The organism is Phytopseudomonas argentinensis, assembly GCF_900113905.1.
Taxonomy (GTDB): Bacteria; Pseudomonadota; Gammaproteobacteria; order Pseudomonadales; family Pseudomonadaceae; genus Aquipseudomonas; species Aquipseudomonas argentinensis.
The window spans coordinates 227,084-284,754 of sequence record NZ_FORC01000002.1; the positions used below are offsets into that span (position 1 = coordinate 227,084).

Annotated in this window: 46 protein-coding genes (1 of these 46 cut by a window edge); 29 read left to right on the forward strand and 17 right to left on the reverse strand. The window is 65.0% G+C overall.

Annotated elements, in window-relative coordinates:
- Positions 1-642: 642 nt before the first annotated feature.
- Positions 643-1,200 (reverse strand): type 1 glutamine amidotransferase domain-containing protein, encoded by a 558-nt coding sequence (locus BM154_RS09575; protein ID WP_074882637.1) that lies wholly within the window; start codon positions 1,198-1,200, stop codon positions 643-645.
- Between the two features lie 432 nt (positions 1,201-1,632).
- Here BM154_RS09575 and BM154_RS09580 point away from each other — a divergent pair, with 432 nt between their 5' ends.
- On the forward strand, positions 1,633-2,328 hold the full coding sequence (locus tag BM154_RS09580) for a DUF1963 domain-containing protein (RefSeq protein WP_074882638.1): 696 nt from the start codon (positions 1,633-1,635) through the stop codon (positions 2,326-2,328).
- A 369-nt stretch (positions 2,329-2,697) separates the two neighbouring features.
- Here BM154_RS09580 and BM154_RS09585 read toward each other — a convergent pair whose 3' ends face one another.
- Entirely contained in the window at positions 2,698-3,135 is a 438-nt protein-coding gene (locus BM154_RS09585; RefSeq protein ID WP_139225426.1) for a hypothetical protein, read from the reverse strand.
- Between the two features lie 291 nt (positions 3,136-3,426).
- On the opposite strand from BM154_RS09585, the gene BM154_RS09590 reads away from it, so the two are divergent.
- A complete protein-coding gene (locus BM154_RS09590; protein WP_074882640.1) occupies positions 3,427-4,566 on the forward strand; it encodes a glutathione-independent formaldehyde dehydrogenase in 1,140 nt (379 codons plus the stop codon).
- Positions 4,567-5,068: 502 nt separating this feature from the next.
- On the opposite strand, the gene BM154_RS09595 is transcribed toward BM154_RS09590, so the two are convergent.
- Together BM154_RS09595 and yejK are read right to left on the reverse strand one after the other, a co-directional pair.
- Positions 5,069-5,392, reverse strand: coding sequence for a glutaredoxin family protein (locus BM154_RS09595; protein ID WP_074882641.1), 324 nt, complete (start codon positions 5,390-5,392; stop codon positions 5,069-5,071).
- 37 nt (positions 5,393-5,429) lie between these two features.
- Positions 5,430-6,437, reverse strand: coding sequence for a nucleoid-associated protein YejK (yejK, locus tag BM154_RS09600; RefSeq protein WP_074882642.1), 1,008 nt, complete (start codon positions 6,435-6,437; stop codon positions 5,430-5,432).
- A gap of 140 nt (positions 6,438-6,577) precedes the next feature.
- On the opposite strand from yejK, the gene BM154_RS09605 reads away from it, so the two are divergent.
- A complete protein-coding gene (locus BM154_RS09605; RefSeq protein WP_074882643.1) occupies positions 6,578-11,521 on the forward strand; it encodes a C39 family peptidase in 4,944 nt (1,647 codons plus the stop codon).
- On the opposite strand, the gene yjeH is transcribed toward BM154_RS09605, so the two are convergent.
- The gene (gene yjeH / locus BM154_RS09610; protein WP_074882644.1) at positions 11,498-12,778 is read right to left on the reverse strand and encodes an L-methionine/branched-chain amino acid transporter; all 1,281 of its coding nucleotides are present in this window, start codon (positions 12,776-12,778) and stop codon (positions 11,498-11,500) included. The genes BM154_RS09605 and yjeH overlap by 24 nt on opposite strands.
- 157 nt (positions 12,779-12,935) lie before the next feature.
- On the opposite strand from yjeH, the gene BM154_RS09615 reads away from it, so the two are divergent.
- Positions 12,936-13,355 (forward strand): Lrp/AsnC family transcriptional regulator, encoded by a 420-nt coding sequence (locus BM154_RS09615; RefSeq protein ID WP_074882645.1) that lies wholly within the window; start codon positions 12,936-12,938, stop codon positions 13,353-13,355.
- 553 nt (positions 13,356-13,908) lie between these two features.
- Complete coding sequence (locus BM154_RS09620) at positions 13,909-14,433, forward strand: DinB family protein (protein WP_074882646.1); 525 nt, start codon at positions 13,909-13,911, stop codon at positions 14,431-14,433.
- Here the strand turns inward: BM154_RS09620 and BM154_RS09625 are convergent.
- From BM154_RS09625 to BM154_RS09640, 4 genes are all read right to left on the reverse strand, one after another.
- Positions 14,430-15,122 carry a lipopolysaccharide kinase InaA family protein gene (locus BM154_RS09625; RefSeq protein WP_074882648.1) on the reverse strand — a complete coding sequence of 231 codons (693 nt, stop codon included), beginning with the start codon at positions 15,120-15,122 and terminating at the stop codon, positions 14,430-14,432. The two genes, BM154_RS09620 and BM154_RS09625, sit on opposite strands and share 4 nt — an antisense overlap.
- On the reverse strand, positions 15,122-15,799 hold the full coding sequence (locus tag BM154_RS09630) for a class I SAM-dependent methyltransferase (protein WP_074882650.1): 678 nt from the start codon (positions 15,797-15,799) through the stop codon (positions 15,122-15,124). The genes BM154_RS09625 and BM154_RS09630 overlap by 1 nt, the downstream gene beginning before the upstream one ends.
- Positions 15,800-15,878: 79 nt before the next feature.
- Positions 15,879-17,150, reverse strand: coding sequence for a sensor histidine kinase (locus BM154_RS09635; protein ID WP_074882652.1), 1,272 nt, complete (start codon positions 17,148-17,150; stop codon positions 15,879-15,881).
- The gene (locus BM154_RS09640; RefSeq protein WP_074882654.1) at positions 17,140-17,823 is read right to left on the reverse strand and encodes a response regulator transcription factor; all 684 of its coding nucleotides are present in this window, start codon (positions 17,821-17,823) and stop codon (positions 17,140-17,142) included. The genes BM154_RS09635 and BM154_RS09640 overlap by 11 nt, the downstream gene beginning before the upstream one ends.
- Positions 17,824-17,928: 105 nt before the next feature.
- Between BM154_RS09640 and BM154_RS09645 the strand changes: the two genes are divergently transcribed.
- The 6 genes from BM154_RS09645 (at position 17,929) to BM154_RS09670 (ending at position 23,208) form a co-directional block, all read left to right on the forward strand.
- Complete coding sequence (locus BM154_RS09645; protein WP_074882656.1) at positions 17,929-19,884, forward strand: LTA synthase family protein; 1,956 nt, start codon at positions 17,929-17,931, stop codon at positions 19,882-19,884.
- A 23-nt stretch (positions 19,885-19,907) separates the two neighbouring features.
- Positions 19,908-20,645, forward strand: a complete 738-nt coding sequence (locus tag BM154_RS09650; protein WP_074882659.1) for a phosphatase PAP2 family protein — start codon at positions 19,908-19,910, stop codon at positions 20,643-20,645.
- Entirely contained in the window at positions 20,642-21,286 is a 645-nt protein-coding gene (locus tag BM154_RS09655; RefSeq protein ID WP_074882661.1) for a dual specificity protein phosphatase family protein, read from the forward strand. Before BM154_RS09650 ends, BM154_RS09655 begins: the two co-directional genes overlap by 4 nt.
- Before the next feature lie 9 nt (positions 21,287-21,295).
- Positions 21,296-21,664, forward strand: a complete 369-nt coding sequence (locus BM154_RS09660; RefSeq protein ID WP_074882663.1) for a hypothetical protein — start codon at positions 21,296-21,298, stop codon at positions 21,662-21,664.
- 111 nt (positions 21,665-21,775) lie between these two features.
- Positions 21,776-22,960, forward strand: a complete 1,185-nt coding sequence (gene chrA, locus BM154_RS09665; RefSeq protein WP_074882666.1) for a chromate efflux transporter — start codon at positions 21,776-21,778, stop codon at positions 22,958-22,960.
- Positions 22,961-22,989: 29 nt separating this feature from the next.
- A complete protein-coding gene (locus tag BM154_RS09670; protein ID WP_074885240.1) occupies positions 22,990-23,208 on the forward strand; it encodes a DUF6434 domain-containing protein in 219 nt (72 codons plus the stop codon).
- A 532-nt stretch (positions 23,209-23,740) separates the two neighbouring features.
- On the opposite strand, the gene BM154_RS09680 is transcribed toward BM154_RS09670, so the two are convergent.
- Genes BM154_RS09680 through BM154_RS09690 form a run of 3 tightly spaced genes read right to left on the reverse strand, consistent with a single transcriptional unit; the run spans position 23,741 to position 26,624 of the window.
- The gene (locus BM154_RS09680; protein WP_074882669.1) at positions 23,741-24,427 is read right to left on the reverse strand and encodes an HAD family hydrolase; all 687 of its coding nucleotides are present in this window, start codon (positions 24,425-24,427) and stop codon (positions 23,741-23,743) included.
- A 52-nt stretch (positions 24,428-24,479) separates the two neighbouring features.
- Complete coding sequence (locus BM154_RS09685; protein ID WP_074882670.1) at positions 24,480-25,829, reverse strand: APC family permease; 1,350 nt, start codon at positions 25,827-25,829, stop codon at positions 24,480-24,482.
- Positions 25,830-25,832: 3 nt separating this feature from the next.
- Positions 25,833-26,624 (reverse strand): 50S ribosomal protein L11 methyltransferase, encoded by a 792-nt coding sequence (locus BM154_RS09690; RefSeq protein ID WP_074882672.1) that lies wholly within the window; start codon positions 26,622-26,624, stop codon positions 25,833-25,835.
- A gap of 232 nt (positions 26,625-26,856) precedes the next feature.
- Here BM154_RS09690 and sbcD point away from each other — a divergent pair, with 232 nt between their 5' ends.
- On the forward strand, positions 26,857-28,074 hold the full coding sequence (gene sbcD / locus BM154_RS09700; protein ID WP_074882675.1) for an exonuclease subunit SbcD: 1,218 nt from the start codon (positions 26,857-26,859) through the stop codon (positions 28,072-28,074).
- Between the two features lie 553 nt (positions 28,075-28,627).
- Here the strand turns inward: sbcD and BM154_RS09705 are convergent.
- From BM154_RS09705 to BM154_RS09715, 3 genes are all read right to left on the reverse strand, one after another.
- Positions 28,628-30,265, reverse strand: a complete 1,638-nt coding sequence (locus BM154_RS09705) for a methyl-accepting chemotaxis protein (RefSeq protein ID WP_074882677.1) — start codon at positions 30,263-30,265, stop codon at positions 28,628-28,630.
- Positions 30,266-30,514: 249 nt separating this feature from the next.
- The gene (locus BM154_RS09710) at positions 30,515-32,149 is read right to left on the reverse strand and encodes a methyl-accepting chemotaxis protein (RefSeq protein ID WP_074882679.1); all 1,635 of its coding nucleotides are present in this window, start codon (positions 32,147-32,149) and stop codon (positions 30,515-30,517) included.
- Positions 32,150-32,419: 270 nt separating this feature from the next.
- The gene (locus BM154_RS09715) at positions 32,420-33,148 is read right to left on the reverse strand and encodes a GntR family transcriptional regulator (protein ID WP_074882681.1); all 729 of its coding nucleotides are present in this window, start codon (positions 33,146-33,148) and stop codon (positions 32,420-32,422) included.
- A gap of 174 nt (positions 33,149-33,322) precedes the next feature.
- Here BM154_RS09715 and BM154_RS09720 point away from each other — a divergent pair, with 174 nt between their 5' ends.
- Together BM154_RS09720 and BM154_RS09725 are read left to right on the forward strand one after the other, a co-directional pair.
- Positions 33,323-34,144 (forward strand): amidohydrolase family protein, encoded by an 822-nt coding sequence (locus BM154_RS09720; protein ID WP_074882683.1) that lies wholly within the window; start codon positions 33,323-33,325, stop codon positions 34,142-34,144.
- A gap of 28 nt (positions 34,145-34,172) precedes the next feature.
- Positions 34,173-35,474: an SLC13 family permease gene (locus BM154_RS09725; RefSeq protein WP_074882685.1), complete on the forward strand. Its 1,302-nt coding sequence runs from the start codon at positions 34,173-34,175 to the stop codon at positions 35,472-35,474.
- Positions 35,475-35,570: 96 nt separating this feature from the next.
- On the opposite strand, the gene BM154_RS09730 is transcribed toward BM154_RS09725, so the two are convergent.
- Complete coding sequence (locus BM154_RS09730; protein WP_074882687.1) at positions 35,571-36,698, reverse strand: PQQ-dependent sugar dehydrogenase; 1,128 nt, start codon at positions 36,696-36,698, stop codon at positions 35,571-35,573.
- Between the two features lie 171 nt (positions 36,699-36,869).
- Between BM154_RS09730 and sbcC the strand changes: the two genes are divergently transcribed.
- The 13 genes from sbcC to BM154_RS09795 all read left to right on the forward strand — a co-directional run bounded on the left by sbcC (position 36,870) and on the right by BM154_RS09795 (position 54,477).
- Positions 36,870-40,283, forward strand: a complete 3,414-nt coding sequence (gene sbcC, locus BM154_RS09735; protein ID WP_074882690.1) for an exonuclease subunit SbcC — start codon at positions 36,870-36,872, stop codon at positions 40,281-40,283.
- Positions 40,273-40,737 (forward strand): hypothetical protein, encoded by a 465-nt coding sequence (locus BM154_RS09740; protein ID WP_139225427.1) that lies wholly within the window; start codon positions 40,273-40,275, stop codon positions 40,735-40,737. The genes sbcC and BM154_RS09740 overlap by 11 nt, the downstream gene beginning before the upstream one ends.
- A 145-nt stretch (positions 40,738-40,882) precedes the next feature.
- Positions 40,883-42,526, forward strand: coding sequence for a glucan biosynthesis protein D (locus tag BM154_RS09745; protein ID WP_074882693.1), 1,644 nt, complete (start codon positions 40,883-40,885; stop codon positions 42,524-42,526).
- Positions 42,527-42,628: 102 nt separating this feature from the next.
- A complete protein-coding gene (locus tag BM154_RS09750) occupies positions 42,629-43,180 on the forward strand; it encodes a YaeQ family protein (protein ID WP_074882695.1) in 552 nt (183 codons plus the stop codon).
- 63 nt (positions 43,181-43,243) lie between these two features.
- A complete protein-coding gene (recJ, locus tag BM154_RS09755) occupies positions 43,244-44,956 on the forward strand; it encodes a single-stranded-DNA-specific exonuclease RecJ (RefSeq protein ID WP_074882698.1) in 1,713 nt (570 codons plus the stop codon).
- Positions 44,957-45,121: 165 nt separating this feature from the next.
- Complete coding sequence (locus tag BM154_RS09760) at positions 45,122-45,853, forward strand: tellurite resistance TerB family protein (RefSeq protein WP_074882700.1); 732 nt, start codon at positions 45,122-45,124, stop codon at positions 45,851-45,853.
- Positions 45,854-46,056: 203 nt separating this feature from the next.
- A complete protein-coding gene (locus tag BM154_RS09765; RefSeq protein ID WP_074885245.1) occupies positions 46,057-47,679 on the forward strand; it encodes a methyl-accepting chemotaxis protein in 1,623 nt (540 codons plus the stop codon).
- 4 nt (positions 47,680-47,683) lie between these two features.
- Positions 47,684-48,196, forward strand: a complete 513-nt coding sequence (locus tag BM154_RS09770) for a chemotaxis protein CheW (RefSeq protein ID WP_074882702.1) — start codon at positions 47,684-47,686, stop codon at positions 48,194-48,196.
- Complete coding sequence (locus tag BM154_RS09775; protein ID WP_074882705.1) at positions 48,193-49,440, forward strand: CheR family methyltransferase; 1,248 nt, start codon at positions 48,193-48,195, stop codon at positions 49,438-49,440. The genes BM154_RS09770 and BM154_RS09775 overlap by 4 nt, the downstream gene beginning before the upstream one ends.
- The gene (locus BM154_RS09780; protein WP_074882707.1) at positions 49,430-50,110 is read left to right on the forward strand and encodes a chemotaxis protein CheW; all 681 of its coding nucleotides are present in this window, start codon (positions 49,430-49,432) and stop codon (positions 50,108-50,110) included. Before BM154_RS09775 ends, BM154_RS09780 begins: the two co-directional genes overlap by 11 nt.
- On the forward strand, positions 50,107-52,404 hold the full coding sequence (locus tag BM154_RS09785; RefSeq protein ID WP_074882709.1) for a hybrid sensor histidine kinase/response regulator: 2,298 nt from the start codon (positions 50,107-50,109) through the stop codon (positions 52,402-52,404). Before BM154_RS09780 ends, BM154_RS09785 begins: the two co-directional genes overlap by 4 nt.
- The gene (gene cheB / locus BM154_RS09790; protein WP_074882710.1) at positions 52,401-53,402 is read left to right on the forward strand and encodes a chemotaxis response regulator protein-glutamate methylesterase; all 1,002 of its coding nucleotides are present in this window, start codon (positions 52,401-52,403) and stop codon (positions 53,400-53,402) included. Before BM154_RS09785 ends, cheB begins: the two co-directional genes overlap by 4 nt.
- A gap of 52 nt (positions 53,403-53,454) precedes the next feature.
- Positions 53,455-54,477, forward strand: coding sequence for a diguanylate cyclase (locus BM154_RS09795; RefSeq protein WP_074882711.1), 1,023 nt, complete (start codon positions 53,455-53,457; stop codon positions 54,475-54,477).
- A 1-nt stretch (position 54,478) separates the two neighbouring features.
- Here the strand turns inward: BM154_RS09795 and BM154_RS09800 are convergent, their stop codons facing one another.
- Positions 54,479-56,134, reverse strand: a complete 1,656-nt coding sequence (locus BM154_RS09800; RefSeq protein WP_074882714.1) for a sensor domain-containing diguanylate cyclase — start codon at positions 56,132-56,134, stop codon at positions 54,479-54,481.
- Positions 56,135-56,295: 161 nt separating this feature from the next.
- Here BM154_RS09800 and prfB point away from each other — a divergent pair.
- Both prfB and lysS read left to right on the forward strand, forming a co-directional pair.
- Positions 56,296-57,391 (forward strand): peptide chain release factor 2 gene (gene prfB, locus BM154_RS23815; RefSeq protein ID WP_139225428.1). Its coding sequence is split into 2 segments (ribosomal slippage): positions 56,296-56,367 and positions 56,369-57,391, totalling 1,095 coding nucleotides; the frame shifts between segments, so codons are not numbered across the junction.
- A 95-nt stretch (positions 57,392-57,486) separates the two neighbouring features.
- Positions 57,487-57,671: the start of a lysine--tRNA ligase gene (lysS, locus tag BM154_RS09805; RefSeq protein WP_074882716.1), read on the forward strand. 1,318 nt of this gene lie beyond the right edge of the window; only the first 185 of its 1,503 coding nucleotides appear in the window; the start codon lies at positions 57,487-57,489; the stop codon falls past the right edge of the window.

Below are 57,671 nucleotides of genomic sequence, written 5' to 3' on the forward strand. Positions count from 1 at the left end.
GCTCGCGAGGCGGGGCCGTCGGCCTGACGCAGCCATAGGCGCCCAGCAGGCCCTGGTTTCGACGTGCGATGAATAACGAAGCATCTGTCAGGATCGCCGCTCTCCGCGAGGACGGGAGCGCGGGCATGAGCCGGCAACGCAACGATAGCGTTATAAATCCATCAGCTTGATCAGCGCTGCCGTTTTCTGCTGCCTCTGGCCGATGCAGCCGTCAAATACTTCAGTGCCAGACTACCGCTCTGACAGCTGTTTCTCACCGGGTCCCTCCTGTTGGTTCCGGCGCTTGGAATGTGGCTGCAGCCGGGGCAAATCCAACCGACTCAGGGTCGCATCGGCCAACTGGGTTCAGTCGATGAGTGAAACGTCGTTACTAGGGGTAGCGTAGATTCACCGCGGTGACGGCTCACGCTTTTCTGTACGCATGAAGGTATTTGCGTGCGCTTCAAAGTGTGAGCAAAAGGCTTCGAGTGCTTTCTGGATAAAGGCACCACGCTTGCTTTGGCGCGTGTGCTTAAAAGCAGTTAACTGCAGGCCGAAAACTACCTCTGACGACCGCCAGCAATGTGCCCAAAGCCTAGCGCCCAGGCTTTGGGCAGACCCTGCCAGTGACTCGCGGCTGGAGTATGGCCTATCAGCGCCTCCCTACTTCAACGCCGCTGCGATAGCTTCGTTGAACGCAGGGATGTCGTTGGGGTTACGCGAAGTGATCAAGGTCCATCCATTGGCCTGGCACTGCTTTACTTCAACATCCACCCAACCAGCAGCACCGGCATTTTCCAGATCGAGCCTGACGCTGGGGTAAGAAGTAAGGGTCTTGCCAGCGATAACGCCAGCGTTGACTAGCAACCATGGCCCGTGGCAAATCGCAGCGATTACTTTGCCTGCATCGGCGAACTGCTTGACCAGGCGCTGGGCGTTTTCATCCAGTCGAAGCGTATCGGCATTGACCGTTCCGCCTGGGATCACAAGCGCATCAAAGTCCGCAGCGTTGAGCCCAGTCAGCGCAACCTGAGACTCTACAGTGCGATCTTTCTCAGTGTCCTGAACGAAGGTCTGGGCAGTGCCGCCCTCACTTGATCCATGGGTGACCTGGGCGCCCTGCGCCTTGAGCGCTTCAAGCGGCTTCACCAGCTCATCGCGCTCGATACCCGTATTCGACGTGATGAATAGTACTTTTTTGCCTGCCAGTTGATTATTCATGGTGGTCACTCAGTCCTCTCATCAAGGTAAATAAAGAAAGCGTGCGGATGACACTTCATCCGCCGCGTTGAAGATGGGAGGTCATAGCGGTTTTGAAAGTTCATCCGCATTCGTCCTGAGCAGAAGGCGATGGATGAACCCAGGAAAGTTGGGGATTTCACATTCGAGCCCGCAAAATCAAAAAGTTAAAACACATCAGCTGCGTGAACCTGGCGCCACGATTACTAGGGTTTTTTTCGCCGTGACTCGAGGGCGGCACAGGCTGCTTATGGCCCGAGGCAACAGATGTTGAGTGACAGCTTTCGGTCAGGAGCTGCCCCTGATCGAGCAAGCGCCAGTTGGCAGTTTGGCCGAAAAGGCATCTGCGAAGGCTGGTAAAGAGGGCCTGAACAAAAAATACCGTGTCTGCATATAAGGGAGACTTACATCGCCATGGACATTCAGAAAATCAAGCAACAGTTGGCCCGTCCCGCCGTAAAGTTCAGCGCTGGCGGTTTTCGCCCTACGGGGACTGACGAAGAAAGCTGGCTCGGCAACGTCCTTCTGTTCCGTCCCGAAGAAGAAATACCTACCAGTCCGGCCGGGCAACCACTGTTTCCCTACGCCCAGTTCTACCTGCCCAGCTTGCCCTTCAACAGCCCATTGCTGGCAGGAATCCGTGTGCTGACTGTGTTTGTTTCAGACCCGCTGCCAGAGCAATTTGAGTCAATGGGAGATAACTGGGTCATCCGCGAATATGGCCCGAATGACGTGCTAGTGCGAAAGGCGCTAACGGTGGAAGGGGCGTTTCTCAAGGCTTTCCCGCTGAGGGCAGAAATGGTACTCGAGGACTTTCCACTGTGGGATGGTGGAGGTATCCCGACGGGCCTTGAGCAAGAGATATCGAAGCTGGAGCGCGAAGGTGCGATAGACAGTTATTACGATCTGATCACCCATACCTACGAGCACAAGATCGGTGGTTATCCATCGTTCTGCCAATCGGGGGTCGATCCGGGTGAAGGCTTCGAGTTTGTGTTCCAAATTTCATCGGATGCCAAGATCAATCTGAATGTAATCGACAACGGCAGCCTGATGTTCTGGAAGCATGTCGAAACGGGGGAGTGGGCGCTTTACTATGATTTTTACTGAAGGATGGAAATTGTTTGAGGTGTCCTTGGTTTGTAGATAGCCGCCAGAGGCGTGGGGCCGCTTCTAAACGCGGCCTCCCGCCACCCACCGCTGCCCATAGCAGGGGTCATCCAAGGGTGAGAAACAGCCCCGCAGCGCCGCGATGCAGTTTTGATCTTTCTCGCCACATTTGCAGCTATGCATCGCATGGATCACGCGCGTCCCGTTCATTTTTCTACGATTTGACATGCCGTTTGCTTGCTCACCTTCGTGACCCGCCCAATTCGCGAGTCCGCTCAGTGAGCTGCCGGGGAGTTGATTAAAGCGCTTCGCTATGCCGCATCTGCACCGCACCAAAGGGCAGATCATCGGGCCGGCGCGCTGTGATCCCTACACCGCTTTCGAAGCCCGATGGCCGCTCAGATACTGGGTCAACTCGTCTGTCCCGCGTTGTCGCTGGGCTTCGCCAGGTCCATTGTTTGCGATGAAGAAGATGTCTGACGTGGGGAATTTTTCCATTGCCTTATGGACGGTGGAGAGTGCTACCCAGGGCAGTACCACGGAGCCTTTCTTGAAAGCTGTGCAGCTCGATATCGAGGCGAGGTGGAACGTTTTCGGGCGAGCGCCAGGCACAACCACTTCAACCTCATGCTCTTCGAAAAGTCGCTTGGCAAAGCCTCGTCCAAGCATTTCGTCCAGACGATCGTTAATCACCTTGGTGCTGTTTAGTGACACCAGCAAGATATCCGCGTTTTTACTCATGGCGATCTCGATGACCCTGGAAAATTCTTCGGGGTCAACGCCGTGTTTCAGCGTGTGATACATCATAGGCATTACCTCTGCTGTCTTGGCTTTCCCGGCTGCGTCATCTGCGCGTCATAAAAATATATAGCTGCGCCTCTGGCGCTTGGCAGTGCGTTTTCGACGAATAGCATCGAGCGGGCCGCGGGGCGGGCGAGGTCGAATGTCGGGCGAGGTTGGCTTTGTAGTCACCTCCGAGCCTTGCACCATCGGTCAGAACGAGCGCAGGTTTTCTGAACGACCTGCTTTCAGCTGGGCACCAACCAAGTGGTAACGAAAGCGCACAGGCGCTCCTTTGAATTAGCTTGGAGAACCCAGATGAAGGCTATCGTCTACAACGGCCCACGTGATGTCAGCGTAAAAGACGTCCCGGATGCAAAGATAGTGAAGCCCACCGACGCCATTGTTCGCGTCACCTCCACCAATATCTGCGGCTCCGACCTTCACATGTATGAAGGTCGAACCACTTTCGAGACAGGCCGTGTCTTTGGTCACGAAAACCTCGGTGAAGTGGTAGAGGTTGGCGCGGGTGTCGACCGTGTGAAGGTTGGTGACATGGTCTGCTTGCCCTTCAACATCGGCTGCGGATTTTGCGAAAACTGCGAGAAAGGCCTGACCGGCTACTGCCTGACCGCTAACCCGGGCAGCGCCGGCGCGGCCTATGGCTTCGCTGAAATGGGTACCTATGATGGTGGTCAGGCAGAGCTGCTTCGGGTTCCTTTCGCCGATTTCAATTGCCTGGTGTTGCCCGAGGATGCGAAGGAGCGCGAAGACGACTACGTCATGCTTTCCGATATTTTTCCGACTGGCTGGCATGCCACCAGGCTGGCAGGTCTACAGCCTGGCGAGTCCATCGCCATCTACGGCGCAGGACCGGTGGGTTTGATGGCAGCGCACTCCGCGCTCATTCAGGGTGCTTCGCAGGTTTTTGTCATTGATGACCAGCCGGATCGGTTGCAGCTGGCGGCGAAGATGGGGGCAATACCCATCAACTCCGTTGAGCAAAAAGCTGTCGATGAGATCCTGAACTACACCGATGGCAAAGGTACCGATCGTGGTTGTGAATGCGTGGGTTACCAGTGCTGCGACAAGCATGGACACGAAGTGAATCACCTGACCATGAACAACCTCGTCGCCTCTACCAAGGCGACCGGTGGGATAGGTGTCGTCGGCCTATTCGTGCCCCAGGATCCCGGTGCTAAAAACGAGTTGGCCAAAGAGGGCAAAATGGCTTTCGACTTCGGGGCGTTCTGGTTCAAAGGCCAGCACATCCGTACCGGGCAGGCCAACGTCAAGGCTTATAATCGCCAGTTGGCGGCACTGATCCATCATGACCGTGCCAAGCCGTCCCAGATCATTTCCCACCGGCTGAAGCTGGAGGATGGCCCGAGTGCGTACAAGCACTTTGACGCCCGTGACAAAGGCTGGACGAAAGTCGTGATGAAACCCGCAGCTTGATGTTCAAGGCGCCGCTTCATGCTTGAAGCGGCCTTGGGCCTTGGTGCTGCTGCTTCGCGAGTGCAGCCCCTGGAAACCGGCGATCCAGGCAGCACCGGTCTGGTACACCGCCTTACCTCGTAGGCAACCCTTGAACACCCGAAGCCCGCCGGCCCCCGGCGGGCTTTTCTTGGTTCGATTGCTGCAGCCCGAGCGGCGCCGATTGCGAGCGTCCGTCTTCGCCCAGAAGCGGTTCTGGCACCGCTTTCTGTCATGCGCACTCAGCCCAGGCCTTCAACCGATGCATCCGATTAGCCACCGGGCGCAGGCTAACGGGGGGCGGACTTGTCAGGTCAAATGCCAGCCTCGACCGCCAAGGCCCAGGCCTTCAAGGTGTCCCGTGCGGCCAAGGCGATCTCTTCGTCACTGCGGCCTGCAAACTGACGCGCCACAGCATCCGCCGCAATAAGCCCTACGACGGTGGGCTTGCCCACAGCGCCGGTCAGGTCCGCCCACCTGGCATTCAATACGCCGCCAGGATGCCCTGCGGGTCGTAGCCGTGGATCACCGTATCGTTGACCTTGAGCACCGGCACGCCGCGGCCGCCCAGGGCGTCGTAGGCGCGGCGGGCGTCGGCGGATTTTTCGATATCCATCTCGGTGTAGGCGATACCCCGTTCGCCGAGAAACGCGCGGGTCTTGGCGCAGTAGCCGCACCAGCTGGTGGCGTAGAGGATGACCTCGCGATGCTCGGCTACCTGCTGCTGGTTGCCCAATAGCATCGGTTCGAGGCGATCCCAGTGTTGCCAGGCGGCGAGCGCCGCGAGAATCAGCAAAATCCGTTTCATGATCGGCGTCCCAGCAGGGTTATGCGGTGTTTATCGCTCAGTCCTTGCGGCGTTTCAACTGGTCGGTCAGTTGCGTCGGCAGGTTGCGGATGGTCAGGGTATCGGAGGCTTCGTCGTACTCGATCTTGGAACCCAGCAGGTGGGCCTCGAAGCTGATCGACAGGCCTTCGGCACGGCCGGTGAAGCGGCGGAACTGGCTCAGGGTGCGCTTGTCCGCCGGAATCTCCGGCGACAGGCCGTAATCCTTGTTGCGGATATGGTCGTAGAACGCCTTGGGGCGTTCCTCGTCGATCAGCCCGGAGAGTTCTTCCAGGGTCATCGGCTCGCCCATCTTGGCCTGGCTGGTGGCGTAGTCGACCAGGGTGTCGGTCTTGGCGCGCGCCTGTTCCTCGGGCAGATCTTCGCTTTCGACGAAGTCGCTGAAGGCCTTGAGCAGGGTGCGCGTCTCGCTGGGCGAGTCGACGCCTTCCTGGCAGCCGATGAAGTCGCGAAAGTACTCCGAGACCTTCTTGCCGTTCTTGCCCTTGATGAACGAGATGTACTGCTTGGACTGCTTGTTGTTGCGCCATTCGCTGATGTTGATGCGCGCCGCCAGGTGCAGCTGGCCGAGGTCCAGGTGCTTGGCCGGGGTCACGTCGAGGGCGTCGTTGACCGCCACGCCTTCGCTGTGGTGCAACAGGGCGATGGCCAGGTAGTCGGTCATGCCCTGCTGATAGTGGGCGAACAGCACGTGGCCGCCGGTGGACAGGTTGGACTCTTCCATCAGCTTCTGCAGGTGCTCGACGGCCTGGCGACTGAAGGCGGTGAAGTCCTCGCCGTCGTCCAGGTAGCTTTTCAGCCAGCCGCTGAACGGATAGGCGCCGGACTCCTCGTGAAAGAAGCCCCAGGCCTTGCCCTGCTTGGCGTTGTAGCTGTCATTGAGGTCGGCCAGCATATTCTCGATGGCCTGGGATGCGCCCAGTTCGCTGTCGCGGGCGTGCAGCACGGCAGGGCTGCCGTCGGGCTTCTTGTCGATCAGATGAACGATGCAGTGACGGATCGGCATGGGAGGTCCTTGGAGGCGGAGCGAAACAGGCCGCTAGTGTACCCGAGCAGGCCGTCACAGGTGCAGCGTGCCGGCCTTGTCGTGGCTGACCGGCCGGCATAGAGTGCCTGCCGACATCTGATGACCAGGGAAGGAGTGCCATGTCCGTTTTTCACGCCAATGCCCAGGTGCCCGAGCCGGCATTGCTGAATCAGCTGGAAGCGCTGATCGACCGCGGCATGTTCCTGCAGGCCTATGGACTTGCCAGTGCAGAAGGTGATCCACGCTACTGGCAGGGCCCGGAGGCGATGACCTGCATGGCGCGGCTGGCCGGGCACATCGGGGCACCGCGGCTGGCCGACGTGTTGGCCTGGCTGGCCTACCGGCGCTACCCGCAGTCCTTTCACGCGCGCCTGCGCTTTTTGCGCATGCAACTGGCCCGGCGTGGCCACTACCGTGCCTGGCGGTTGTTGCAGGGCTTCGGCGACTGGCTGCCAGCCGAGCCGGCACACCAGGCCGAGTGGCTGTCGTTCAAGTCGTATGTGTATGCCTCGCTGCGTGATTTCGAAACGGCCCAGGCACTGTATGAACAGGCGTGCGAGCGCAGTGACGGCGACCTGTGGTTGCTGGTCGAGCGTAGCCATGGCCTGGAACTGGAAGATCGCCGCGAAGAAGCCCTGGCGTTGTGCGAGCAGGTGCTGGCCAGGCAGGCCGATTTTCGCGCAGCACTGATGCAGGCCGCTTCCCTGCAGTTGCAGCTCGGGCAGAGCGACGCTGCGCTGCAACTGCTGCGGCGCGGCGCTCACGAGATGGAAAGTGCGGCGGTCTGTGCGCACCTGGTCAACCTGCTGATCGAGCGCGAAGCGCTCGACGAGGCGAGCACCTGGCTCGACCACATGCAATCGCTGGAGCGCATCAGGGAGCGCAGCCATAGCGACTGGATCGCCGCGCGGCGCTGCGATATCGCCTGTCTGCAGGGCGACTACGCCGCGGGCCAACGCTTGGCCGGCGAGGCGGGCGGCGGCTTCTACCTGGGCGTACAAGCCCGTTTGCAAAACCCGAGCGGGCGCCGTGTGCTGCTGCCGGTGCCCTTCGTGCGCCAGCACCACATGACCTGCGTGCCGGCGACCCTGACGGCGATCTCCGATTACTGGGGCCAATCCGTCGAGCATCTCGAAGTCGCCGAAGAGATCTGCTACGACGGTACCTCGCACCAGGCCGAGCGTGCCTGGGCCGAACGCAATGGCTATCTGGCCGTGGAGTTCACCACCGACTGGGCCACCACCCGGGCGCTGATCGACCGCGGCATCCCCTTCACCCTGACCCTGCAGTACACCGGCAGCGGGCACCTGCAGGCGTTGGTCGGTTACGACGAACCCCGTGGTACCTTGCTGGTGCGTGACCCGGCGCAACCACAGCATGGCGAGAGCCTGGCCGAGGAGCTGTTCCAGCTTCAGCAGGCCTCGGGGCCAAGGGGCATGCTGCTGCTGCCGAGCACCGAGGCCGCGCGCCTGGACGGCCTCGCGCTGCCGGACCGCGAGCTCTGGGACCTTTACTACCGTTTCAGCAGTGCGCTGGAGGTGCATCAGCGTGACGAGGCGCTGAGCGCTTACCAGGCATTGCAAGGCCTGGCCCCTGACCACCGTCTGACCCTCCAGGCGCAGCGCTCCCTGGGCTGGTACGACGGCCGGGAGCGCGAGGTGCTGCAGGCTACCGAGGTGCTGCTGGCGCAGTTTCCCGAAGATGCCAACCTGATCCTTTCCAAGGCCAACTCGCTGGCCCAGTTGCAGCCGCGCGCGGTACAGCTCGACTGGCTGGCCAGGCACTGCCAGGCGCGCTGGAACGAGCCCACCATCAGCGTGCGTTACGCCGAGCTGCTCAGCGAGGATGGTCGCTGCCACGCCCAGGTCGGTGACATCCTCGAACGCGTGCTGCTGCAAACGCCTACCCAGGCCCGCGCCTGGAACACCCTGGCCAGCCTGCGCTGGGGTGAGAATCGCCGTGAGCAGGCCTGCGAGCTTTATCGCATCGCCGCCTGCCTGCATGCGTCCCACGAGGGCTACAGCGTGCAGTACTTTCGCGCGCTGCGTGCGCTGGGGCGTACGGCCGAGGGGCTGCAGTTTCTCGAGCGGCGCCAGGCACGCCTTGGCCCGTTGGCCGCCGCGCCAAGCCTGACCCTCAGCGAAACCCTGGAGGAGCTGCAACGCCCCTATGAGGCACAGGCGCTGCTCGAGCAGGCTCTGGCCTGGCGTACGGAAGATGGCGAGCTGCTGCTTGGCCTGGCCGAGCATCACGGGCGCAACGGTGATGCCCAGGCCTGCCAGGCCCTGCTGAACCGCGCCGAACCACGGTGTCGCCGCGCGGCCTGGCTGCGCGCGATGGTCCAGGCTGGCATGCGGCGCATGGACGATCCACGCCAGACCCTCGCCTGGGCGCGTGAGGCAGCGGCCCTGGAGCCCCTGTCCGTGGCGGCGCACCGCTTGTGCATAACGCTGCTGGAGCAGGGCGAGGGCAGCGAGGCCGCCGACGCCTATGTCGACGCCCTGGCCGCCGAGTATCCCCACCACCTGGGCATCGCCGAGCTGCAGGTCGAGCGCGCCAAGCGCCGCTCCCTGCCTGCCACCGAACAGGCGCTACGGCGCCTGCTCGACAACCACCCGCAGCATGCCTGGACGCTGCGCGAGCTGGCCGGCTGCCTGGCACGCCAGGGGCGACGTGCAGAGGCCCTGGAGGTTTGCCGGCAGGCCGGGCTGGTCGATGCGCAGAACACCTACTTCCACTCCACCCACGGTTTCGTGCTGCTGCAGGACGGTCAGCGCGAAGCCGCACGCGAAGCCTTTCACCACGCCCTGCAGCTGTTCGCCGACAACGAATACGCCAGCAACATGCTGCTCGACACCTGCGAGAGCCAGCAGCAGGCCATAGTCACCCTGGCGACTATCCATGCCGAGCTGACCCGCCAGGTAACCTTTGGCGACGGCTGGCTGGCCTACGAGTCCCAGGCCCAGCGCCTGCTCGAGCCGCAGGTGCTGCTCGAGCAATTGCGCGAGGCGCTCGGCCAGCGCGAGGATCTCTGGCAGTTGTGGGTGGTGGTGGCCCGTCAGCTGGCGCGCATGGAGCAGTTCGATGCGGCGGCCGACACCCTCGGCCAGGCCATCGAGCGTTTTCCACTGCTGCCTCGCCTGTCGCTGGAGCTGGCGCGCCTGCACAAGCATCGGGGCCAGCTGGAGGCCTGCTCTCAGGCACTGCAGGAGAGCTTTCACATCAATCCGCTGTGGACGCCCACCGTCAGCCTCTACGTGGATTGCCTGGTGGAGCAGGGCGAGCGCCTGGAGGAGGCCGAGCAACGCCTGCGCCAGGTACTGGGACAGGCACCGGAAGACACCGAACTGCGCACCTACCTGGCCTATGTGCTGGGCCGGCGCGATGCATTCGGCGAGGCCGCCGACCAGGCCGAGCGCGTGTTGCGGGCCGAGCCGGGTAACGAATGGGCGTGGAACCAGCTCAGGTACTACGCCGACCAGCTGCAGACCAGACAGCGCCCGCTGCAACTGGCCAGGCAACTGGTGGAAAGCCGCCCCGGCGATGTCGATGCCTGGCTCGCCCTGGCGGATCAGGAGAGCGACCGCGAGGCGCGGGAAACTGCGTTGCGCTCGGCGCTGGTATACAGCCCGCGTAGTCGTGCGATCAATGACCGGCTGCTGCAACTGCTGATGGACGGCGAACGGTTCGGCGAGGTGCGCGAGGTGCTCGCCGCGCCCTGCTGGGAAGGCAAACCGCCGGTGGAAATGGCCCTGTACGGCCCGCGTGCCCTGCGCGCCGAAGGGGACACCGGTGCCATCGAGGCGCTGCGCGCTCTGCTCGGCCAGCATCCAGACTACTACGATGGTTGGCGGCAGCTGGCCGACTGGCACGACGAAGATGGCCAGTATCCGGCCTACATTGCAGCGGCCCGCGAGATGGTGCGTCTGGAGCCGCGGCTGGCCATGGCCCACGGCTTTCTCGGCCACGCGCTGTCGCTGAACGGCGACAAGGCCGAGGCGCTGCCGGCCTTCGAGCAGGCCTGGGCCCTGGACTCACGCTACAGTTTCGCGGCCTTCAATACCTTCGATCTGCTGCGCGAGCTGCAGGGCGTGGACGCTGCCCTGGCGCGTCTCGATGCCCTGCTCGAAGCCGGCGATGCGGTTGCCGCCTGGCGACGCGTGTTGCCCCTGGCCAGGGGGCGCGGCGACCAGGCGTTGCAGCAGCGTGCGCTGACCGCCCTGGCCAGCGAGCCGGCCGCCGAGGCGCAGTGGGATCAGGATGTGGCCGACTTCGCCGTGCGCGATACCGTGCTGCGCAAGGTTCTGGATGCCGGGGTGGCCGGCGGTAACCTACACAGTGCGGCGCTGGAAACCTGGCTGAGCTGGCGCACCCACGACATGCTGAGCAACCTGACCCTGTCGGCAGCCTTCAACAAGGCGCTGCGCAACGATCCCCAGCATGCCGCCAAGTGCGCCATGTTCCGGGTGCTGGGCCGCCACGCGCATGCCAATCGGATCCTCCTCGGCTCCACCCTCAAACGCTGCAGGCAGGCCATCGCCGAAAATGCCGATGTGTGGGGCGCAGCCAGTTACGCGCTGATCGAGAGCAAGCGCTACCGGCTGATGTTCGAGACCCTGAGCGACTGGCGCCGGCCCGATACCCAGGCCTGGGCGCTGGATAACCTGGCCCTGGCCTACCGGCTGCGGGGGATGGACGATGTAGCCGCCGAGGTGTCTCGCCTGGCGCTGGAGCGTGACCCGCAGGGCACCGATGGGCTGACCTGGTTGGCCGTGGATGCCGCCCTGGCGGGCGACCAGCACGAGCTGAGCCGGCTGGTCGAGCGCCTGCAGGACGCCTCGATGCGTGACTACTACCAGGCGCTGTTCAAGCTGGCCCAGTGCGCCGCCAGCGCCGATGCGGCGCAGGCCCGTGAGTACCTGCGCCAGGCCGAGGATATGGCCGGCGCCGGGCACCTGCCGTTCTGGCGCTTGCGCCAGCGTCTCGGCGTGCGCCTGGGCTGGCACGGCGAGCTGCCGTCGGCGCGTTTGCGCTGGCGCTTAAGGCGCTGGTGGCAGAGCTGAGCGCAGGATGACCATGCGCCGTGCCTGGCGCCAGCGGTCGAGCACCAGCAGGACGCCGAGCAGACCGATGGCGTAGAACGCGTCGATGCCCAGCGTCAGCAGGATACCGGCGCACAGCAGGGTGCTGAGGCCGGCCAGCCAGCGCCACAGGCCCCGGAGCAGCAGCCAGCCGGCCGCCATGCTGAGCAGGTAGATGACGATGAAGTTGCCGTTGGCGTAACGGATCAACTGGTCGAGCGACAGCGACAGACCCCAGATCACCGTGGTGCTCAGGGCGCAGCTGAGCACCACCAGCAGCAGCGCCCTGGCCGGTACGCCATTGGCATTGCGCACCGCCAGCGCGCGCGGCAGCTTGCCCTCGTCGGCCAGGCTCCAGATCAACCGGGCGAAGCCCTGGATGTAGACGTTCATCGAGGCGAAGCAGGCCAGGTAACCGATGCTCGCACTGAGCCAGCGGGCCCCGTCGCCGAGCAGCAGGTCGAGCATCAGCGGCAGCGATGCAGCATCGGTGCGGGCATCGCCGTAGGCATGGAAGCTCAGCACTGCCACCGAACAGGCCCAGTACACCAGGCCGGCGAGCAGCACGCCGAGCAGGAGTGCCAGGGGGAAGTCACGCTGCGGGTTCTTGAATTCCTCACCCAGATGGGTGAAGGCCTCGATGCCGACGAAGCACCAGAACATCACACCCAGGGCCACCGGCAGCAATTGCCAGTTGCCTGCCAGGGGCGGCAGCAAAGGCTGATCGGCGTGGGGCAGATCACCCTTGAACCAGATCAGCGCGACGGTGGCGACGATGGCCAGGGCGATGACGATCTGCACGCTGCCGGAGGTGCGTGCCGGGCGTTGGCCGAGCAACAGGATGATGCCCAGGGTGACCAGCTGAATGGCCAGGATCGCCAGGTCGTTCAGGGCGAACAAGGCGTGCCAGAAGCCGCTGGCGATATTCAGCGCCGCCGGCAGGCCCACCGGAATCACCGCGAGGAACAGCCACGCGCTGGTGCGCTCCATGGGCGCGCCGAACGCGCGGCCGATCAGATGCGGCGCGCCGCCGGCATGGGGGTAATGGCGACCGAGCTGGGCGAAGGTAAAGGCCATCGGCAGCACCAGCAGGATCAGCAGCAGCCAGGCCCACAGCGAGATCTCGCCTGCCGCCGTGGCGGCCAGCGCGGGAATCACGAAAACCCCGGTACCCAGCAGTGAGGTGCACAACAGACCCACGCCCTGCAGCAGCCCCAGTTCCTTGTTCATTCGACTCATGTTGTATGCTCTCGCTGCTGACGCGGCCCCTGGCCGAGCGCCTGTTGGTTCCTGGCGCCATGGTAAGGCCGCTGCGCTTGGGCGGCTGCTGGCGAAGCGTCGCCGATCACCGACGAAACGGCGGCAATGACCGTCATCCTGTTTGCAGAGAGCTTCAGTGGACAAGTTCGATCAACGCATCATCGCCTTGCTGTGCGCCGACGCGCGCCTGACCGTCACCGAGGTGGCACGCCAGGTCAACCTGTCACGCACGGCGGTCAGCGAGCGCATCCGCCAGTTGGAGGCCTCGGGTGTCATCCAGGGCTACCACGCGCGCATCGCCGAGCCGGCCACGGTAGTGGTCAAGGCCTACCTGGAACTGTTCTACAAGGGCGGGCGCTGCGAGCAGTACGTCGAATGCATGCGCGCCTTTCCGGAAGTACGCCGCTGTTCGGGCATCAGCGGCGAGACCGATATGCTGATCTACATCGAGGCCGCGTCCATGGAACGCCTCGCCGAAGTGCGCGGGCAGATCGAAAACCTGCCGGGCGTGTTCAAGGTGAAGACCCATATGGTGGTGAAGGATTGGCTGATGTGAGGTCGGGCCCCATCGCGATCTCGATCGCAGCGGCACGGCCGCCTGGGCTGATTGGTTTGGTTCTCTGCAGCACCTTCGCGGTAAGCCCGCGGCCTGCGGTCACCGCACTTTGGTCGCTGGCCAAGGCCTTGCCCCCCAGGCTGGCGCCCACTGTGGCTCTTGAGCACCTGCTGCTTGGCCGTTTTTCCAGCAACGCGCTTCGTTCAGCACTGAGCGCGGCCGTTCGCCCGCTATCTTCCGCTGTATTTTCTGCCAGGATGAGAGCCATCCATGGTGTCAATGTCCTGCCGAAACTGAAATCCATTTCAGTGCCAGTGCTCTATCTTCAAGCGACTGAGGACAGACTAGTTCCGCCATCCTGCTGCGACCTTATACAGCGCGAGCTCCCCGCCATTCGTGTTGTCTCGGTCGCGGCGCCGCACTGCTTGCTTCAGGCTGCTTCTGGTGATGTGGCATTGGCCGTCAGCACATTTGCCGAACAGCTTTAAAGCTCGTGGCGGCGTAAGCTGAGACTGCTTCTTCTTCACACGGTACCGATGCCAGGAGTCGAAAAATGCTGTTCGCTGACGCGTTCAACTACAAGAAATGGGCGAATGCCGAGCTGCTCGCGCTGGGCGAACGCCAGCTGCATCTGCTGCCCGAGAATGACGCGCAGTTCTTTGTGCGCATCCTCAACCACACCACGGTCGTCGACAGCCTGTTTATCAGCCGCCTGGCCGGGGAGGCGGAGCACTACAGTGCGGACAACACCCGCGAGACGCCCACGCTCGCGGAGCTCAAAGTGCGTGTCGAGCAAAACGATGCCTGGCTTGTCGACTTCGCCCAGCGTGCTACCGCCGATGAGCTGCAGCGGGTCATCTCCTTTCGCTTCACCGATGGCGACCTTGGCGAGCTATCGGTGGAGGAGGTGCTGCTGCACCTGCTGACCCATGGCAGCAATCACCGTGGCATGGCGTCGCGAACCTTGGCGATTCATGGGCTCGAACGGCCGAAGGATACCTTCACGCGCTATCTGCACGAGACGCAGCCGGCCAGGCGAGAGCTTGCCGGCCAAGGCGCTTCCCCGTCCGCCGGTTAGTCATCGAGCGCTGTCTTGTAGGCCCACATCACCAACTGCCAATCCTCCTCGGGCATCGCCCCGCAATGACGCTTCAGCTGGCGCATGTCATGGCGCGAGGCGTCGGCGGTGCGCCAGCGGCGGCGGCTTTTTTCCAGGTCGAGCAGGGCGATTTCGGCATCGGGCGCGCTGCCGTCAGCGTCGCGGAGTCTGATGAAAACATGCTTGGCGTAGCAGCAACCATGCTGCCAGCGGCCCTGGTGCAAGCGGGCCAGGGTGTTGGCCAGTTCCGTGAGCATGCATCGAGTGTGTTCCGCGCTGCGCGGCTCCTGATACCACTGCTCCAGGCTGATAAAGCCGGTCAGCGCCTGAGTGATCAGCAGCGCCTGCCACTGGCCCTCCTGCGTTCGGGCCGAGCCGTAAATCAGCTTGGGCACCCGGACGCCCAGCCGGGCGAACGCCTGATAGGCATGTAGCTCACGCATGATGGTCGGGCGCCCCAATGGATAGCGCAGGCTGCGGTACAGGTGCCCGGTCTGGCGCTTGCTGTACAGCGTCGGGTGCGAAGGATTGCGTGGTAGCAACAGTTGCACGCCGCTTTCACCATCGCGGCGGCAGTTGAGCGGTTCCACCCAGGCGCCTCGGCACTGCCACCAGCGCTCGAAGGGGCTGGTTTGAGTGACCGGATGGCGAACAATGACCGTTGCCATCACAGCACCTCCCGCTTGCGCAGCACATAGGTGCGCCACATGGCGTAGCCGGGCAGGAAGTCACGGTGACCGAGTACCTGGAAGCCCGCAGCGAGAAATTCGGACTCGATCGCCTCACGGCGCACCACGAAGCGATTTTCACCCGCGCCACGGCGTTTGGCCAGGCGGTTGCGACGCCAGGCCTTGTAGTTGCCATCGACCCATAGCGAGAAGATCAGCGTGTCGCGGGTCACGCGATGGAACTCGCGCAGCGCCGCGAGGCGGTGCTCCGAGGACTGGAAATGATGCAGCAGGCGAATGCACATCACGCAGTCCACCGAGCTGTCACCCAGGGCGATATCGAATGCCGAGGTCTTGAAGGCCTTGACCCGGCTGACCACCTGCGGCGGCTGCGCGGCAAGGGCGGTGGCGATCATGTCCGCGGAGTTGTCGGCGGCGAGGATCATCCGGTTCGGGTGCTCCGCGAGCATCGGCCAGAAACGGCCCGCGCCACAGGGCAGGTCGAGCACCAGATTGGGGTCGCCAGCCAGGCGCAGGGCGCTGCGCCCGACCTGCACGTCGCGCCAGTGGGACAGGCGCCGGGCCAGGCCGTCCTGATGCTTGTTCAGGTAGCTCTGGGCATGTTGCAGGTCGTATTTGCCGGAAAAGGCCAGTTCGATGGAGCGGGGTTTGGACATGGCGAGGCACCTCTTAGCAAGTGCCTCGATGCTAGGCGGGCGGTTCTGATGAACCCGTCAAGCAAAGGTGAAAAAAATGTCAGTTGGTGGGCTGCAGCACGACCTGAAAGCAGCTGCCCGCCACCGGCAGGCTGTGCACGGTGATCTGCCAGCCCTGGTGGGCGCAGATCCGCTTGACCAGCGACAGCCCCAGGCCAAGGCCTTCGCCGCGCGCCTGTTCGCCACGCACGAAGGGATCGAAGATCTGCTCATGGTGCTGCTCGGGGATGCCCACGCCGCTGTCTTCGACGCGAAAGCCGTCGGCCAGCAGGGTCAGTTTCACGAAGCCGGTTTCGGTGTAGTGCAGGGCATTGCGCAACAGGTTGGCCATTACCGTACGCAGCAGGGTGGGGTTGTAGACGCCCTCGTTGTGCGCCTGCACCTCGAGCTGGAAGTCCAGGCCCTTTTCGCGCATCAGCGGTGCCCAGGTCTCCACCTGCTCGTCGGTGATCTGGCGCAGGCTGGCACTGCCGGCGAACAGGCTCTCGTTACCCTTGACCCGGGCCAGCTGCAGGAAGGTCTGCACCAGGTCCTGCATCTCCGCGCTGGCACGCTCGATGCGTTGCACCTGGTTGCGCTGCATCGGCGGCAGATCTGCCTGGGAGAGCAGTTCGCAGGAGCTGGCGATGACCATCAGCGGCGTACGCAATTCGTGGCTGACGTCACTGGTGAACAGCCGCTCGCGCTCCAGGGACTGGCGCAGGCGGCCCAGGGTGCTGTCGAAGGCCGCAGCGAGCTGGCCCACTTCGTCATCCGGGTATTCCGGCGCCAGGGCAGGCGCCAGCGGCAGCAGCTGGTCACGGTGACGCACCTGCTTGGCCAGCTTGCTGACCGGGCGCATCACCCGTTCGGACATCAGCCAGCCCAGCACCAGGGCGCCGAGCACCGACAGCAGAAAGCCGGCCAGTACCACGTTGAACAGGACCTGCTCGCGCTTCTCGAAGTCGCTCTGTTCCTGCACCAGCAGATAGCGGTCGCCGTTGATGACCTCGGTGAAGATGTAGAACGCCCGTTCGCCTTCGAGCCGCTCGCTGAAGCCTTCCGGCAGGTCGGCATAACGCTGTGGAATGGCGTACTGCGGATAGTTGGAGGCGAAGAAGCGGGTGCGCGAATCCAGGCGCGGCGCCTGGCCGCTCTTCAGGTCCTGTTGCACCACCACGCCCAGTTCCAGGGCCAGTTCCTCGGACACCAGGTGCTCTTCGATCAGGTGCACGATGGCCACGATGCTCAGGGAAAACACCCCGCTGACCAGAATGGTCATGGTCGCGAAGGCGATCAGGATGCGCCGGCGAAACGGCTGCTTATTTTGCATCGGAGTTCGCCGCCAGCCGGTAGCCCACGCCATGCACGGTGTGCAGCAGGGCGGTGGCGAAGGGCTTGTCGATGGCCTGGCGCAATTGATGGATGTGGCTGCGCAGGCTGTCGCTGTCGGGGCAATCGTCGCCCCACAGGGCTTCCTCGAGCGCCTCGCGGCGTACCACGGCGGGCGAGCGCTGCATCAGGATCGCCAGCAGTTTCATGCCCAGGGGGTTGAGTTTGATCGGCAGGCCGGCGCGGGTCACGCTGAGCATGTCCAGGTCGTAGGCGAGGTCGGCGACTTCCAGCAGGCGCCGGCGATTGCCCTGGGAGCGGCGCAGGATGGCCTCGATGCGTGCCACCAGCTCGGACAGCGCAAAGGGTTTGATCAGGTAGTCGTCGGCCCCGGCGCTCAGGCCCTGCAGGCGATCTTCCAGGGCGTCGCGCGCGGTGAGCATGAGGATCGGGATGCTGCTGCGCGCTTCTTCACGCAGGCGCCGGCACAGTTGGTAGCCGTCCAGGCCGGGCAGCATGATGTCCAGCACGATCAGGTCGTAATGCCCCTGGGTGGCCAGGTGCAGGCCACTTAGGCCGTCCTGGGCGCAGTCGGCCGTATACCCCTTGAGCTGCAGGTAGTCGAGGATATTGGCCAGGATGTCGCGGTTGTCTTCGATCACCAGAATGCGCATGCAACGTTCTCTTCACGGGGATTGACGCTTTTTTCACAAGGCCATGACGAAGCCCTCACGGGGCCGGGTCAAGACTGGGCTCGTTCATCCAGCCAGGATCATACGATGCCACAGCTTCGCTACGCCCAACTACGTTACCTGTCGATCGTGCTGTTTGCCTGGGCGAGCGTCTTCCTGCTCACCCGTGGCACTTTGCTGCTGGCCCACTGGAGCGATGCCGGTGCCGGCGGCGCCGAGATCCTGCGCATCTTCCTGGTGGGTCTGGTGTATGACGCGACCTTTCTACTCTATGCCGCATTGCCGCTGGCGTTCTACCTGCTGCTGTGCCCGCACCGGCTGTGGCGGCGCCGCGGTCATCGCGCCTTCCTTCACGTGCTGCTGGGCGTCTGCCTGTTCGTGATGCTGTTCACCGCCACTGCCGAGTGGCTGTTCTGGGACGAGTTCGGCGTGCGCTTCAACTTCATCGCCGTGGATTACCTGGTGTACTCGGAGGAGGTGGTCAACAACATCCTCGAGTCGTACCCGGTGTACCCGCTGATCGCCGCCCTGGCGCTGGCCGCGCTGTTCCTGGCATTGGCCCTGCGCCGCCCGGTCGCCAGGGCCCTGGCCGCGCCGCTGATGCCGCATCGGCCGGCCCTAGGTGCCGGGGCTCTGGTGCTGGCCGGGGCGCTGCTGGCGACCCTGGCGGTCAACCAGAACTTCCCCCGTGGGCTGGGCGGCAATGCCTACCAGAACGAACTGGCCAGCAACGGACCGTTCCAGTTCTTCGCCGCCTTTCGCAACAACGAGCTGGACTACATGAAGTTCTACGCCACGCTGCCCGACCAGCGGGTCGGTTCGCTGCTACGTCAGGAGGTGGCCGAGAGCAATGCGCGGTTCGTCGACGACGACCCCGAAGACATTCGCCGGCTGATCGACAACCCGGGCCCGGAGCAGCGCCGCAACGTCGTGCTGGTCACCGTGGAAAGCCTCAGCGCCCGCTACCTGGGCAGCTTTGGCGATGAGCGTGGCCTGACCCCCAACCTCGATGCCCTGCGTAAGGACAGCCTGTTCTTCAGCAACCTGTACGCCACCGGCACCCGCACCGATCGCGGCCTGGAGGCGATCACCCTGTCGATGCCGCCTACCCCGGGGCGCTCGATCGTCAAGCGCATCGGCCGCGAGTCCGGTTATGCCAGCCTTGGCCAGCAGTTCCGGGACAAGGGCTACGACAGCGTGTTCATCTACGGCGGGCGCGGCTACTTCGACAACATGAACGCCTTCTTCGGCGGCAACGGCTACCGGGTCGTCGACCAGAGCAGCGTCGCCAGTGCAGACATGACCTTCCAGAACGCCTGGGGCATGTGCGACGAAGACCTCTACGAGCAGACCCTGCGCGTTGCCGATAGCGATCATGCGGCGGGCAAGCCGTTCTTCCTGCAACTGATGACCACCTCCAACCATCGCCCCTACACCTACCCCCAGGGGCGGGTGGACATCGCTTCCGGCAGCGGCCGGGAAGGGGCGCTGAAATACACCGACTACGCCATCGGGCGCTTCCTGGCCGAGGCGAAGACCAAGCCCTGGTTCGCCAATACCCTGTTCGTGTTCGTTGCCGACCACACCGCCGGTAGCGCCGGCAAGGAAGACCTGCCGGTGGCCAACTACCACATTCCACTGTTCATCTATGGCCCCGGTATCGTCACGCCGGCCGAGGTGACCCGCCTCACCAGCCAGATCGATATTGCCCCCACGCTGCTCGGGTTGCTGGGCTTCGACTACACCTCGACCTTCTTCGGCCACAACGTGCTGCGCGACGACGCCCCGCCAGGCCGAGCCCTGATCGGCAATTACCAGCACCTGGGCCTGTTCGATGGCCAGGATCTGGCGATTCTCAGCCCAAAACGCGCCATGCGCCGGCACGCCGATGCCCTGGGTATCAGCCGTGAACAGGCGGCGACCAAGAGCGACCCGCTGGTGGCGCGCGATATCGCCTACTACCAGGGCGCCAGCCATGACTTCACCCAGGGCCTGCTGGGCTGGCATCCTAGTCAACCGGCCGCCGTGGCGGTGCAGCTGTGACGCCGCTCGCCGAGGCTTGCGCCATGCAATCGACTCGGCCGTCGCGGCCCATCGACCTCCGGCTGTGGCTGGGCATCCCCCTGGGCCTGATGGCGCTGTTGTTGGGGCTCGACCCCAAGCCGCTGGACTTCGCCCTGGCCGGGCTATTCTACGATCCGGCCAGCGGGTTCATCGGCAGCCGCAGTTACTGGCTGGAAAACGTGCTGCATGACCAGGCCAAGATCATGGTCATCTGCCTGGGTGTGGCCTGCATCGTTGCCTTCCTGATCAGCCTGCTGCCGGTCAGGCTGCGAGGCTGGCGCCGCGAGCTGGGCTATCTGGTGCTGGCGCTGGGCCTGTCGACCAGCATCGTGCCGCCGCTCAAGACCCTGACCGCCGTGCAATGCCCGTGGAGCCTCACCCAGTTTGGCGGCCAGGAGGCCTTCAGCCCGCTGATTGGCGCACGCCCGGCAACCGATAAACCCGGGCGCTGCTGGCCGGGCGGGCACGCTTCTACCGGCTTCGCCCTGCTGGCACTGTACTTCGCGCTGCGTGATCGCCGGCCGCGCCTGGCCCGCTGGGCGCTGGCGTTCGCCTTGACCCTGGGCTGCGTGCTATCGCTGGGGCGCATGCTGCAGGGCGCGCATTTTCTGTCCCATAACCTGTGGACGCTGCTGCTCGACTGGGTGATCGCCGTGGTCGGCTACCGCGTGCTGCTGTATCGCCGCGCGCCGCAACCGGCCGTGCCCTTGTCGGCCGCCGTTCAGGAGCTGCGCGGATGAAGAACCTGAACCCGAAGACGCTGCTGCTGGCGATTCTTCTCTGCGTACCCGGCGCGCCGGCCTGGAGCGCGGTGCAAAGCGCTGCCGCCGACCTGCCCTGGGCGACGCCGGTGGACAAGGCCTTCAACCTCTATCGCATGCAGCCTGACCTGTATCGCAGCGCCTTGCCGAACGCCACCCAGCAGAGTGAGCTGCAGCGCCTGAAAATCGCCACGGTGATCAACTTCTACCAGCGAAGCGACGCCGAGTGGCTGAGCGACCCGGGCATTCGCCTGATCCACCAGCCTTTGCATGCCGATCGCGTCGCCGATGCCGATGTGCTGCAGGCCCTGCGCAGCATTCGCCAGGCCCAGGCGGCCGGCCCGGTGCTGATCCACTGCAAGCACGGCCAGAACCGCACTGGCCTGATCGCCGCCATGTACCGCATCGTCTACCAGGGCTGGAGCAAGCAGCAGGCAATAGCGGAAATGCGCGGCGCCGGCTTCGGCGGGCAGGAGCGCTTCGAGGATGCCGAGCGCTACGTGCGTGATGTCGACCTGGCGCGCTTTCGCCTGGCCCTGGCCAGTGGCGCCTGCAGCACCAGCCCCTGGGCCTACTGCGCATTGCGCGACAGGGTGCTCGATGCATTCAACGAGTGGTGAGGGGATATCATGATCAATAGAAGCCCGGTTTTTCTGGCTATGCTGCTGGTGCCGCTGCTCAGCGGTTGCCAGAGCACGCGCGACTACATGCTGGCCCAGGGCTACCCACCGGCCTTCGCCTCGGGTTATGCCGACGGGTGCGCCAGCGGCGACAGCGCGGCCAAAGCGCTGGGTGCGTTTCGCAAGAACGTGACGGTGTACCTGGCCGATACGCAGTACGCCACCGGCTGGGATGACGGCTTCCGCCAATGCCAGGCCAGTGCCGAGGCCGATATCGAGCGGCGCCTGCAGCCGGACAGTGATCGGGATCGTGACTGGCACCACCAGGTCGACCAGGACATGGCCAGGGCAATGAGCCGCTCGCTGAAACGCAGCTAGAGCGTGCAGCGCCGCCTTTAAAAAGTCATGTGGACAGGGCACATTGATGCGCCTGCCGGCAACTGCGCGCGCTGCAGCCGGCACCGAGTACATCTGACCTCGAGAGCCCCCATGGCCCATGCCGCACCTGACGACCGTCGCCCCTGGTCGATATTCCTGATCTTTCTGCGTCTTGGGCTCACCTCGTTCGGCGGCCCGGTCGCCCATCTCGGCTACTTCCGCCAGGAGTTCATCAGCCGTCGCGGCTGGTTGAGCGAGGCGGCCTATGCGGAGCTGATCGCCATCGCCCAGTTCATGCCCGGGGCTACGAGCAGCAAGGTGGGCATGGCGATCGGTCTGTCCCAGGCCGGTTACCGCGGCGCGTTGGCAGCCTGGCTCGGCTTCACCCTGCCTTCGGCCCTGTTGCTGATGGCGTTCGCCTACGGTCTGGCCATGGAGGGCGGCGACCTGGCCTCCGGCGCCTTGCATGGCCTGAAGATAGTCGCCGCCGCCATCGTCGCCCAGGCGGTGTGGGGCATGGCGCGTGCGCTGTGCCCGGATACTCCGCGCCGCGTGCTGATGCTGCTGGCCGCAGGCGTTGCCCTGCTGGTGCCGGGCGCCGTGGGACAGCTTGCGGTGATCATCAGTGCCGGCCTGTTGGGAGTCGCAGTGCTCAAATCGAAGACGCCGGCCGTTGCCGATTCGTTACCCATCGCCATCAGCCGGCGGGCCGGGGCACTGTGGCTGGTGATCTTCGTATCGCTGCTGGCTGGCCTGCCGCTGTTGGCCCATGTGCTGGATAGCCCGCTAGTGAGCCTGTTCGAGGTGTTCTACCGAACCGGTGCCCTGGTATTCGGCGGCGGCCACGTGATGCTGCCGCTGCTGCAGGCCGAGGTGGTGCCCAACGGTTGGCTGAGCAACGACCTGTTCCTGGCCGGTTATGGCGCTACCCAGGCGGTGCCTGGGCCGCTGTTCACCTTTGCCGCGTTTCTCGGCACGGCCATCGCCGGGGTGTTGGGCGGCCTGCTGTGCCTGCTGGCGATCTTCGCACCCTCATTTCTGCTGCTGGTCGGCGTGCTGCCGTTCTGGGCGCGTCTGCGCACCCGGCCACGGCTGCAGGCGGCGATGGCGGGGGTCAATGCCGGGGTGGTCGGGTTGCTGCTGGCCACGCTCTACCAGCCGGTGGGCACCGGCGCCGTCAGCAATCTGCTGGACGTCGCCCTGGTGCTGCTCGCCCTGCTGGCGTTGATGGCCGGCAAGCTGCCGCCCTGGCTGGTGGTGGTAGCTGGTGCGTTGATCGGCTGGCTTGTACTGTGATGGCAGATTCCATTGGCAAGGAAAGCAGCATGGCTTTTGATTGGCACGGCGGTACCATCACGCGCGATATACCGGTAGGCAGCGATTACCGTAACACCCAGAAGGTTCGTCGTTTCATGACCGAGCAGTGCGGTGCCGACTTTCGTTTCGACCGGCCTTTCATGGCCTGGATTCGCAGCGGCGCACCACGCACCATGGGGGATGTGGTGGACGAATGGAAACGGCGTAACGGCGCTGCCCAATCCTAAGAACCTGTTCATGATCTTTGTGAGCATGAAGCGGCAGCTACAAGGCAGAAAGCGGACGGCCATCGCTGGCTTTGTAATGTTTTTCTTGCGCAAAAGTAACTGACGCCGCCAATCGCCCCTTCAGGAGGCCGAGTGGAATCGTCGTGGAGAGGGTTGAGCGACATGGATGTCGCGAGAGCCGCGATGGGCCAAGGATGGCCCTTCGCGGCGTGCCCTCGGAACAATGATGAAGCGAGGGAACCACGGCGAAGCCGGGGCCGTATGGTGGGGCTAGACCTTTTGGTTTCTTTTGGGGCGATGCCAAAAGAAACCCGCTCGTCAGAGCGGAACTGAGCGCACAGACAACTCGGTAATGCTGGCGGACTCATTGTGGGGGGATGGCCTATGCCCAATTACCTTTCGCGGGCATGGCCCGCTCCCACAGATAATCCCCAGCCATCCTAACGGGGGCGATCGGCCGCTCCCGCCATTTGGCTGCCAAAATCGAAGAACCTGGGCTGAAAGGGTCGTAAGCAGGATCTAAAACCAGCTTCTAGTCGCTGCCGTGGCGCAGGCGCTCTACCAGTGGCGGCAGCTCGCTCATGCGCCCGATCAGGTGATGCACGCCCAGTTGGCGCAGGGCTTCGCCATGCTCTGGCGGAATGTGGCTGGCGCCGAGAAAGCCGATCACCTGCATGCCGGCGGTCAGCGCCGCCGTGGCGCCGGTAATGCTGTCTTCGACCACCAGGCAGCGGCTCGGGTCGACGCCGGCGCGTTCGGCGGCCAGCAGGTACAGATCCGGTGCCGGTTTTGGTCGTTGCACCTGATCGGCACTGAAGGCGCCGACGGTGACCCGTTCGACCAGCTCGCAGCGCTGCAGGGCGAAGGCCAGCGCATCGGCATAGCTGTTGGAGGCCACCGCCAGCGGCAGGTCGATCTGCAGCAGCGCTTCGCGCACGCCGGCAATCGGCTGCACCTGCTCGCGGATCAGCGCCTTGGTGATGGCGCGGTTCTTCTCCAGAAAGCCCTCGGGCAGCGGCTTGCCGAAATGCGCTTCAGCGCGGGCCATGATGTCGCGGGTCTGCAAACCAAAGGTGCCGGCCAGTACCACCTCCAGCTCGTGGGCCGGGTAGTGTTCGGCCATGGCAGCATGCAGATGGCGCTCGGCGATGATCTCGCTGTCGATCAAGACGCCGTCGCAGTCGCAGATCAGCAGTTCGATGGGCGGTTTCGGCGGCATGGCAGGCAGTCTCCTGTAAGGCGGGGAGGGCCTGTGTAACACAGAAACCCGTTCAGTTCGAACCGCTCGCCACGGTTTCGGCCGGTCGCTGCAGCAGCAATAGCGGCAGCCCGGCAGCCAGGGTCGCCAGGCCAAGCAGGGCGCCAGCCCCCGCATACAGGGCGCTCGAGCAGAACAGGCCGAGGCAGCTGGCAGCGAACATCAGCGGCAGCAGCGGGTACAGCGGCACGCTGAACGGCCGTGTACGATCGGGATGCAGGCGGCGCAGGCGCAGCAGCGACAGGGCGGTCAGAAACATGAACAGCCAGAACACCGGTGCGGTGTAGGCGACCATGCTCTGCACGCCGTTTTCGCTCAGGGCGCCGAACAGCAGCAGCGGTAGGGTGATCAGGCACTGCACCACGAGCGCGCGCACTGGCGTGGCCGCGCGATCGTTCCAGGCGCCGAGCATCGACAGCTGTGGCACGTCGCGGCCCAGCGCGTAATAGACCCGCGAGCCGGTGAGTATGGTGGCGTTCAGGGTACTGACCGCGGTGATGCAGATCAGGGCGCTGAGCAGCACACCACCCCAGGGACCGCCGACGATGGTCATCAGGTCGGCGCCGATGGCGCTGGACTGACGCAGGCCCTCCAGCCCGAAGATGTTGAGAAACACCAGATTGGCCAGCAGGTATACGCCGGTCACCACCAGGGTACCGAGCAGCAGCACGCGGCTCATGTTGCGGCCCGGGTTGCGCAGCTCACCGGACAGGTACGCCGCTTCGTTCCAGCCGCCATAGGTGAGCAGCACGAACACCATGCCCATGCCGAGCATGCCGGCCAGGTTGCCGCCGGTATCGGCCGCGGCAGGTGCCGCGTCGGCAACCGGTTCGGCCAGCAACAGGCCGGCGACAAACACCGCGACCAGCGCCAGAAGGGTGATGCCGGTGAACAGCACCTGCAGGCGCTTGGATTCATGGGTGCCAAGGATGTTCAGGGCGGTCAGCGCCAGCACCACCAGGGTGGCATGCCAGGCGCTGCCGTAATCGCCCAGGGGTAGCAGGCGCTGGGCATAGTCGCCGTAGATGAACGCCACCACGGCAATCGCCCCGGTCTGGATCACCGTGCCCCTGGCCCAGGCGAACAGCAGGCTGACCTGCCGGCCCCAGGCCAGGTTGAGGTAATGGTATTCGCCACCGCGATCCGGGTAGCCCGCGCCCAGTTCGGCATAGCACAGCGCGCCGACCAGCATCACCAGGCCACCGGCCAGCCACAGGCCGATATACACGAAGGCGTTGTCGGCATACTCGGCCACCAGGGGCGGGAAGCCGAAGATGCCGACGCCGATCACCACGCCGACCAGCATGGCGACGCCGTCGATCACCGACAGGCCGGGTTGTCGTGTCGCTTCCCGTGCGCTCATGGCTTAGCTCCGTCGTGCGCGCCAGTCGGTCACCGCGCCTTCGGCAGAAATCGGTTCGATGCGATCACCCTCGACCTGGCCGACGTACAGCTGGCCGTCGACCTCGAAGCGCAGCTCGGTACCCTGCAGGCGCCCGCGCAGGCGCTCCTGGTGCTCGGTGGTGCCGCTGATTTCCTGGAAGCGCTGCTCGAGGTCGACATGGAAACGCTCGCCCTCGCGTTCGATCATCCAACTACCGGCAATCTTCGCCGGCACCACCCACAGATAGATGCGCGCGCCTTCGACGATATCGCTGCGATCCGGCTCCCAGTCCCCCATGCTGAACGCGTGGGACACCACGCGGGTGCCGGGCTTGAGCGTCTCCAGGATCACCGGGCGCAGACGCATGTTGACGGTGTTGAGCAGGTACATGGTCAGCACGTTGGCGTCGGCGATGTCCTTCTCGAACAGGTCGCCCTGCTCGAACACCACCTTGCCGGCGACGCCGGCCTGCCGGGCATTGGCCTCGGCTTCTTCGACACGCAGCGGGTTGAGGTCGATACCGTAGGCGGCTTTGGCGCCGCGGTCCTTGACGGCGGAGATGGCGATACGGCCATCGCCCGAGCCGAGGTCGATCACGTAGTCGTCGGGGCCGACATCGGCCATCTCCAGCATGCGCGCCACCACCGGTTGCGGTGTCGGCACATAGGGCACGTCGAGGGTTATGGTCTGGGCCTGGGCGCTGCCCTGCAGCAGGCCGAACAGGGCCAGCGCCGAGGCGCACAACGAGAAGGGACGAATGGCTGCGGTGGTCATCGATGGATACCTCTCAGCGAAGTCGGCTCGGGAAGGGGACGATTTTCCGACCGGGGCCTCTGCGCCAGGGTTCGACCTGTGCTCCGGGGCCTGCCTGTCGATAGCCCGAAAATTGGCCCTGCAGGCCAGAAGCGGCGCCGCCTGCGGGGTGTGTTACCTGATGTGAAGGCATTGCCTTGGCGGCCTCGAAAAGGCATGGTGGCCGGATTTTTACCCACGGGAGCGGCCCGGCATGCGCCTTCTGCACACCTCCGACTGGCACCTGGGCCAGCACTTCATGGGCAAGACGCGCCAGGCCGAGCACCAGGCGTTCTGCGTCTGGCTGATCGAGCAGGTGCGCGAGCACGCCGTGCAGGCGGTGCTGGTCGCCGGGGATGTCTTCGATACCGGTTCGCCACCCAGCTATGCCCGTGAGCAGTACAACCACTTCGTGGTGGCCCTGCGCGATACCGGCTGCCAACTGGTGGTGCTTGGTGGCAACCATGACTCGGTGGCCATGCTTGGCGAGAGCCGCACCTTGCTGGCGCAATTGGGTACCCGGGTGATTCCCGGCGTCGGTGCGCAGCTGGATGAGCAGCTCTTGGTGCTCGGTGGCGCCGATGGCCAGCCGGCGGCGCTGCTCTGCGCCATACCTTTCATTCGCCCGCGCGATGTACTGCGCAGCGAAGCGGGGCAGAGCGCCGCGGACAAGCAGCTGTCGTTGCAACAGGCCATACACGGCCATTACCAGGCGTTGTACGAGATGGCCCTGGCCCGCCGTAGCGAGCTTGGTGCGGCCCTGCCGATCATCGCCACCGGCCACTTGACCACCGTCGGCGCCAGCGCCAGTGAGTCGGTGCGCGAGATCTACGTTGGCGCGCTGGAGGCCTTCCCGACCTCGTCCTTCCCAGCCGTCGATTACATCGCCCTGGGGCATATCCACCGGCCGCAGAAGGTCGGGGGCCTGGAGCATATTCGCTACAGCGGCTCGCCGATCCCGCTGAGCTTCGACGAAGCGCGGCAGCAGAAGGAAGTACTGCTGGTCGACCTGAACGAGGGTGGCCTGAGCGAGGTGCGCGCCTTGCCGGTGCCCCGCTTCCAGGCCCTGCAGTCGCTGCGCGGCTCGTTGCAGACCCTGCCGGCAGCGCTGGCCGAGGCGGCCCGCGAGGGCAGCGCCGAGCGCCCGGTGTGGCTGGAGGTGCAGGTCGAGCTGGACGATTACCTGAGCGATTTGCCGGTGCGCATCGCCGCGCTGTGCGAAGGCCTGCCGGTGGAAGTGCTGCGCATTCGCCGCGCCCGTGGTACCGCGGTCGCTAGCCTGCAGGGCGAGCAGGGCATGCTCGACGAGCTGACGCCTGAGCAGGTGTTCGAACAGCGCCTGGCCAGCGAAACCCTGGAGCCCGAGCAGACCCGACGCCTGCATGGGCTTTACGGCAAGGTGCTGGCTGAGCTGCGCGAAGACTCGGCCTGACTCAGGCCTGTTTATGACCTTTCAGCCCAGGTTCGTCTATTGGCAGCTAAAAGGCGGAAGCGGCCGTTCGGGCGCTTTCGCTTTTGATGTTCCTCACGCTACAAAACTAGCAGGCGACACCAATTCGCCCCTTCAGAAGGCCGAGCGCAATCGTTGCGGAGAGGGCCGGGCGGGCAGCCTTCAGCGACATGGATGTCGCGAGAGCCGCGATGGGCCATGGATGGCCCTTCGTGGGGGGCCGCCTAGGTCGGGCCCTCGGAGCAACGATGTAGCGAGGGAACCCCGGCGAAGCCGGGGCCGTATGCCGGGGCTAGACCTTTTGGTTTCTTTTGGCGGGGCCGGCCATCCGGGCGATGCCAAAAGAAACCCGCTCGACAGAGCGGAACCGAACTTAAGAACAATGCGATAACTCTGGCAAACCACAGCTCACGCACAATGTGTGGAACGATCAGTTGTAGAAACTCGGGGCTAAAGCCCCTCCCACAAGTTACGCGAATGTCCGCTTCTGCCTTGCAGCTGCCGCTTTACGCTCATAAAGGTCATGAGCAGGCTCTCAGACCCTGAAGAAACTCACCCGCTCGATCAGCCGGCGTGCCAGGGACGACAGTTCTTCGCTGGCCGCGGACACCTGGGTGGAGCCCGCCGTGGTTTCCACCGTACTGGCGTGAATGCGGCTGATGTTCTGGTTGACGTCCTCGGCCACCAGGCTCTGCTGCTGAGCGGCGCTGGCGATCTGCGCGTTCATGTCCTTGATCGCGCCGACTTCCTGGCGAATGCGGCCCAGTGCCTGCTCGGTCTCGGTGGTCTGCTCGACCGTCTTGCGGGCCATCTGACTGCTGGTCTGCATGATCTGCGCGGCACCGCTGGCGCCCGCCTGCAGCTGTTCGATCATGCCGCTGATTTCCCGGGTCGAGGTCTGCGTGCGGTTGGCCAGGGAGCGCACCTCGTCGGCCACCACGGCGAAGCCACGGCCATGCTCACCGGCCCGGGCGGCCTCGATGGCGGCGTTGAGGGCCAGCAGGTTGGTCTGGTCGGCAATCGAGGTGATCACCGCGATGATGGTCTCGATGTTGCTGCTGTCGCGAGCCAGTTGCTCAACCCGCTCGGCTGCCGAGTCGAGCACCTTGGCCAGCTCCTGGATCGCCTGGCCGCCCTGGGTCACCAGCTGGCTGCCGGTTTCCACTTCACCATCGGCGTTGCGAGTGGCCGACGCTGCGGTGTCGGCGTAGCCGGCCACTTCGTTGACCGTAGCCGCCATCTGGTTGATGGCCGCGGCCATCTGCTCGGCTTCTTCGGACTGCGCCTGCAACTGGCGGTTGTTGCTGGCCGACGTGGCGCGCAGCTGGTCGGCGGAGAGGTTCAGCTCGCTGGCGGCGCTGCGTACCTGGGCGATGGTGTCGCCAAGGCGTGCGCTCATGTCCTTGACCGCGCCCATCACGCTGTTCGGGTAGCGGGTCTCGATGCGCTGATCGAGGGCACCGCCGGCCAGGCGCTGGATGACCTCGGCGACCTGGTGGGGCTCGGCGCCGAGGGTCGAGCGCAGGCGGCGGATGATCAGCAACGAGACGAACACGCTGAGCAGGATCGCCACGCTGGTGACGGCCACGATCAGCAGGCCGAAGCTGCCCGCGGTCTTACGCACGCCATCGAGGCTGCTGATGATGTCCTTTTCCTGCAGGTCGATAAAGGCGTTGATGTGCTTGAGCCAGTCCAGGTAGGCAACTGCCACTTCACGCGAGAGCAGCGCCTGGGCGCCCTCGATATCGCCGCTCTGGCGCTGGTTGATCAGCCGCTGGGTCAAGTCGCGGGCCGTGCGCTCGATGGCCTTGATCTGGTCGAGCTGACGTTGTTCCTCGGCGCTCGCGCCGTTGGCGGCGACCAGCTTGTCGAGCGGCGCAGCCGATTGCTGGTAGAAGGCATCGAGGCGCTCGATGTTCTGCAACTGATCGTTCAGCGCGGCGGGCTCGCGGGCCAGGACCAGGTCACGGATGGCGATCGCACGGTCGTGCACGCTGCCGCGAAAGTTGATCGCATAGCGTTGCTTGAGGCTGGCGCCTTCGTTGACTTCGCTGAGGCTGCTGTCGATCACCTGCACGCGCTGGATACCGACCAGGGCGACCAGAATCATCAGTGACAGCACCAGGCCGAAACCCATGGCCAGGCGCTGGGCGATCGTTAGGGGTTGCGACATCTTGGGTGTACCTATGGAAGAGAGAAAGCCGGCTCGATAAAACCGATCAGCGCGCTTGCAGGAAGAGTGGGCCGGGGAGCGCTGAGGCTAATCCTTCCATGGCGCAAAGCAAGTGTTTTGTGCTGGCTAATTGATGTTATAGCGGGCCTCTATGGCCCGTTGCCCGGCGTGTGCAAGCGTGTGGGGCGAGGCTGTGGGCTCCCGGCCGGAACGCGTGCGGGGTGGGCGCATTCAGGCCGGGCATGCCTCTCAGATGCGGAACTGGCCCAGCAGGCGGCCGAGTTGTTCGGCCAGTTGCTTTAGGTGCTGACTGGCAGCGCTCGACTGGTCGGCCGACTCGGCGGTGTTGTGGGCCAGCGCAGCGGTCTGGGTGACGTTCTGGTTGATGTCGTCGACCACATGGGACTGCTGCAGCGTAGCGCTGGCGATCGAGGCATTGAGGCCGGTCAGGTTGCGCAGCGACTGGGCTATCTGCGCCAGGCTTTCCCCGGCCTGGCTGGCCTGCTCGACGGTCAGGCGCGAGGCCTGGCTGCTGTCGCCGATGGCCTTCACCGCGGCCTGGGAGTTGCCCTGCAAGCGCTCGATCATGCCCTGGATCTCGGCCGTGGATTTCTGCGTGCGCTGGGCCAGCAGGCGCACTTCGTCGGCGACCACGGCAAAGCCGCGGCCCTGCTCGCCTGCCCGGGCGGCCTCGATGGCGGCGTTGAGCGCCAGCAGGTTGGTCTGCTCGGCAATCGAGCGGATCACCTCCAGCACCCCGCCGATCTGCGTGCTTTCGCTGGCCAGTGATTCGATCACCGTCACGGCCTTGTCGATGGTGGCGGACAGCTGGTCGATCTGCGTCAGGCTGGCGTCGATATTGAGCTGGCCCTGGCGCGCCTGCTCTTCGGCGGTATGCACTTCGCTGGAGGCGTGCTCGGCATTCTTGGCCACGTCCTGCACGCCGTAGGTCACCTGGTTGACCGCGGTGGCGACCAGCTCCATCTGCTGGGCCTGCTGCTGGCTGTGCTGCTGCGCCGCGCTGGAAATGTCGCCCAGCGAGCGTGCGGCCTGGTCGAGCGAGCCGGCGGAGTCGAGCAACTGGCGGATCACCTGGCGCATCTTGCCGGTGAAGGCGTTGAAATGGCCGGCCAGGGCGGCCAGCTCGTCACGGCCCTGGTCATCGAGCTGATGGGTCAGGTCGCCCTCACCACTGGCGATATTGGCCATGGCCGCGACCGCCTGCTGCAAGGGCACGGCGATGCTGCGCGAAATCATCACCACCAGGACGATCAGCAGCAGGGTGGCCGGGATGCTGATGCCCAGTGCCTTCAGCGCCTGTGATTTGAATTCGGCCTGCACGTCGTCGACGTAGACGCCCGAGCCGATGATCCAGCCCCAGGGCTGGAACAGCTCCACATAGGAAATCTTCGGCACCGGCTCGCTGGCGCCCGGCTTGGGCCAGCGGTAATCAACCGGACCGGCGCCCTGGCTTCTGGTGATGGTTACCATGTCGTTGAACAGTGCCTTGCCGTCCGGGTCCTTGAGGGCGGAGAGGTTCTGGCCTTCAAGCTTGGCATTGGTCGGGTGCATGATCATGGTCGGCGTCTGGTCGTTGATCCAGAAGTACTCCTGGCCGCCGTAGCGCAGGCCGCGAATCACCTCGATCGCCTGCTTCTGCGCCTGCTCGCGGCTCAACGTGCCGCTTGCCTCCAGGCCCTGGTAGTACTTGAGCAGGCCCACGGCCGTCTGCACCACGTGCTGGGTCTTCTCGGCCTTGCCGGCGTACAGGCCAACGCTGATCTGGTGGAGCATGTAGGCACCGAGCAGCACCAGCATCAGCACCGGCATGGCGATGATGAGCCACAGACGACGGTTGATCGGCAAGCGACGCAAGCTGTTCATGGCGGCATTCCTGATTTTGTTGTTCTTGTAATGGCAGCCGGCGCGAACCGGCGGCGTCTTTTAACTCTGATAGCACTTCAATGGCGCGGCGTAAATCGAAAAGATGCAGGCTCGCTGCTTTTTGCCTCCTGCATGGCTGAAAGCCCCAGTTTCAAGAAACTTTACGATTATCTGACAGCCATTTACCGGCTGCGCCAGTGCAGCCGGCTGCGTGTCGCAAGAGAGCGGGCCACGAGGTGGGCAGCGCCGCGAGGGGCACGGCGGGGCACCTCAGCAGATATCGATCTGGTACCGGAAGTTGGCTGCCGCGGCGCGCGACAGGCGGTACTCCAGCGGGCTGCGGTCGTAGCCCAGGGCGGTGCGTTCGATCACTACGATGGGGTCGCCCTCGCCGATGGCCAGAGTGCCGGCCATTTCGGCGTCGGCACAGCCAACCGTGAGGGTTTCCCGGGCCGAGGCAATGCACTGGCCGCATTGCTTCTCGTAGAACGGGTAGAGCAGGTCGCCAAAGGTATCCGAGTCGATATCCAGCAGCACGATGAAGCGCGAGGCGGGCAGCCAGATTTCCTCGTGGAACAGCGTGCGCGCTTCGATGACCCGCAGGCGCTCCATGCGCAGCACCTGCTCACCGGCTTTCAGGGCAAGCGCCTTGGCGATTTCCCTGGAGGGCTTTTGCAGCGCCTTGGAGAGAATCCGGCTGGTGGGGATTTCCCGGCCCCCGCTGGCATCCACCTGGCGAAAGAAGCGCGCTAGCGAGGCATCGAAATTCGGCCGCCGCACGAAGGTACCGCGACCCTGGCTGCGCAGCAGCAGCCCCTCGTTGACCAGCGTATCCACCGCCTTGCGCACCGTGCCGATGGCCACGCCGTAAAGCTTGGTCAGCTCCGCTTCGGTGGGAATCGGTGCGCCGGGTGACCACTCGCCAGCGGCGATCTTGGCCAGCATTTCCTCGCGTAGGCGTTGGTAGAGCGGCAGGCGTTCGTCGTATCCGAGAGTCATCGCGTCTTTGTGTCCGGTTGCAACAGGCTGGCGCCACTCTACCACTGGCTGATTGATTGACAGAATGCTTGACCTGAATATATGGTCAACTATTCATATATATGACTGCATGTCGTGATAACAGCGGCTGGCACCGATGCCGGTCTCCATAACAATCGATCAGGTAACGCCTCAATGAGCACCTCCCGCCCTGCCATCACCGGCATCGACACCCACGCGCATATCTTTCGCCAGGATCTGCCGATGGTCGCCAACCGTCGCTACAGCCCCGCTTACAATGCGCTGGTGGAGCAGTACCTTGGCCATCTTGACCACCATGGTTTGTCCCATGGCGTGCTGATCCAGCCGAGCTTTCTGGGCACCGACAACAGCTTCATGGTCGAGGTGCTGCGCCGTTTCCCCGAGCGCCTGCGCGGCGTGGCAGTGGTCGATGACGACATCGACGACGCGCAGCTGGACGCGCTCGCGGCAGCCGGGGTGGTTGGCATCCGCCTGAACCTGATCGGCAAGGCGCTGCAGGATTACACCGGCCCCGGCTGGACCTCGCTGTTCGAGCGCCTGGCGCTTCGTGGCTGGCAGGTGGAAATCCAGCGCGGCATCGATGACCTGGCGCAGATCGTGCCGGCCATCCTCGCCACTGGCGTGAATGTGGTGATCGACCATTTCGGCCTGCCAACCGGCGGTATCGATGCGCAGAACGCCAATCACCGGGCATTCCTGGCGCTGCTCGGCGATTCACGGGTGTGGCTGAAGCTGTCGGCGGCCTACCGCAGCCAGTCCGATCTGCCCCAGGCGACTCGGGTGCTGGCGCAGGTACGTGAGGCGGCTGGCGGGCTCGAGCGCTTCCTGTGGGGCAGCGATTGGCCCAACACCCAGTTCGAAGATCGGACACACTATGCCGAGCAATTGGCGATGATCGAGGCGCTGCTGGAGCCGGCCGAACGCGCCCAGGTGCTGGTTGCCAACCCCGGCCGTCTGTTCGGCTTCACCCGCTGATCGCCCGCATACACAGGAAGCCTTCATCATGATGAGCCTGCTCGTCGTCGCGGCGATCGTTATCTCCGTGGCCCTCGGTTACAAGACCAAGATCAATATCGGCCTGTTCGCCATTGCCTTTGCCTACCTGATCGGCTGTTTCGGCATGGGCCTGAGCCCGTCCGACATCATCAACATGTGGCCGCTGAAGATTTTCTTCATCATCTTCTCGGTATGCCTGTTCTACAGCTTCGCCACGGTCAACGGCACCCTGGAGAAACTCGCCGAACACCTGATCTACACCTGCCGAGCCTTTCCGCAGCTGCTGCCTTTCGCGGTGTTCGCCACCGCCGGGGCGATCGCCGCCATGGGCGCGGGTTACTACACGGTGCTGGCGTTCATGGCACCGATCACCCTGCTGCTCTGCGAGCGCACCGGCATGAGCCTGATCCTCGGCGGCATGGCGGTGAACTACGGGGCGCTGACCGGTGCCAACTTCGTGTCCAGCCAGAGCGGCATCATCTTTCGCGGTCTGATGACCGGCGCGGGCATCTCCGAGAACGATGCCTTCATCAACGCCTTCGGCATCTTCCTCAGCACCCTGGTGATTCCGCTGGTGGTGATCAGTGCCTTCGTGTTCCTCACTGGGCACGGCAAGTCGATGAAGAATTCGTCCTTTGTGGCCACGCCGCCATCGCCGCTGAACCGCGAGCAGCGCATCACCCTGTGGCTGACCCTGGCGATGATGGCCATGGTGCTCGCCGCGCCCATCGCCCATATCGCCCTGCCGGACAACGCCACCGTCACCTTCATCAATTCGAAGATGGACATCGGCCTGATCGCCAGCCTGTTCTCGGTGATCGCCCTGCTGCTCAAGCTGGGTGACGAGCGCAAGGCCATGGCCTCGGTACCGTGGAGCACGCTGATCATGATCTGCGGCGTGGGCATGCTCATCTCGGTGGCGATCAAGGCCGGCACCATCGACATCCTCGCCTCGTGGATCGGCAGCACCATCCCGCCGGTTCTGGTGCCGTTGGTGTTCGGCATCATCGCCGCGATCATGTCGATTTTCGCGAGTACCCTGGGCGTGGTGACGCCGGCGCTTTTCCCCATCGTGCCGCCGATCGCCGCGACCATGGGTATCGAGCCGATGGTGATCTTCATCGCCATCGTGGTCGGTGCCCAAGCCACTTCGATCTCGCCGTTCGCCTCCGGCGGCAGTTTGATCCTCGGCTCCTGCACCTCGGAGCAGAGCCGCACCGCGCTGTTCCCACAGTTGCTGTTCAAGGCCGCGCCCATAGGTTTCGTGGCGGCGTTGGTGTTCAACGTGCTGCTGACGTTCGTTTACTGAGACGAATTTCGGGCATAAAAAAACCGCAGCCAGGCTGCGGTTTTTTTATGGCCTGCACGTCGCTCGGGTCGAGCGAGGCGATACTCGGGAACCCGATTATTTGGGCTGCAACTCCAGCAGCCGCCCACCGCTGCCATCCTCCAACAGCCAGATGGTGCCATCCGGGCCTTGTTCGACTTCACGGATGCGCGCGCCCATGTCGTAACGCTCGGCTTCGCGGGCGTTGTCGCCGTCGAAGGCCACGCGTACCAGCGCCTGGGACGACAGCCCGCCGATCAGCCCGGCGCCGTCCCAGCCCGGGAAGCGCTCACCCTGGTAGATGACGAAGCCGGCCGGCGAGATGACCGGGGTCCAGGTGATCTTCGGTGCCGCGAATTCCGGGCGAGTGTCATGATCGGGGATCGGCTTGCCGTCGTAGTGATCGCCGTTGGAAACCACCGGGTAGCCGTAGTTTTCGCCACGCTTGATCAGGTTCAACTCGTCGCCGCCGGCCGGGCCCATCTCGTGCACCCAGAGCTTGTCGCTGGCGTCGAAGGCGATGCCGAGCATGTTGCGATGGCCCAGCGACCACACCTGCGCGGCTACGCCGCTCTGGTCGGCGAACGGGTTGTCGCCCGGCAGGCTACCGTCATCGTTGAGCCGAACCAGCTTGCCAAGGTTGGCTTTCATATCTTGCGCCGGGGTGAATTTCTGCCGCTCGCTGGAGGTGATCCACAGCTTGCCGTCCGGGCCGAAGGCCAGGCGATGACCATAGTGGCCGCTGCCGCTGACTTTCGGCGTCTGCTGCCAGATCACGCTCAGCTCGGTCAGGGCGCCACCGCCATCTTCGTTGAGCTGCAGCTTGGCGCGTGCCACTGCGGCGCCGCGGGTATCGCCCTCACCGGCTTCGGCATAGCTGATATACACGTAGTGATTGTTGGCGAAGTCCGGGTGCAGGATCACGTCGCCAAAACCGCCCTGGCCGCCGTAGGCGACTTCCGGCACGCCGGCGATATCGCTGGCTTTACCGCTCTTCGGATCGACATGCTTGAGTACGCCGCGCTTCTCCGTGACCAGCAGCGTGCCGTCGGGCAGAAAGGTCATGGCCCAGGGCTCGTCGAGGGTAGCACGTGGCTCGGCCGTGAATGGCCACTGTGCCTGGGGCAGGGCATCCGCCGCCTGGGCGGCGAGGCTGGCGAGACCGAGTGCGATACCACCGAGCAAAAGATGAACGGGACGGGTCATGGCGAATCTCTCCTGATAAGCGGGTTTCACACGTTACTCGCGTGCTGGGAATGTAACAGGAGGTTTTTGTTACCACGCGCGTCAATGCTCGGGCGTCGGCAGGAAGGCCCCGACCACCGGCGACAATGCCACAATAGTCGCCTGCTACCGTATCGAGCCTAGCCCGTCTCCATGAAAATCCTCAGCCTGCGCCTGAAGAACCTCAACTCGCTGAAGGGCGAGTGGAAGATCGATTTCACCGCCGAGCCCTTCGCCAGCAATGGCCTGTTCGCCATCACCGGGCCGACCGGGGCGGGCAAGACCACGCTGCTCGATGCCATCTGCCTGGCGCTGTATCACCGCACCCCGCGCATGGACAAGGTCGGCGGCGAGAACGAGCTGATGACCCGGCATACCGCCGAGTGCCTGGCCGAGGTCGAGTTCGAGGTGAAGGGGCAGGGCTATCGCGCCTTCTGGAGCCAACGCCGGGCGCGGGACAAGGCCGATGGCGCGTTGCAGGGCGCCAAGGCCGAGCTGGCGCGGCTGGACGGCGAGATCATCACCGACAAGCTCAGCGAAAAGCCCAAAGAGGTGGAGCGCCTCACCGGTCTGGATTTCGGCCGCTTCACCAAGTCGATGCTGCTGGCCCAAGGCGGCTTCGCGGCCTTCCTCGAAGCCTCCGCCAACCAGCGTGCCGAGCTGCTCGAAGAGCTGACCGGCACCGATATCTACGGGCAGATTTCCCAGCGGGTGTTCGAGCAGACCCGTGAAGTGAAAAGCACGCTGGATCAATTGCGCGCCCGCGCCGAGGGCGTCGAGCTGCTGACTGACGAGCAACGCCAGGCGCTCGCCGACGAGGCGACGCAGTTGGCGGTAGAGGAGGGTGCGACGCAAGCCGCCTTCGTCGAGGCCGGTCGACAGCGCCAGTGGCTGACCGACCTGGCGCGGGCCGAAGCGCAGGTTACCGCAGCGGCTGCTCAGGTCGAGGCGGCCACCCAGGCCGAGCAGGATGCCTCCGGCGAACTGATGCGCTTGCATGACAGCCAGCCTGCGCAGCGCTTGCAACCGGCTTATCAGGCCCGTCGTGAGGCCGTTCGCGCGCTGGCTGCCAGTGAAGAGGAACAGCGTTCCCTGCAAGCTCAGCTCGCCGAGGCCGAAGCGCGGCTACGCGACAATCTGCACCAGGCCGCCAAGGCCAGCGCGGCAGTCTCCCTGGAGGAGAACCAGACCCTGCAGCGTCTGGAGGAGGAGTGTCGCGCCCTTGATGCGCAGTTGCAGGCCTCGGCTGACCATGAGCGCCTGAGCGCCGAGCTCAGCGGCTGGCAGCGCGCCTTTGATGTCCGCGACCAGGCGAAACAGGTAATCGCCGGTTTACAGGCCAGGCAGCAGGCGGGCGCCGATCAGCTCCAACAGCTTGAACTCGACCTGAACCACCTCGCGCAATCGCTGCAGGCCGTGAGTCAGGCCAAGGCAGATGCCGAGCAACGGGTCACTGAGGTACAGGGGCGCTGGCAAACCGCACTGGCTGGGCGCAGCGAAAGCGACTGGCGCACTCACTGGCAGCAGGTGCATGCCCGCGGCAGTGCGCTGGAGCAACTGGCGCAGCTGGCCGAGCGGCGCGCGCAACTCACCCAGCACCTACAGCGCGTCACCACCAACCTCGCCAAGCAGCTGCAAGGCCTGGGCGAGCGCGAAGCGCAGCGTACGGCCCTGCGCGAGCGCTACCGTGAGGTGAAACAGCGGCTGAGCGATCAGGACAAACTGCTCGAGCAGGAGCAACGTATTCAGGCGCTGGAGGCCTATCGGGCGCAGCTACAGGCCAGTGAGCCGTGCCCGCTGTGCGGCTCCACCGAACATCCGGCCATCGCTGCCTATCAGGCACTGGACGTATCGGCCACGCAGCGCGAGCGCGATGACGCGCGGCAGACCCTCGATGCCTTGACCGAGCAGGGCCAGAACCTGGGCAACCAGGTCGCTGCGCTGGAGAGCCAGGTGGCGCAGAGCCGTGAACAGGAGCAGGACCTGCAGCGCCAGCTCGACGCGCTTGCCGCTGCCTGGCAACGCCAGGGCGAGGTGCTGGAGCCATTACCCGATGACGAGTCGGCGCTCGCCGCCGCGCAGACCCGGCAAATTGCCGAGCGCGTCGAGGTCGACGCGACCTTGAAGCAGCTCGACAACCTCAAGCAGGAACTCGAACGCGCACGCCAGGACGCCACCATCAGCAGCCAGAAACACGCGGCGGCCCAGCAGCAACTGGGCGCCGTCGAACGTGATCGCGACCGTGGCCTGGCGGCGCAGCAGGCGCTGGACGAACAGCTAGTGGCGCAGCGTGAGCATCACGGGCAGATCGAGGCCGAGCTGACGGCGCAACTTGCCGCCTTTGGCCATCCTTTACCCGCAGACGGCTCCAGCTGGCTGGCGGCGCGCAAGGCCGATGCTGAGCGCTGGCAAGAGGCCGGGCAGCGGCGCCAGGCACTGGCGCAGCAGCAGCCGGCATTGCTGCATCAGGCCAGCGAGGCCGACAGGCAGGCGAAGCAGTGGCAGGCACGCTGGCAGGACGCGGGCGGTGAGCCCATCGTCGGTCAACTGCTCGACCAGGCTGCAGCACAGCTCGAATCAGCTCAGGCCAGGTGGCAAAGCGCCGAGCGGCGTTGCCTGGAACTGCGTATCACCCTGGACGGCATTGCCCGCCAGCAGGCGGCGTTGCGGGAGGCCGAGCAGGCGGTAGCGCAGCAGTGGCAGACGGCGCTGGCCGACAGCCCGTTCGCCGACGAGGCAGCGTTTCTCGGCGCCTTGCTCGATGACAGGCAGCGCGAACAGCTGCAGGCGCTCAAACAGCGCCTGGAGAAGGCCCAGACCGAAGCCCATGCCCTGCAAGCTTCCGCCCAGGCGCAACTGAACACGTTGCACGCCGAGCCACAGACCGAGCACAGCGCCGCGTACCTGGATGAAAGGCTGCAGGCCCTACAGGCGAGCCTGAAGCAGCTCGGCCAACGCCAGGGCGAGATCCGCGGGCAGTTGCAGGGCGACGAACAACGCCGGCTCAACCAGCAGGCGCTGTTCGAGGCCATCGCCCGGCAGCAGGGCGAGTACGACAGCTGGCAGCAGCTCAACAGCCTGATCGGCTCGGCCGACGGCGCCAAGTACCGGCGCTTCGCCCAGGGCCTGACCCTCGGCCATCTGGTGCACCTGGCCAACGGGCAACTGCAGCGCCTGCACGGCCGTTACCAGCTGGCGCGCAAATCCCTCGGCGAACTGGAGCTGGAAGTGATCGATACCTGGCAGGGCGATGTAGCGCGCGATACGCGCACCTTGTCCGGCGGCGAGAGTTTTCTGGTCAGCCTGGCCCTGGCCCTGGCGCTGTCCGATCTGGTCAGCCACAAGACGCGCATTGACTCGCTGTTTCTCGACGAAGGCTTCGGCACCCTGGACGGCGAGACCCTGGAAGTGGCCCTCGATGCCCTCGACAACCTCAACGCCAGCGGCAAGATGATCGGCGTGATCAGCCACGTCGAGGCGCTCAAGGAGCGCGTTGCCGTGCAGCTCAAGGTCAACAAGGGCGTGGGTATGGGCTATAGCACCCTGGAGAAACGTTATGCGATTTAGACTTCTAACGGCGTGCCTGTTGGCCGCTGGCGTCGCCCATGCCGATGATCTGCAAAAGGATCATGGCCTGCAGGTAATGGACGAGCGCGGCTGCGTGCTTGGCAATGCCGGCATGCAGGCGCCGACCCTGACGCTGATGGCGGCCGCCTACGGCGAGTCCGAGGCGCGCAAGGACATGGCGCTGGCACAGATGAAACAGGCGCTGGAGGCCGGCTGCCCGGTCGATGAGCCGGACCAGATGGGGCTTTCCGCCCTCAATGGCGCGATCCTCTATAACGAGCCCGTGTTGGTAAAGCTGCTGCTCGACCATGGCGCTGACCCCAAGCGCAAGATCGTCAGCCCGAAGACCACGCTCAATGGCCTCGATTCCTTGGGCTTCCTGAACGTGCTCGACAAGCGTGACGGCAAGCGTGATCGCAAGGCCATCGGCAACCTGCTGAAGGCGCACCGCTAGCGTTTCGCTTGTGCCGCTGGCGGTGTTTACCGCCGGTTGCACTTTCAGCGCGGAACCATGTGGCGGGTAGGGCTATCTGTTGTAGGTATTTTTCCATCGCCCTGCAGGGGCGGTGCCTAGATTCCATACCTATTCAGGGGCGCCCATGCATAGACGTAACCTTCTCAAAGCCTCCATGATGCTGGCCGCCGCCAGTGGCCTGCCGGCTAGCCTGTTCAGCCTGCACAGTTTCGCCAAGACCGCCGATGGCGAAGCTGAACCATTCGATTTCAAGCAACTGCAGGCGCGCGCCAAGAGCATGGCCGGCAGGGCTTACAAAAGCACCGCCGAGGTGCTGCCAGAGACTCTCGCCAAGTTGACGCCCCAGCAGTTCAACGCCATTCAGTACGACCCGGCCCACTCGCTGTGGAACGAACTGGACGGCCAGCTGGACGTGCAGTTCTTCCACGTCGGCATGGGCTTTCGCCAGCCGGTGCGCATGCACGCCGTCGACCCCAAGAGCCGCCAGGCCCGTGAGGTGCATTTCCGCCCCGATCTGTTCGAGTACGGCAAGAGCGGCGTGGATGTTGCGCAGCTCAAGGGCGACCTTGGCTTCGCCGGCCTCAAGGTGTTCAAGCAGCCGAACATCGCCAAGTACGACATCGTCTCCTTCCTCGGTGCCAGCTACTTCCGCGCGGTGGACAACACCGGCCAGTACGGCCTGTCGGCCCGCGGCCTGGCGATCGACACCTTTACCGACACCCCGGAAGAGTTCCCCGACTTCACCGAGTTCTGGTTCGAGACGCCGGACAAGGACGCCACCCGCTTCGTGCTTTACGCCTTGCTCGACTCGCCGAGCGCCACCGGCGCCTTCCGCTTCGATATCGACTGCCTGGAAGACCGCGTGGTGATGGATATCGACGCCCATATCAACGCCCGCAAGACCATCAAGCAGCTGGGTATCTCGCCGATGACCAGCATGTTCTCCTGCGGCGGCCATGAGCGGCGCATGTGCGATTTCATCGCCACCGCCATCCATGACAGCGATCGCCTGTCCATGTGGCGCGGCAACGGCGAGTGGGTCTGCCGGCCGCTGAACAACCCGGAGAAACTGCAGTTCAACGCCTTCGCCGACACCAACCCGAAAGGTTTCGGCCTGGTGCAGTTCGACCATGACTTCAAGTCCTATCAGGACACCGTGGTCTGGTACAGCCGCCGTCCGAGCCTGTGGGTGGAGCCGACCACCCAGTGGGGCGAGGGCAGCATCGACCTGCTGGAGATTCCCACCACCGGCGAAACCATGGACAACATCGTCTGCTTCTGGAACCCCAAGCAGCCTATCGAGCCGGGTACCTCGCTGAACTTCGGCTACAAGCTGCACTGGGCCGCGTTGCCGCCGGTCAAGCCGACCCTGGCCCAGGTGCATGGCACCCGTTCCGGCATGGGCGGCTTCACCCTTGGCTGGGCGCCAGGCGAGCATTGGCCCAAGGTGTGGGCGCGGCGCTTCGCGATCGATTTCGCAGGCGGCCCGCTGGCCAAGATGGACGCCAAGGCCCAGGTCGAGGTGGTGGTCGAGGCCTCCCATGGCGAGGCCAAGGATTTCAGCATCCTGGCCCTTTACCCCGAGGTGGAAGGCTTCCGCGCGCAGTTCGACTGGTTCCCCAGCAGCGACAGCGTCGAGCCGGTGAACATGCGCGCCTACCTGCGCCGCGTCGACAACAAGGAAGTGCTCAGCGAGACCTGGCTGTACCAGTACTTTCCGCCGGCGCCGGCAGAGCGTCGTTACCCGGACTGGAAGAGCGATTCCTGACCGCCCGGGGCGTGGCAGGCGCCGCCTTTGGGCAGCGCTCTGCCCACGCTCCTGGCCGGCCTGATAGACTGGCGCACTTTTCCAGATTCCAAGAAGTGCGCCATGGCCCTGCCGTCCACGACCTACAAGATCGATCTCAACCTCACCGATATCGATCGCAGCATCTATGAAAGCCTGCGTTTCACCGTGGCCCGCCATCCCTCGGAAACCGAGGAGCGTCTGGCCTCGCGGCTGATCGCCTATGCGCTGTTCTACCAGGAAAACCTGGCCTTCGGTCGCGGCCTGTCGGATGTCGACGAGCCGGCGCTGTGGGAAAAGAGCCTGGACGGCCGCGTGCTGCACTGGATCGAAGTCGGCCAGCCGGACAGCGAGCGCATCACCTGGTGCTCGCGGCGTACCGAGAAATTCAGCCTAGTGGCCTACGGCAACCTGCGCGTCTGGCAGACCAAGTGCCTCGACCCGGTGCGCAGCCTGAAGAACATCAACGTCGTCGCCCTTGGCCAGGAAGCCCTGGCCGAACTGTCCCAGGATCTGCCGCGCTCGCTGAGCTGGAGCGTGATGATCAGCGATGGCGAGCTGTTCGTTACCGACGAGCGTGGCCAGCACGAAATTCCCATCGAGTGGCTGGCTGGCGAGCGCACGACGAGTAACTGATCCAAACGCGCCTGCCCCGGCTGGCGCGCCCCCGTTTAACCGCACGAGTAGAATCCGACGTCCATGCGTATCGAGTCCCGCCCGCTTCCCGCTTCGCTGCCCGACCTGGGCAACCTGCCGCCGTTGTTGACCCGCCTCTATGCGGCCCGCGGGGTGCTCTCGGCAGTGGAACTGGAAAAGGGCCTGGTGCGGCTGATTCCCTTCACCCAGCTCAAGGGCATCGAGGCGGCGGTCGAGCTGTTAGTCGAGGGTCTGCGGCAACGCCAGCGCATGCTGATCGTCGGCGATTTCGACGCCGACGGCGCCACCGCCAGCACCGTTGGCCTGCTCGGCCTGCGCATGCTGGGCGCCGCACACGTCGATTATCTGGTGCCCAACCGCTTCGAGTATGGCTACGGCCTGACCCCGGAAATCGTCGCCGTGGCGCTGACCCGCGAGCCCGAATTGCTGATCACCGTCGACAACGGTATTTCCAGTATCGAAGGCGTTGCGGCTGCCAAGGCGGCCGGGCTGAAGGTGCTGGTCACCGACCATCACCTGCCGGGCCACGAGCTGCCGGCGGCCGACGCCATCGTCAATCCCAACCAGCCGGGTTGCAACTTCCCGAGCAAATCCCTGGCCGGCGTCGGGGTGATCTTCTACGTGCTGCTTGCACTGCGTGCGCGGCTGCGTGAGCTGGGCTGGTTCAGCGCCGAACGCCCCGAGCCCAACCTGGGCGAACTGCTCGACCTGGTGGCCCTGGGCAGCGTCGCCGACGTGGTGCCGCTGGACGCCAACAACCGCATCCTCGTGCACCAGGGCCTGGCGCGCATTCGCGCCGGGCGCGCCCGCCCCGGGCTGCGTGCGCTGCTGGAAGTGGCCGGCAAGCAGCATGGGCGCATCACTTCGACCGACCTGGGCTTCATTCTCGGCCCGCGCCTGAATGCCGCCGGGCGCCTCGATGACATGAGCCTGGGTATCGAGTGCCTGCTCTGCGAGGACGAAGCCCTGGCCCGCGACATGGCCGTGCAGCTCGACCAGCTCAACCAGGACCGCAAGGCCATCGAGCAGGGCATGCAGCGTGAAGCGCTGGCCCAGCTCAAGGATTTGCCGGTGGAAAACCTGCCGTTCGGCCTCTGTCTGTTCGAGGCCGACTGGCACCAGGGCGTGATCGGCATCCTCGCCTCGCGCCTGAAAGAGCGCTACCACCGCCCGACCATCGCCTTCGCCGATGCCGGCGAGGGCATGCTCAAGGGCTCGGCGCGCTCGGTGCCGGGCTTTCATATTCGTGACGCGCTGGACGCCGTGGCCTCGCGCCATCCAGGGCTGATCAGCAAGTTCGGCGGCCACGCCATGGCTGCCGGCCTGTCGTTGCCGGCCGAGCATTTCGAGACCTTCGCCAAGGCCTTCGATGAAGAAGTTCGTCGCCAGCTTTGCGAGGACGATCTGACCGGGCGCCTGCTGTCCGACGGCGTGCTGAGCATCGACGAATTCAACCTGCCCCTGGCCCGCGAACTGCGCAATGCCGGCCCCTGGGGCCAGCACTTCCCCGAGCCGTTGTTCCACGGTGCGTTCCAGCTGGTGCAGCAGCGTATCGTCGGCGAGCGCCACCTCAAGGTGGTGCTCAAGAGCGAATGCGGCAGCCTGCAGCTCGACGGCATCGCCTTTGGTGTCGACCGCGAGGTGTGGCCCAACCCGACCGTGCGCTGGGTCGAGCTGGCCTACAAACTGGACGTCAACGAATTCCGCGGCCAGGAGTCGGTGCAGTTGCTGATTTCGCACCTGGCGCCGCGCTGATCGCTGCGTCACGCCCTCAACCGCTCTGCTGAACGTTGTTCACCGCCCGATGGTCTATCGAGCGGTGTGGCGCGGTCGTTCGCGCAATATTCTGACGCAATCTGTAACCGACGGCGGCCCGGCTTCCCAGTAGATTCGTCCGTTCCTGAACCATTGGAGAACTCCATGAATACGCGTGGCTTGCTCGACCAACTGCTGAAGTCCGGGCAGGAATTGCTGCAACAGAAAACCGCTGGCAAGTCTTCGTCCGGGCTCGGTGGTGCGCTGGGCGGCATGCTCGGTGGCAATGCAGGTAGCGCCGGCAAGGGCGACAACGGTGGCATTGGCTCGATGCTCAAGGGCGCCGGTGGCGGCGCGGCCCTGGCCATGCTGCTGGGCAACAAGCGGGTACGCAAGGTTGGAGGCAAGGTGGCAATCTACGGTGGCCTGGCCGCGCTTGGGGTGATCGCCTACAAGGCCTACGGCAACTGGCAGGCCAAGCAGGCGGGTGCGCCAAAAGGCGAGCCGCAGACCCTCGATCGCCTGCCAGCGCCGCAGGTGGAACTGCACAGCCAGGGCATCCTCAAGGCCCTGGTGGCAGCGGCCAAGGCCGATGGTCATGTCGATGAGCGCGAGCGCGAGTTGATCGAGGGTGAGTTCAGCAAGCTGGCCAGCGACAGCGAGACCCAGCACTGGCTGCACGCCGAGCTCAACAAGCCGCTGGATCCGGCCGATGTGGCGCGCGCCGCCAGCACGCCGGAAATGGCCGCGGAAATGTACGTGGCCAGCGTGCTGATGGTCGACGAGGAACACTTCATGGAACGCGCCTACCTGGACGAACTGGCCCGCCATCTGAAGCTCGATCCCGCCCTCAAAGTCGAGCTCGAGGCCCAGGTTCGCCAGGACCTGCAGCAGTAGGCCCTGCGCACCCTGCTGCCGACGGCCCGGTGCCGTCCGGCAGCCCACCTCACCTGTCATCCTTCACAGCCGGGGCGCCTGTTCTACAGTAAATAGGCCCGGTCTCGCTTGCGCTGCTACCGCAACGCCCCTAGAGTCCGGCAGCATGAGCTGCGGGCGCTGCCCTTCGGCTGGATCAGGAATATCGGCAGATGGGGTTGAATGTGAAGAACTGGACTGTTCGCCAGCGTATCCAGGCAAGTTTTGCGGTCATCATCGCCATCATGTTGCTGATGGCGGCCGCCTCCTTCGAGCGTCTGCTCAAGGTCGAGGACGGTGCCACCCGCCTGCTGGACGACGCCATGCCCGGCATGTTCCATATCACCCAGGTGCGCAGTGCCTGGACGGACATGTTCCACCAGACCATCGTCCAGGTCAGTTTGCGTGAGCAGCACAGCCTTACCGATGCCGACAAGCAGCTGGTCAAGGGCGCCAGCGACAAGCTGGACTCGTCCCTGGTCGATTACCGCGCCACCATGCGCGACGACACCGAGCGCAACGCGCTGGTGGCCTTCGAAAAGACCCGCGAACTGTTCCTGCTGCAGCAGGCCGAAGTGCTGGACCTGTACGCGCAGGGGCGCCAGGCCGAGGCCAGGGCGGAGCTCAACGGTGCGCTCACCGACACCTGGAACGAGGGCCGCACCCAGCTCACCGCGATGATCGAACTCAACCGCGACATGGCCTACGCGTCGGCCGGTGACATCGTGTCGGCGGTCAACCGCGCCGAGCTGAGCATGGCGATTTCCGTGCTGCTGGCGATCGTCGTGGCGTTCGTGTGTGGCTATTTCCTGATGCAGGCGATCACCCGACCGGTGCAGCAGGTGGCCGATACCCTGCAAACCCTGGCCAGTGGCGATCTGACCGCGCGCCTGAATCTGGGCCGCCGCGACGAGTTCGGGGCCATCGAAACCGGTTTCAACGGCATGGCCGAAGAGATCAAGACCCTGGTCGCCCAGGCGCAGCGTTCCGCCGTGCAGGTCACCACCTCGGTCACCGAGATCGCCGCCACCTCCAAGCAGCAGCAGGCCACCGCCACCGAAACCGCTGCCACCACCACGGAAATCGGCGCCACTTCACGGGAAATCGCCGCCACCTCGCGTGACCTGGTGCGCACCATGACCGAAGTGTCCGGCGCCGCCGAGCAGACCTCGACCCTGGCCGGCGCCGGGCAACTGGGCCTGGCGCGCATGGAAGACACCATGCACCAGGTGATGAGCGCTGCCGAACTGGTCAACGCCAAGCTGGCGATCCTCAACGAGAAGGCCGGCAACATCAATCACGTGGTTACCACCATCGTCAAAGTCGCCGACCAGACCAACCTGCTGTCGCTCAATGCGGCCATCGAGGCCGAGAAGGCCGGCGAATACGGCCGCGGCTTCGCCGTGGTGGCCACCGAAGTGCGCCGCCTGGCCGACCAGACCGCCGTAGCCACCTACGATATCGAACAGATGGTGCGCGAGATCCAGTCGGCGGTGTCGGCCGGGGTGATGGGCATGGACCGCTTCTCCGAAGAAGTGCGCCGCGGTATCGCCGAGGTCGGTCAGGTCGGCGAGCAGCTGGCGCAGATCATCCACCAGGTGCAGGCCCTTGCACCGCGCGTGCTGATGGTCAACGAAGGCATGCAGGCGCAGTCCACCGGTGCCGAGCAGATCAACCAGGCCCTGGTGCAGCTCAGCGAAGCCTCGTCGCAGACCGTCGAGTCGCTGCGCCAGGCCAGCGCTTCCATCGATGACCTCAATCTGGTGGCGAACGGTCTGCGCGCCGGCGTCAGCCGCTTCAAGGTCTGAGCCGGTGGCCGAGGTAGGCAGGCCTTCGCCGGGGCGGCGTAGCCCGGGGCAGCTGTTCCTGTTGTTCAGCATGGGCAGCGACCGTTACGCCCTGGACGTTCACGAGGTGGTCGAAGTGCTGCCGTTGCGCCGCTTCAAGCAGATTCCCGCCGCGCCCGGCTGGGTGGCCGGGCTGTTCGTGTTTCGCGGCACACCGGTACCGGTGATCGACCTGACCGCCCAGGCGCTCGGCCGGCCTGCGCAGGTGCGCACCAGCACCCGGCTGGTGGTGGTGCATTACCAGCCCCGGGCGGATCAGCCGGCTCGCCTGCTGGGGCTGATTCTCGAACAGGCCAGCGATACGTTGCGCAGCCCCATCGAAGCCTTCGTGGACAGCGGCGTCAGCCTGCCCGATGCACGCTACCTGGGCCCTGTGCTCAAGTCCGCCCAGGGCCTGGTGCAATGGGTGCGGGTCGCCGACCTGCTCGACGAATCGGTGCGCGAGTTGTTGTACGCGGCGCCGGAGGCCAACCAATGACCGCCCGCTTCGAACAGCTGCTGCATGGCCTGATCGGCCTGGACGCCGAGTCGGTCGGCCAGGTGGTGATCGAGCGCGCGGTTCGCCAGCGTATCGCCGCCCTGGCCTGCGCCGGCGAGGATGACTACTGGCTGAAACTGCACAGCTCAGCCGGTGAGCAGCAGGCGCTGGTCGAGGCGGTGGTGGTGCCGGAGACCTGGTTCTTTCGCTATCCCGAATCCTTCGTGGCGCTCGCCCGGCTGGCCCGGGAGCGCGGCACGCAACTGGGCGGCGCCCGGTCACTGCGCATTCTCAGCCTGCCATGCTCGACCGGCGAGGAACCTTATTCGATCGCCATGGCGCTGCTGGATGCCGGCCTGCCCGGCGACTCCTTTCGTATCGACGCCATGGACATCAGCGAAGTCAATCTGCAGCGTGCCGAGCGGGCCCTGTATGGGCGCAATTCGTTTCGTGGCGATGACCTGAGCTTTCGCGACCGGCATTTTTCCGAGAGCCCCGAGGGCTTCCAGTTGCACACCGAGGTGCGGCGCAAGGTGCGTCTGCTAGCCGGTAACCTGCTGGCGCCTGGACTGCTGGCCGGCGAGGCGCCCTATGATTTCGTGTTCTGTCGCAACCTGCTGATCTATTTCGATCGGCCCACCCAGCACAGGGTAGCGGCGGTGCTGCAGCGCCTGATGCGCGATGACGGCGCGCTGTTCATCGGCCCGGCCGAAGCCAGCCTGTTCAGCCAGGCCGGCATGCAGGCGCTCAATATTCCGCTGGCCTTCGTGTTCCGCCGACAGACCGCGCGGCCGGCCAGCACGCCGGCCCAGGCTGTGCCGAGCGTCTCGGCGCGGCCACGGCCCGCGCCGGTGGCCGCTGCAACCGCCAGCGCACCTGCACCGCTACGGCGCACACCGGCCAAGGTGCCTGCGCCGGCGCCTGCGACCGCCGATAGCGCGCTGGATGAAATTGCCACCCTTGCCAATGCCGGGCGCAGCGCTGAAGCCCGCGCCGCCTGCGAGCGTTACCTCGCCGCCCATGGGCCGACCGCCCAGGCCTTCTACTGGCTGGGGCTGCTCAGCGATGTGGCCGGGCGCAGCAGCGAGGCCCAGGACTATTACCGCAAGACCCTTTACCTGGCGCCGACCCATGCCGAGGCCCTGGCGCACCTGTCGGCGCTGCTTGCCGCCCGTGGCGACCTGGCCGGAGCCAGGCGTCTGCAACAGCGGGCTGGCCGTGGAGTGAGCCGTGATGAGCGATAGTCTGCTGCCGCTGAGCGATGTCGAGCGAGACGCCATCGATGACTGCTGGAACCGCATCGGCGTGCAGGGCGACAAGTCCTGCGAGCGCCTGGTCAAGCATATCCACTGCCGCAACTGCGAGGTGCATGCCGAGCTGGCCACCCGCCTGCTCGACCGTTTCGCGCTGCAGCGTGACGACAGCCAGCCCGAGGAGCAGTGGGTCGAGCAGGACAGCGGCGAGCGCCGATCGCTGCTGCTGTTTCGCCTCGGCGATGCCTGGCTGGCGTTGCCGACCCGGGCGCTCAGCGAGGTTGCGCCCAGTACGCCGATTCATTCGTTGCCGCACCAGCGGTCCGTGGGGCTGATCGGCGTGACCAACGTGCGCGGCGCACTGGTGGCGTGCTTTTCACTCGCCGAAATGCTCGGCCTCGATGCGGGCCAGGTGGTCAGCGAGCGGCGCGTGGTGCCGCGCATGCTGATCTTCAATCTGGCCGATGGGCCGGTGGTCATCCCGGTCGACGAGGTGGATGGCATCGAGGCGATCGGCGTCGGTCAGATCGTCCAATTGGGTACCGGCAGCGTGCCGGTGGGCCGTCGTTTCGCTGCGGGTGTATTGCAATGGAAGGATCGTAGCGTGACCCTGCTCGACGAGCAGATCGTGCAGCAGACCATCGCCAGGAGTCTTGGATGACACCCGATCAGATGCGCGACGCGTCGCTGCTGGAGCTGTTCAAGCTCGAGGCCGAGGCGCAGACCCAGGTGCTCAACAGCGGCCTGCTGGTGCTCGAGCGTGACCCGCGGCATGCCGGCAGCCTGGAGGCCTGCATGCGCGCGGCCCACTCGCTGAAAGGCGCGGCACGTATCGTCGGCCTTGATACCGGGGTCAAGGTCGCCCACGTGATGGAGGATTGCCTGGTTGAAGCGCAGGAAGGCCGCCTGCTGCTCAGCCCGGAGCATATCGATGCCTTGCTGCAGGGCGCCGATATTCTGCTCGGCCTTGGAACGCCGGCGCAGCCCGGAGCGGCCGACCCTGGCATAGGTGCGCTGGTGTCGCGCCTGGGCGCGCTGGCACGTGGGCTCCCGGTTCCGCCCTCGGCGCCAGCACCGGCTCAGCCGGCCGTAACCGTTACCCAGGCCGTCGCGCCCCCCGAGCAGCCTGTGATCCCGCCCGCTGTTGAGCCGCCGGTCGTTGCGCCGCCTGCCCGCGCGGAGGCCAGCGAGCCGACCAGCGAGGGGCGGGCGCGCATTCTCAGGGTCAGCGCCGAGCGCCTCGATCACCTCCTGGATATTTCCAGCAAATCCCTGGTGGAATTCCAGCGCATCAAGCCCTTGGGCGACAGCCTGCAGCGCCTGAAACGCCTGCAGGCCACCGCTCGCCGCGCGCTGGACGTCGCCCGCGAGGCATTGCCCAAGGGCGCGGTGGATGCCCAGGCCGAGGCCATGTTGCTGGAAACCCGTCAGGCGCTCGGCGAGTGTCAGCAACTGCTGGCCCAGCACATGACCGAGCTGGACGATTTTGGCTGGCAGGGCGGGCAGCGCGCCCAGTCGCTCTACGATGCCGCGCTGGCCTCGCGCATGCGGCCATTCGCCGATGTCCTGGCCGGCCAGGAGCGCATGCTGCGCGACCTGTCGCGAACCTTGGGCAAGCAGGTGCGTTTTGTCGTCGAAGGTGAGGGCACCCAGGTCGATCGCGACGTGCTGGAGCGCCTGGAGGCTCCGCTGACGCACCTGCTGCGCAACGCTCTGGACCATGGAATCGAAATGCCGGAGCGGCGTGTGGCACAGGGCAAACCTGCCGAAGGGCAGATCCTGATCCGCGCCCGACATCACGCCGGCATGCTGCTGCTGGAGCTGCGCGATGACGGTGGCGGTGTGGATCTCGAGAAGCTGCGCCAGGCGGTGATCAGCCGCGGCTTCGCCACTGAACAGACCGGCGAGCAACTGACCGAGGAGGAGCTGCTGGCCTTTCTGTTCCTGCCCGGTTTCAGCATGCGCGAGCAGGTGACCGAGGTGTCCGGCCGTGGCGTCGGCCTGGATGCCGTGCAGCACATGGTGCGCCAGCTGCGTGGTGGCGTGCGCATGCAGCAGCGCCAGGGTGAGGGCTCGACCTTCCACCTGGAAGTGCCGCTGACCCTGTCGGTGGTGCGCAGCCTGGTGGTCGAGGTGGGCGGCGAGGCCTACGCCCTGCCGCTGGCGCATATCGAGCGCATGACCCGCCTGCAGGGCGAGGACATTGTGCAGCTCGAAGGCCGTCAGCATTTCTGGAGCGAAGGCCAGCACGTCGGCCTGATCGCGGCCAGTCAGATTCTCCAGCGCCCGGAGGGCAAGCCCAGCGACAACGGCATACCGGTGGTGCTGATCCGCGATCGCGACAGCCTGTTCGGTCTGGTGGTCGAGCGCTTTCTCGGCGAGCGCACCCTGGTGGTGATGCCGCTCGATGCCCGCCTGGGCAAGGTGCAGGACGTCTCGGCCGGAGCCCTGTTGGACGACGGCACGCCGGTGCTGATCCTCGATGTCGAGGACATGCTGCACTCGGTGGCCAAGCTGCTGGGCAGTGGGCGCCTGGAGCGCGTCGACCGCAGCGCCCGGCAACTGGCCGGCGGCAAGCGCAAGCGCGTGCTGGTGGTCGATGACTCGCTGACGGTGCGCGAGCTGGAGCGCAAGCTGCTGCTGTCGCGCGGCTATGACGTGGCCGTGGCGGTGGATGGCATGGATGGCTGGAATGCGCTGCGCGCCGAGCACTTCGACCTGCTGATCACCGATATCGACATGCCGCGCATGGACGGCATAGAACTGGTCACCCTGGTGCGCCGTGACAACCGCCTGCAGTCGCTGCCGGTGATGGTGGTGTCCTACAAGGATCGCGAAGAAGATCGCCGGCGTGGCCTGGATGCCGGTGCCGACTATTATCTTGCCAAGGCCAGCTTCCATGATGAGGCGTTACTCGACGCCGTGGTCGATCTGGTTGGGGAACCACACGAATGAGGATAGGGATCGTCAATGACATGCCGCTGGCGGTCGAGGCCATTCGCCGCGCGCTGGCCCAGGAGCCGGCGCACCGTGTGGTCTGGGTGGCCGGCGATGGCGCTGAGGGCGTGGCCTGCTGCCAGGCCGACCTCCCCGACCTGGTGCTGATGGACCTGCTGATGCCGGTCATGGACGGCGTCGAGGCGACGCGGCGGATCATGGCGCACACGCCCTGTGCAGTGCTGATCGTCTCGGTGGATATCGAGCAGTACGTCAATCGGGTATTCGAGGCCATGGGCCATGGCGCCATGGATGCGGTCAACACGCCCGCCCTGAGCGGCCAAAGTGGCGATGCGGCAGCGCTGCTGCGCAAGATCCAGAATATCGGCTGGCTGATCGGCCAGAGCGGCAGCCGCAAACCCGGCGTTTCGGCCGTCGCGCCCAGTGCCGCGGCAGTGCGCCGGCTGGTGGCCATCGGTGCCTCCGCCGGCGGGCCGGCGGCGCTGGCCTCGCTGCTCAAGCATTTGCCGTGTGACTTCGAGGCCGCAGTGATGCTGGTCCAGCACGTCGACGAGGTGTTCGCCGCCGGCATGGCCGACTGGCTGGCGGGGGAGTCGGTCCTGCCGGTACGCCTGGCCCGCGATGGCGAGCAGCCGCAGCCGGGTGTGGTGCTGCTGGCAGGGACCAACAACCACATGCGCCTCATGCGCAACGGCACGCTGACCTATACCGAGGAGCCGCGCAGCCATATCTACCGGCCCTCCATCGACGTGTTCTTCGACAGCCTGGCCGAGCACTGGACGGGCGAGGCGGTTGGCGTGTTGCTCACCGGCATGGGCCGCGATGGCGCCCAGGGCCTGAAGAACATGCGCGATCGCGGCTTCGCCACCATCGCCCAGGATCAGGCCAGCTGTGCCGTTTACGGCATGCCCAAGGCCGCTGCCGAGCTGCAGGCTGCCAAGGAAATACTGGCGCTGGAACGCATCGCGCCGCGTATCGTCGAGTTGTTTGGCTGATAGACTAACGGTAATCACCTAGACGCGCCTTCCATCTGGTCCGGAGACCCACATGCAACATTCCCCAGAAGCACTCGCTTCACGCAAGGACGGCGCGGTCATGGTGCTGCTGGTCGATGACCAGGCAATGATCGGTGAAGCGGTTCGCCGAGAACTGCTGGGGGAGCAGGGCATCGACTTCCATTACTGTTCGGACCCGACCCAGGCCATCGCCGTGGCCGAGCAGCTGCGCCCGACGGTGATTCTGCAGGACCTGGTGATGCCCGGTGTCGATGGCCTGACCCTGCTCGGCGAATACCGCGCCCGGCCCGCGCTGCGCGATGTGCCGATCATCGTGCTGTCGACCAAGGAGGACGCCACGGTGAAGAGCTCGGCGTTCGCCGCCGGCGCCAACGATTATCTGGTCAAGCTGCCCGATACCATCGAGTTGGTGGCGCGCATTCGCTATCACTCACGGTCCTACATGGCTCTGCAGCAGCGTGACGAAGCCTACCGGGCGCTGCGCGAAAGCCAGCAGCAATTGCTGGAAACCAACATGGTGCTGCAGCGGCTGATGAATTCCGATGGCCTGACCGGGCTGTCCAATCGCCGTCATTTCGATGAGTACCTGGAAATGGAATGGCGCCGTGCGACGCGCGAGCAGACGCCGCTTTCGCTGTTGATGATCGACGTCGACTTCTTCAAGAGCTTCAATGACCAGTTCGGCCACGTGGCCGGCGACGATGCCCTGCGCCGCGTGGCGGCGGCCTTGCGCGGCAGTTGCGGGCGCTCCACCGACCTGGCGGCGCGCTATGGCGGCGAGGAGTTCGCCATGGTGCTGCCCAGCACCTCGGCCGGCGGCGCGCGACTGCTGGCGGAAAAGGTGCGCCGCGCGGTGACCGAGCTGGGCATTCCCCATGACAAACCCGAGCCCGGCTCGGTGCTGACCGCCAGCCTGGGCGTCGCGACCCTGGTGCCGCGGGTCGGCCAGGCGCCCCTGCAACTGGTCAGTCTGGCTGACCAGGGGCTGTACATGGCCAAGCAGGCCGGGCGCAATCAGGTCGGCCTGGTCAACGACACCAGTGCGCTGCCCTGAGTTACCCCGGGTGATTTCCCGGTGCTGACGATTCGCCGTGCAGCATCACCCGACCACGGCCGGTTTGCTTGGCGCGGTACAGGGCTTGGTCGGCCAGCTCCACCACCTGCTCGAGATCGGCGTCATCCTGCGGCCACAGGGCGCCGCCGACGCTGCAGCCGATCTGCAACGGCTGGCCTTCCCAGACAATCACCGCTGCCAATGCCTGAAGGGTTCGCTCGGCGACCTGCCTGGCCTGGCTGGCTGCGCCATCGGCCGCTACTTGCAGGATCATCAGAAACTCGTCGCCACCCAGGCGCACTACCAGATCGCCGCCACGCAGGCAGCCGCGCATGCGTGACGCGGCCTCGCGCAGCACCTGATCTCCGGCTGCGTGACCGTAGCGGTCGTTGACCGGCTTGAACCCATCGAGGTCCAGATAGAGCACCGCCAGACCGTCCTGGCTGCCCTGGTTGCGCTGTTGCGCACGGGGCAGGAAACGGGCCAGCGCGGCGCGGTTCGGCAGGCCGGTGAGCGGGTCGTGGTGGGCGCGGTTTTCCAGGGCGTCGAGTTCGGCGTGCTGGTGGGTGAGGCTTTCCACCAGGTGACGGATGGAGTGGCTGAGCCGAGCGATTTCGCGGGGGCTGCCGATTTCCGGGATCACGGTGATTTCGCCATTGGCCAGGCGGTCGGCCGCCCGGGCGATGGTGCGCAGCGGACGGGTCACGTAGCTGGCCAGCAGCCATCCGCAGGCGGCAAACAGCAGGGCCAGCATCACACCCCAGGCGAATATGCTCAGGCGCATGGCCTGCACCGGCGCATCGGCCATCTGCAGATCCTGGCGAGCCACGACCATCCAGCCCAGCCCCGGGTAGTCGAGATAGCCCTGGCTGGCGGTCAGGCCGGTGAGGTAGCGCTTGCCGTCGGGCCATTGCTGCACGGCCCATTCGCTTTGCTGGGCCGCCAGGTTCTGCATCATCGGCAGATGCAGGCGTTGGCCGAGCATCTCGCGCGGGCCGAGCAGCACGGTGCGGTCACGGCCGACCACGAAGAACTCGATCTGGCGGCTATCTTCGATGGGCTTGAGGATCGCCTCGCGCACCTCGTCGGCCCATGACCAGGACAGGTGCGAGGCAAGCACCCCGACCAGGCGGCCGGCGTCGTCATGCACCGGCAGGCTGATATCGACGAATTTCATCGCCTCGCCCGTCGGGTTGGGCAGCAGCTTGGCAAGCAGCACGGCCTCGTGCACATCGCCGATGAACAGACTCTGGCTGCCTTCCAGAAAAACCGGGCGCTGGGCGATGCTGGCGCCTTCGAGTATGCCGTTGCTGGAGGCCAGCACCCGGCCCTGGGCGTCGGTGAAGCCGATCCAGGCGATGGTCGGGAACTTGCCCTGCAACTCGTCGAGCAGCCTGCGCACTTCGCCGGCGTTGCCGGGCTGACGCAGGGCACTGAGGCTGCCGACCACCTGCAGCATGCTGGCGCGGGCCTGCATGTCGCGGTCCAGGCGGTCGACCATGGTGTAGGAGACGCCGGCCAGGTCGCGGCCGATTTGCTTGCGGATGCGCTGGCTGGAGTCGCGACTGATCAGGCTGCCGAGCAGCAGGCTGAGCAGGCAGACCAGCACGACGGTGAGCAGGGCATAGTGGCTGCGCAGGCTGTGGGTGCGAAGCATGGTAACTGGGGATCCTTGGCGCGAGGGCGGATGGCTCGTTCGAGTATAGAAGGGCCGCTGGTCCGTAGCTGGGAGATCGCCGTCTGGCGTGCTGCCAGAATAGCCCGAGTCGCGTATACTCCGCGGCTTTTCCGAAGTTTTACCTGTGAGTGCCGCCAGCCATGGAAATCAACCCGATCCTGAACAGCATCAAGGACCTGTCCGAGCGCACCCAGACCATTCGGGGGTATCTTTGACTACGATCACAAGCATGATCGTCTCGTCGAAGTAAACCGCGAACTCGAAGACCCGAACGTCTGGAACAAGCCGGAATACGCCCAGAGCCTGGGCCGTGAGCGTGCCACCCTGGCGCAGATCGTCGAAACCATCGACGACCTGACCGGCAGCCTGGCCGATTCGCGCGACCTGCTGGACATGGCCGTCGAAGAAAACGACCAGGGCGCCGTCGACGACGTCGCTGCCGAAGTCGAGCGCCTGCGCGAAATCCTCGAGAAGCTCGAGTTCCGCCGCATGTTCAGCCACGAGATGGACCCCAACAACTGCTACCTGGATATCCAGGCCGGCTCTGGCGGTACCGAGGCCCAGGACTGGGCCAACATCCTGCTGCGCATGTACCTGCGCTGGGCCGACAAGCGCGGCTTCAGCGCCGAGATCGTCGAACTGTCCGAGGGTGAGGTCGCCGGCATCAAGGGCGCCACCGTGCATATCAAGGGCGAGTACGCCTTTGGCTGGCTGCGCACCGAGATCGGCGTGCACCGCCTGGTGCGCAAGAGCCCGTTCGACTCCGGCGCCCGTCGCCACACCTCGTTCTCGGCGGTGTTCGTATCGCCCGAGATCGACGACAAGGTGGAGATCGAGATCAACCCGGCCGACCTGCGCGTCGACACCTACCGCTCCTCCGGTGCCGGTGGTCAGCACGTCAACACCACCGACTCGGCGGTGCGCATCACCCACGTGCCGACCAACACCGTGGTGGCCTGCCAGAACGAACGTTCCCAGCACGCCAACAAGGACACCGCCATGAAGATGCTGCGGGCCAAGTTGTACGAGCTGGAGATGCAGAAGCGCAACGCCGCTTCCCAGGCGCTGGAAGACAGCAAGTCGGACATCGGCTGGGGTCACCAGATCCGCTCCTACGTGCTCGACGATTCGCGCATCAAGGATCTGCGTACCGGCGTCGAGCGTAGCGATTGCCAGAAGGTGCTCGACGGCGACCTCGACGGCTACCTCGAAGCCAGCCTCAAACAGGGCCTTTGATCCCGCACCCCGTGCAAGGCGCCGCTGCTTCGCGTAGCGGCGCCTTGCGGTTTCCCCATTGAATCAGTGATTAGACGCCAGGCAGATAGACCACCATGAGCGACCAACAGCCCGACCAGCAGGAACTGCAACAGGAAGAAAACAAGCTGATTGCCCAGCGCAAGGAAAAGCTTGCTGCCATCCGTGAGCAGGGCAGTGCCTTCCCCAACGACTTCCGCCGCGACAACCTCTGCGCCGATCTGCAGAAGCAGTACGTGGACAAGACCAAGGAAGAGCTGGA

Excerpts from the sequence above, each read along its gene's own strand:
- BM154_RS09680 (WP_074882669.1), bottom strand. The coding sequence starts at position 24,427 with ATGCCGCCGAAACCGCCCATCGAACTGCTGATCTGCGACTGCGACGGC.
- BM154_RS09780 (WP_074882707.1), top strand. The coding sequence starts at position 49,430 with ATGAGCGATAGTCTGCTGCCGCTGAGCGATGTCGAGCGAGACGCCATC.
- BM154_RS09585 (WP_139225426.1), bottom strand. The coding sequence starts at position 3,135 with ATGATGTATCACACGCTGAAACACGGCGTTGACCCCGAAGAATTTTCC.
- BM154_RS09730 (WP_074882687.1), bottom strand. The coding sequence starts at position 36,698 with ATGACCCGTCCCGTTCATCTTTTGCTCGGTGGTATCGCACTCGGTCTC.
- BM154_RS09795 (WP_074882711.1), top strand. The coding sequence starts at position 53,455 with ATGCAACATTCCCCAGAAGCACTCGCTTCACGCAAGGACGGCGCGGTC.
- BM154_RS09580 (WP_074882638.1), top strand. The coding sequence starts at position 1,633 with ATGGACATTCAGAAAATCAAGCAACAGTTGGCCCGTCCCGCCGTAAAG.
- BM154_RS09710 (WP_074882679.1), bottom strand. The coding sequence starts at position 32,149 with ATGAACAGCTTGCGTCGCTTGCCGATCAACCGTCGTCTGTGGCTCATC.
- BM154_RS09625 (WP_074882648.1), bottom strand. The coding sequence starts at position 15,122 with ATGGCAACGGTCATTGTTCGCCATCCGGTCACTCAAACCAGCCCCTTC.
- BM154_RS09590 (WP_074882640.1), top strand. The coding sequence starts at position 3,427 with ATGAAGGCTATCGTCTACAACGGCCCACGTGATGTCAGCGTAAAAGAC.
- BM154_RS09635 (WP_074882652.1), bottom strand. The coding sequence starts at position 17,150 with ATGCAAAATAAGCAGCCGTTTCGCCGGCGCATCCTGATCGCCTTCGCG.
- BM154_RS09760 (WP_074882700.1), top strand. The coding sequence starts at position 45,122 with ATGAATACGCGTGGCTTGCTCGACCAACTGCTGAAGTCCGGGCAGGAA.
- BM154_RS09750 (WP_074882695.1), top strand. The coding sequence starts at position 42,629 with ATGGCCCTGCCGTCCACGACCTACAAGATCGATCTCAACCTCACCGAT.
- BM154_RS09575 (WP_074882637.1), bottom strand. The coding sequence starts at position 1,200 with ATGAATAATCAACTGGCAGGCAAAAAAGTACTATTCATCACGTCGAAT.
- chrA (WP_074882666.1), top strand. The coding sequence starts at position 21,776 with ATGGCCCATGCCGCACCTGACGACCGTCGCCCCTGGTCGATATTCCTG.
- BM154_RS09650 (WP_074882659.1), top strand. The coding sequence starts at position 19,908 with ATGCAATCGACTCGGCCGTCGCGGCCCATCGACCTCCGGCTGTGGCTG.
- BM154_RS09800 (WP_074882714.1), bottom strand. The coding sequence starts at position 56,134 with ATGCTTCGCACCCACAGCCTGCGCAGCCACTATGCCCTGCTCACCGTC.
- BM154_RS09745 (WP_074882693.1), top strand. The coding sequence starts at position 40,883 with ATGCATAGACGTAACCTTCTCAAAGCCTCCATGATGCTGGCCGCCGCC.
- BM154_RS09690 (WP_074882672.1), bottom strand. The coding sequence starts at position 26,624 with ATGACCACCGCAGCCATTCGTCCCTTCTCGTTGTGCGCCTCGGCGCTG.
- sbcC (WP_074882690.1), top strand. The coding sequence starts at position 36,870 with ATGAAAATCCTCAGCCTGCGCCTGAAGAACCTCAACTCGCTGAAGGGC.
- BM154_RS09630 (WP_074882650.1), bottom strand. The coding sequence starts at position 15,799 with ATGTCCAAACCCCGCTCCATCGAACTGGCCTTTTCCGGCAAATACGAC.
- BM154_RS09655 (WP_074882661.1), top strand. The coding sequence starts at position 20,642 with ATGAAGAACCTGAACCCGAAGACGCTGCTGCTGGCGATTCTTCTCTGC.
- BM154_RS09685 (WP_074882670.1), bottom strand. The coding sequence starts at position 25,829 with ATGAGCGCACGGGAAGCGACACGACAACCCGGCCTGTCGGTGATCGAC.
- BM154_RS09605 (WP_074882643.1), top strand. The coding sequence starts at position 6,578 with ATGTCCGTTTTTCACGCCAATGCCCAGGTGCCCGAGCCGGCATTGCTG.
- recJ (WP_074882698.1), top strand. The coding sequence starts at position 43,244 with ATGCGTATCGAGTCCCGCCCGCTTCCCGCTTCGCTGCCCGACCTGGGC.
- BM154_RS09645 (WP_074882656.1), top strand. The coding sequence starts at position 17,929 with ATGCCACAGCTTCGCTACGCCCAACTACGTTACCTGTCGATCGTGCTG.
- BM154_RS09640 (WP_074882654.1), bottom strand. The coding sequence starts at position 17,823 with ATGCGCATTCTGGTGATCGAAGACAACCGCGACATCCTGGCCAATATC.
- BM154_RS09660 (WP_074882663.1), top strand. The coding sequence starts at position 21,296 with ATGATCAATAGAAGCCCGGTTTTTCTGGCTATGCTGCTGGTGCCGCTG.
- BM154_RS09715 (WP_074882681.1), bottom strand. The coding sequence starts at position 33,148 with ATGACTCTCGGATACGACGAACGCCTGCCGCTCTACCAACGCCTACGC.
- BM154_RS09775 (WP_074882705.1), top strand. The coding sequence starts at position 48,193 with ATGACCGCCCGCTTCGAACAGCTGCTGCATGGCCTGATCGGCCTGGAC.
- yjeH (WP_074882644.1), bottom strand. The coding sequence starts at position 12,778 with ATGAGTCGAATGAACAAGGAACTGGGGCTGCTGCAGGGCGTGGGTCTG.
- cheB (WP_074882710.1), top strand. The coding sequence starts at position 52,401 with ATGAGGATAGGGATCGTCAATGACATGCCGCTGGCGGTCGAGGCCATT.
- BM154_RS09720 (WP_074882683.1), top strand. The coding sequence starts at position 33,323 with ATGAGCACCTCCCGCCCTGCCATCACCGGCATCGACACCCACGCGCAT.
- BM154_RS09740 (WP_139225427.1), top strand. The coding sequence starts at position 40,273 with ATGCGATTTAGACTTCTAACGGCGTGCCTGTTGGCCGCTGGCGTCGCC.
- BM154_RS09595 (WP_074882641.1), bottom strand. The coding sequence starts at position 5,392 with ATGAAACGGATTTTGCTGATTCTCGCGGCGCTCGCCGCCTGGCAACAC.
- BM154_RS09705 (WP_074882677.1), bottom strand. The coding sequence starts at position 30,265 with ATGTCGCAACCCCTAACGATCGCCCAGCGCCTGGCCATGGGTTTCGGC.
- BM154_RS09620 (WP_074882646.1), top strand. The coding sequence starts at position 13,909 with ATGCTGTTCGCTGACGCGTTCAACTACAAGAAATGGGCGAATGCCGAG.
- BM154_RS09670 (WP_074885240.1), top strand. The coding sequence starts at position 22,990 with ATGGCTTTTGATTGGCACGGCGGTACCATCACGCGCGATATACCGGTA.
- BM154_RS09725 (WP_074882685.1), top strand. The coding sequence starts at position 34,173 with ATGATGAGCCTGCTCGTCGTCGCGGCGATCGTTATCTCCGTGGCCCTC.
- yejK (WP_074882642.1), bottom strand. The coding sequence starts at position 6,437 with ATGCCGATCCGTCACTGCATCGTTCATCTGATCGACAAGAAGCCCGAC.
- BM154_RS09785 (WP_074882709.1), top strand. The coding sequence starts at position 50,107 with ATGACACCCGATCAGATGCGCGACGCGTCGCTGCTGGAGCTGTTCAAG.
- sbcD (WP_074882675.1), top strand. The coding sequence starts at position 26,857 with ATGCGCCTTCTGCACACCTCCGACTGGCACCTGGGCCAGCACTTCATG.